The following is a 51,110-nucleotide window of genomic DNA, read 5'->3' as shown; positions in this document are numbered from 1 at the left end:
CAACTCGCCGCTTCCGTTGCCGTCGCCATCCCAACCTCCCTGCGGTAGGATGAAGCCTTCAACAAGCGGACCGCAAATCGATCCCGGCTGTAGTATTAGATCGGATCGCATAAAATCGGGATCGATTTGACGCGTGAATCCGATTGCCAAACATAAAGCTGGAGCTTCGTGCGTTTCACATTAAACGCACGAAGCTCCAGCCGGCCGGCGCCGCGGCCAAGGCCCCGGAACGCGAAAAGGCCCGTCCGGAACCAACCGGGCGGGCCTTTTCGCAACGGGAACCGGAGACCGCGTCAGCGCGGAGCCAGCACCATGACCATCTGGCGGCCTTCGAGCTTCGGCATCTGCTCGACCTTCGCCAACTCGTCCAGCTCGTCGCGCACGCGGACCAGGACATTCATGCCCAGATCCTGGTGCGCCATCTCGCGTCCGCGGAAGCGCATGGTCACCTTGACCTTGTCGCCCTCCTCCAGGAAGCGGCGCGCCGAGCGCATCTTCACCTCGTAGTCGTTGTCATCGATGTTCGGCCGGAGCTTGATCTCCTTGACCTCGATGATCTTCTGCTTCTTGCGGGCCTCGTTGGCCTTCTTCTGCGCCTCGTACTTGAACCTGCCATAGTCGAGGATCTTGCAGACAGGAGGCTCCGCCTGGGGAGCGACCTCGACCAGATCGAGACCGGCGTCCTCGGCAGCCAGCAAAGCATCACGCAACGACACGACGCCGATCATCTCGCCGTCGGCACCAACGAGACGAACGGAACGAGCCGAGATCTCCCGGTTCACCCGCGGGCCATCGCGGGTCGGGGCGGCTTCGGACGGAATCCTGGCTATGGACGCTTCTCCATGGTCTGAAACCGCGCGGACACCGGCCATCCAGAGGACAGCCGGCGGCATCGCACGGTCGGTTAAAACGGCGAGTCGGTCACGAGATCGCCGGCGGGCGACTTCGCTTCCTCGACCAGTTTAGCCAGCGCGGCGTCAAGGGCAAGGATTTCCTGATCCTTGCCGCCGAGCACGCGAAGCGCGACGGTGCGCTCCTCGGCTTCCCGCTTTCCGACCACCAGCATCAGCGGCACCTTCCGCAGGCTGTGCTCGCGGACCTTCAGGTTGATCTTCTCGTTGCGGGTGTCGAGCTCGACGCGCAGGCCCTTACGTTTCAACAGCTTGGCCACCTCTTCGGCATAGCCGTCGGCCTCGCTGGTGATGGTGGCGACGGCGACCTGCACCGGGGCCAGCCACAGCGGGAACTTGCCGGCGTAATGCTCGATCAGCATGCCGATGAAGCGTTCGATCGACCCGAGGATCGCCCGGTGCAGCATGATCGGCCGGTGGCGGGCGCCGTCCTCGCCGATGTAGCTGGCGTCGAGTCGCTCCGGCAGGTTGGGATCGTACTGCAGCGTGCCGCACTGCCAGGTGCGGCCGATGGCGTCGGTCAGGTGGAACTCCACCTTCGGGCCGTAGAAGGCGCCCTCGCCCGGCAGTTCCTCATACTCCAGCCCGGCGTCGCGCAACGCCTGGGCCAGCGCCCCTTCGGCCCGGTCCCACAGCTCGTCGGCGCCGGTGCGGACGTCGGGACGCAGCGCCAGCTTCACCGAGATCTTGTCGAAGCCCAGGTCCTTGTAGACGCCGAGCTGCAGCTTGAAATACTCGGCCGCCTCGCTCTGCACCTGGTCCTCGGTGCAGAAGATGTGGGCGTCGTCCTGGGTGAAGGCGCGCACGCGCATGATGCCGTGCAGCGCGCCCGACGGCTCGTTGCGGTGGCAGGCGCCGAACTCGGCCATGCGGATCGGCAGGTCGCGGTAGGAGCGCAGGCCGTTGCGGAAGATCTGGACATGGCCAGGGCAGTTCATCGGCTTGATGCCCAGCATCTTCTCGCCGCCGTCGGCCTCCACCTTGAACATGTTGTCGCCATACATGTCCCAGTGGCCCGACGCCTTGAACAGCGAGCTGTCGATCAACTGCGGCGTCTTCACCTCGACATAGTCGGCGGCCTTCAGCTTGGTGCGGATGTAGGTTTCCAGCGTCCGGTAGAGCGTCCAGCCCTTGGGATGCCAGAAGACCGAGCCGACCGCCTCCTCCTGGATGTGGAACAGGTCCAGTTCCTTGCCCAGCTTGCGGTGGTCGCGCTTCTCCGCCTCCTCGAGCTGGTGCAGGTAGGCCTTCAGCTCCTTCTCGTCGCGCCAGGCGGTGCCGTAGATGCGCTGGAGCATCGGGTTGCGGCTGTCGCCGCGCCAGTAGGCGCCGGCCACCTTCGTCAGCTTGAAGCCCTGCCCGACCTTGCCGGTCGTCGGCGCGTGCGGGCCGCGGCAGAGGTCGAGCCAGTCGCCCTGGCGGTAGACCGACACCGGCTCGCCCTGCGGGATGGCGGCGATCAGTTCGGCCTTGTAATGCTCGCCGAGCTTCTTGAAGTAGGCGACCGCCTCGTCGCGGTCCCAGACCTCGCGCACGATCGGGATGTCGGCCCCGACGATCTCGCGCATCTTCGCCTCGATCTTCTCCAGATCCTCGGGCGTGAACGGCTCGTCGCGCGCGAAGTCGTAGTAGAAGCCGGTGGCGATCGACGGGCCGATCGTGACCTGCGTGCCGGGATAGAGCTTCTGCACCGCGTCGGCCAGCACATGGGCGGCATCGTGGCGGATGACCTCGAGGGCGTCGGCGTGATTGCGCGTGACGATCTCGATCTTGGCGTTGGTGGTGACGGTGGTGGTGAGGTCCTTCACCGTGCCGTCGATCTTGACGGCAAGCGCATCTTTGGCAAGGCGCGAGCCGATGGACTGGGCGATCTCAAGCCCCGTCACCGGCCGGTCGAACTCCCGCACACTGCCGTCGGGCAGCGTGATGGCGATGTTGGACGTCACCGAAGTCACCATTTGATAGTATGTTGCGTATCGCCCGGATTTCGCCGGGAACGCGAAACTTCCAATGCGGACCGGGCGATGTCAAGCGTGGCGGCGGGCGCGGCAAGCTGGCGGCCCTTATCGGCCTCTGGGTGATCGGCCTCCAGGGGATCGGCCGGCCCTTGATCCGGCTGTGACGGCCCCGGCCGGCACGGTTTTCAGCTCTGCCCGGCCTGCGATCACCCCGGCTTGCGGCTCGGCCGCGGTTCGCCGAACAGGTAGCCCTGGCCAAAGTCGAAGCCGATGTCGAGAACCTCGACAAGCTGGCCTTCCGTCTCGATCTTCTCGACGATCAGGTCGACGCCCTCGGTGGCACAGCGCCGGCGCAGGTCCTGGATGCGCGGCGCGTTGGCCGGGTCGAGCACCAGGGCACGGTCGAGCTTGACGAAGCGGAACTCGTGGCGCAGCAGCCGCTGCAGGTCGAGGTCCAGATCGCTCACCTGGTCCATCGAGAAGCGGAACCCCAGCCGCGCGAGCTGCGACAGGATGCCCATGGTCACCGCCCCGCCGGCCTGCAGGTCGTGCTGGCTCAGCTCGAAGACCAGCTTGGGCACCAGCGCTTGGTTCTGGCCCATCATGGTCAGGAAATGACGCATGAACTCGGCGTCCGCCAGCGTCGCGGCGGAGATGTTGGAAAAGAAGCCGATGGCATGCTGGCGCCGCTCGGTCTCGCGGATCAACTGGATGCAGCGCACCAGCAGCAGGTTGTCGATGGTGGCGATCAGGCCCTCGCGCTCGGCGATCTCCAGGTAGCGGTCGGGCATGATCTGCTGGCCGTCGACCGACCGCACGCGCGAGTACACCTCGTAGAAGCGGTGCTTGCGCTGGGGCAGGCTGACGATGGGCTGGAGGTAGACGTCGATGCGGTCGGCCCTCAGCGCGTCGCGGACCGCCTCCAGCACCGCGGCGTCGTCCATCGGGCCGGCCAGCGGCGGTTCCGCCGCCATCGGCTCCGGCCCGTCCGGCGGCGGGGCGGGGGTGCGCAGCGTGAGGACGGCGTCCCCGCTGCCGCCCGCCGGCTGCCGGCTGCTGCCGGAGGCCGGCGGGCGCGGGGTCCTGCGCTCGGTGAGGCGGGCGACCAGCGATTGCAGCAGCCTCACCTCCTGCATCACCGCGTCATAGCGGTCGCCGCCGCTGGCCGGCGCCGCGGCGTCGGCCGCGACGCGCTGCTCGAGCAGGCGGGCGAGTTCCTCCACCCGGTCATGCAGGCGGGCGGCGCGGCGGGCGGCGCGGCGCTCGCGCTCCAGCCGGGTCACCACGTCGTGGGCCAGCGCGCCGCCCAGCACCACCAGGGCACCCGCCAGCCAGGACACCAGCGGGTCGGCCTCCGGGCGGAGCGCCCACAGCGCGGCCCCCGCCGAGATGCCGGCGATCAGGTACGCGAGCGCATAGACGGCATGGGTCAGGACGGTCATCGGGCGGGCCGGGAGGAAGCGGACGGATCGGGGGTGAGGCTGGCGGCAAGAGCCGTCACGGATGCGGAGCCTTTGCGGACGGGCGTTTCACGGACCGTCCAGGCCGCCCCTTCACTGTCGGGGCGCCGGCTTGACGATCCGTTAATGCTGCGTCCGCAGCGGCCGCCTCCCGTGCCCGCCCCTCCCATGCCCGCCCCGCCCGTACCCGCCCCGCCCCTACCCGCCGGGTCCGGCTCCGCGGTTCAGCGGTGATCCGCCCCCACCGCCTCCGCGACCGACCCGTAGCCGTCACGGCGCAGCAGCTCGGCCAACTCGCTGCGGATGCGGTGCACCAGCGCCGGGCCGCCATAGACCATGGCGGAATAGAACTGCACGAGCGAGGCGCCGGCCCGGATCTTGGCGTAGGCGTCCGCGCCGGACCCCACCCCCCCGACGCCGACGATCGGCAGCCGGCCGCCGGTCAGCGCGTAGATCTCCCGCAGGACCGTGGTCGAGGACTCGAACAGCGGCCGGCCCGACAGGCCGCCGGCTTCGCCGCGCAGGTCCGCCGGGATGACGTCGGGCCGGGCGATGGTGGTGTTGGACACGATCAGCCCGTCGATGCCGGACTCCAGCGCCACCGCGGCGATGTCGCCCTTGTCCTCCACCGTCAGGTCGGGGGCGATCTTCAGCAGCAGCGGCGGGTTTCGCCGCAGCCCGCAGGCGGCCCGCGCCTCCAGCACCCGCTCCAGCAGGGCGCGCAGCGGGTCGCGTCCCTGCAGCGCCCGAAGCCCCGGCGTGTTGGGCGAGGAAACGTTGACGACCAGGTAATCGGCCAGCGGCGCCAGCCGGCGCACGCCGATCACGTAGTCGTCGGCGGCATCCACGGTGTCCTTGTTCTTGCCCAGGTTGGCGCCGACGATCCCGGAGGCGCGCCGCCCCGCGTCGCGGCGCTGCTCCAGCCGCCGGGCGAAAGCCTCCAGCCCCTCGTTGTTGAAGCCCATCCGGTTGATGACCGCCCGCTGCTCCACCAGCCGGAACAGGCGGGGGCGCGGGTTGCCGGGCTGCGGCCTCGGCGTGACGCTGCCGGGCTCGACGAAGCCGAAGCCCAGCTTCAGCATGGCGTCCACCACCTCGGCGTTCTTGTCGAAGCCGGCGGCGAGCCCGACCGGGTTGGCGAAGTCGAGCCCCCAGACCCTGGTGCGCAGGGCCGGCTCGTCGGTGCCGCGCGGTGCCGGGACCAGCCCGGCCTTCAGCGCCTTGATGGTCAGGCCATGCGCCGTCTCGGGGTCGAACCGGAACATCATCGGTCCGACGACGGGGTAGAGATCGATCACGGAACGAGGTCCTGGAGGGTGAAGGGGAAGCCGGCCGGGAAGAGGTGGCGTCCGTCCGGCCCCAGCGGCAGCGGATCGGTGCGCAGCACGGCGTCGGCCGGCAGCGGGCCGTAGAGATGCGGGAAAAGCTGGCCGCCGCGCGACGGCTCCCAGCGCAGGGCGGCGCCCAGCCGGTCGGCGTCGACGGTCAGCAGGACCAGGCCGTCCTGTCCGGCCCGATGCTTCGCCGCACTCTCCACCACCTGTCCCGGCGTCGAGAAATGGATGAAGCCGTCCTTCGCATCCTGCGACGAGCCGGGATAGCTGCCGGCCGCGCGGGCGGCGTCCCACTCGTCCGCGCGGCACATGTGATGGATGATGCGGTCGGTCATGATGGCCGGACACTATCCCAACCGGCCAGCGCCGGCCAGACGCTTCGCCGCCGCAGCGGCGCGATGGCGATGCGGCGCCGACTGCCCGGCCGCGACTCCCCGTTTGCAAGGCGTCCCGCGCCGCGCGTCGCAATTTGCGAAAGAGCCGGGGGAATTCAGCGGCATTTTGCATGCGTCTCGCCGTCGGCGAACTGCCTCTCGCTGCCGAACCTATGGTTTGCCCGGCGCGGCGGCCGCCGCCGCCCTGCCCGGCCCGGCCCGCGCGAACTGGCACCGCTTTTGCTTTTCCTTCTTCAGCCAACGGAGGAACCGCCATGAATGCGATTTCCATGAGCCTGATGAAGACGACCCAGCCGGCCGATCCGGCCCTGTCCACCAAGGTCACCGCGATGGGCAGCCTGTGCGAACCGGGACAGACCGCCGTCCCGCTGAAGCCCAGCGCCACCATGCTGGCGGCCGGGGCGCGGGCCGGCGGCGTTTCGGTCGAGATCGCCTGGAAGATCTACCAGGCGATGATCCACCACACCGACTGAGCCGGGACCGGAACCGGGGCGTCCCGGCGGCGGTCCCCTGGCCGCAGGCCCTATGCCGGCCCCTAGCGCCGCCCTGGATCGCCGAAGGGGATGAAGCCGGAATCGAGCTTGGTCTCTATCCGCAGCAGATGGTCGGTCAGGCGCTGCTCGACGTCCCTCAGCGTCGCGACGGAGACATAGGTCTTCGCGACCTCCAGCTTGTAGGCGGCGAGGTTCTCGCGCAGCGCGGCGAAGGCGGATTCGGCGTCCTTGCGGGCGCGGACGATCAGCCAGAACAGGGCGGTCATCGCCGGAAGTTCGACGGCGGTGATCCACCAGGCGAGGTCGAGGCCGCCTTGCAGGGTTTCGTGCATCGGTGTCTCCCATAGGGGTGAGGGTCAGAGCTGCCAGTCCGCCGACGCCAGCACCGGCCCGGTGCCGCGCCAGTCGGCGCGACGGTCGGGAAGCGGGATGGACCGGTCGAAGCGGTGCGGTTCGGCGGCGAGACAGCCGGCGACGGCGTCCAGCCCGTCATCCGGCCCGCGGTAGCGGCCGTCGGGGCGCCAGTCGCGCATTTCGCGGACCAGTGGCGTCTCCCAGACCAGCCGGTGGGCCAGCAGGCGGCGGTCGGCCAGCAGCGCATCGAACGCCTCCAGGATCCGCACGGCCTTCGGGGTCCGGCTGGACCGTTCGATCACGCCCGCGGCCAGCCGGTCACGGCGCAGCCGCTCGCGCAGCAGGCCGGGAAGGAAGCGGCCGAGGCCGTTGATCTCCACATGGATCGCCGGAAGGTGGTTGTCGGCGAGGAAACGGGCGACCTGCCGGCATTGCTGGTCGGCCTCGGTCTCCGCGGCCCTGGGATCCACGGCCAGATACAGGACGCGGTGCAGGTAGAAACGGCCGTCGTCGCCGCCGAAGACCGCGGCCACCACGCTGCCGTCCCCGGCCCGGCCGGCGCCCTCCCCGTCGGCCGCCGGCCGGGCGAAGGCGGGGTCCCACCAGCAGCTCGCCGACACCAGCCGCACCCCGTCGAGACTCAGCGCCGCGCGGCCCAGCGCCTCCCGGTATTCCAGCTCCGCCTCATAGCGGCCGAGCCGGCCGACGTCGAGGACGCCGTCCGCCACATTCACCGGACGCAGCAGCATCTGGCTGGTGAACTTGTTGGGACCGGTGGCGCGGCGGATGCGGGCGACGTGGGCCTCGCCGAACCGCTCCTTCCAGGTATAGCTGCGGCGGCCGGCGGCATCCTCGGTGTAGACCGGCAGCACCAGCCGGTCGAAGCCGGCCAGAAAGGGCGGCGCCTCGCCGCCGGTCTCCTCGGCGTAGAGGCTGTCCTGGGCATGCGGGGTGCCGACATAGAGCTGCGCCCCGCCCGGCACCAGCACATAGTCCAGTTCCGACAGCCGGTCGCGCAGCGCCGCGCGCTTGGCCGCGGTGTCAGCGTTGCGCGGCACCTCGACATCGTCGCAGATCACCACGTCGGCCCGGCTTCCGGTGATGTTGCCGCCGATCCCCGCCGCCGCCATCGACGGGTCGCGCAGCTCCATCGGCCGGACGACGGTGAACTGGTCGGCCGCCCACTGGTCGCGGTCCCGGGCCGCGGGCTTGAGATGCCGGGTGGCGGGATGGCGTTCCAGGATGCGCTTGACGTTGCGCACCATCTTCTTGGCCAGCCTCATGTCGGCTGCCAGCACCAGCAGCCGCCGGTTGGGATCGACCAGCAGCAGCCAGGCCGCGAACAGGCCGACCAGCGTCGACTTGCCGGAGCCGCGGAACGCCATCAGCAGCATCCGGCGGCCGGGGCCGGCCATGCGCTCCTCCAGCCAGCGCGCCATGCGCGCATGATGGGAGGGGGTCCTCAGCTCCACCATCCCGTTCCAGGCCCGGACGAAGTCGCCGAACCCCGCGGGCAAATCCTCACCTGCATCCTCCGCTGCGTCCTCTGCTGCGTCCTCTGCCGCGTCCTCCACCTCATCCCGCTCCGGATGCCCGCCCGCACCCCCCGTCATGGGTTGCGCCCGAGGATGTGCCAGCCGGCACCGTTGGACATGGCGGTGACGGCATGGCCCTGGCCGGTCAGCGGGATCTCCTCGCTGTCCGGCCCGCCGCCGCCCTGCTGGGTGACCAGCACGCGGTTGGCGCTGCCGTCGGTCTTCTTGACGGAGACGGTGCGTCCGACCGCATGGGGTGCCGCCGGGTCGGGCAGCCGCACCTCCACCGCGCCGCTCCAGGCGCTGACCAGGTACAGCGCCTGGCTCAGGTCCGGCTCGAACAGGCCGGCGCCCTCGTGGTAGCGGGCATTGCCGGGCAGGCGGTTGCCGGCGACGATCCACCAGCCGCCGCCGTTCGACACGACCGTGACGAAGTCGTGGCGGTTGCCGAGCGCGATGCGGCGCCCGTCCGGTCCCGGCCCGCCGGTTTCCGCCAGCGTCATCGGGTTGGCCGAGGCGTCGGTGCGCTTGATGGTCACCGCATGGCCGTTGGCCTCCGCCGCCGCCGGCAGGCGGAGGTCCACCGGCCCGCCATAGGCGCTGACGAGATAGACCGAGCTGGCGAGATCCAGCGCCACCACCCCGCCCGTCGCCGGCTCGACGAACTCGGTGTCGTAGCGCAGCGCCTCCACCACCAGTTCGGCGATCCGGCTGCGCTGCAGGCGGTTCTTTTCCGGATAGCCGGCGTTCACCGCCGTGTACCGCCCGCCGGAGCGGTCGAGGATCGCCGGCCCGGCCGAGGCGGAGAACAGGTTGATGACCGCCGTCTCGGCCGAGCCGGCGTCCAGTTGCAGGTTCGGCAGGCTGCCCAGCGACTCGGCGTAGAAGTTGACGATCAGCGTCTTGTCGGTGACCGCCCCGACGCGGAAGCAGGCTTCGGCCTCCGGCCACAGGTTGGCCTCGCAGTCGAGGAAGGCGTTGTTGTACCGGCCCTGCTCGACGAAGAAGCCGCTGCCGGCCATCGGCGCCGACAGCGAATAGACCCGCACCCCGTGGAACCGGTTGGCGTTCGGCGTGTCGCCGGCACCGCTGCGGGTCAGCCACACGCCGTGCTTCGCCGGCTTGGCCACCAGCACGCGGGTGACGGTGTTCCAGTAGCAGGGCTTGGCCGGATCGGCATGGCCGTCGAGCAGCAGGCCGACCTCGGGCTCCCACAGGGTCAGGTCGGTCAGCGCGTTCTGTACGCAAGGCCCGTCCCGGCCGAACAGCCGCACCCCCGTCCGGCCGAGTTCGAGCCGCAGCGCCGACAGCGAGGCGTAGCCGTCCGGCAGATGGACGAGGTCGAAGGCGGTGGAGGCGCCGCGGATCACCGAACTCTGCCCCGCACCATAAAGCGTCCGGCCGTGCCCGAGCGTCAGCGTGTTGGTGATGCGGTAGGTGCCCGGCGGCACGAACACGGCGCGCGCGGCGCTCAGCGCCGTCTGGAGGGCCAGCGTGTCGTCGACCAGCCCGTCGCCGACGGCACCGAAATCCTTGACCGAGGCGACGTCCGACAGCTTCTCGCGCACCCGGCGCGCGGTGGCGCCGGGGCCCGGCGGGATGTAGGTCGCCAGCGCCTCCTCGTCCACCGGCGCGCGGATCGTCGGGTTGCCGGCGCCGTCGAAGGCCAGCAGCTTGCCCTGGCGCAGGCTGCGCTCCGGCAGCAGGGGCGAGGCCGGAAGGTCGCTGTCGGCGAACCGCAGCATCAGCTCCTGGTCGCCGGCCACCTGCTGGAGCGCCGCGGTCAGCCGGTCCAGCTCGCCGTTGAGGGCCGAGGCCGGCAGCGGTCCGCTCTCGCCGAAATCGCTGGTGCGCTCGATCGCCACGCGGCGGCGCAGCAGGACGACCGTGCCTGCGGCCGGCGGCTCGGTGAAGGTGACCGAGCCGCCGGCGGTCGCGCCGGCCCCGGTGACGGCATAGCCGGTTCTCTGCGGGGCGGCGCCGAGGAAGACCTGGAGATCGTCGGCGGTGAAGATCGGGAACGGGTAGGTGAAGACCCGCTGCGCACCGTCGGCGAGATACTGCACGCGCGGCGTGCCGCGCGGGATGAGGAGCGACGTGGACATCGACGTGGACATCGGTGGGTCTCCGCGGGGAAAGGGCGTGCGGATGCCCTCTGCCGTCCCGGCAGAAAGGACGTCAGAAGAACTTGCTGAGATATTCCAGGCGCTGCCGGTCGGCGAGCTGCGACAGCTCCAGGAGATTGCGGCGCCTGGTTTCGTCCAGCCCCTGCTGGATCGCCCCGCGCTTGAGCTGCTCGGTGGCGTGGGCGTCCTTGCGCTCGGTCTCGCTGGCATTGGTCAGGCCGAGCAGGATCGCCTCGCCCGAACCGTCCTGCGCCGACAGGCCGCGCGCGCCGAGGCCGGCCCGCGTCCTGCCGACCGCCTGGCGCAGGGCGGTCAGGCGGCGCTGCTCGGCGGCGTCCGCCGCGGCGGTGAGTTCGGCCAGTTGCGACTGGGCATCGGCCGCCTGCCGGCCGTAGGCCTGGTCCTGGCTGGCCCGCAGTTGGGACAGGGTCTGGTCCTGCCCGGCGCGGAAATTGTCCATTTCCTTCGCCCTGGCCGCCGCCGCCGCGGCCGTCGCGGCCTCCTCCGACCGGCGCCGGGCCTCCTCCTCCTGCCGGCGCAGCTCGGCATCGTGCGCCCACTGGCGCGCTTCGGCCTCGGCCGCCAGTTGCGCCTGCTGCTGGCGGGCAGCCGTCTCCTCGCGGTACTTCTGCTCCAGCGCCGCCTGGGCCGCCTGGGCGGCGGCGGCATCCTGCTGGCGCTTGTACTCCAGTTCGGCCGCGGCCTGCTGGGCGGCGGCCTGTTGTGCAGCCGCCTGCTGGGCCTGGGCGGCGGCCTGGCTGGCCGCCTGGCCCGCCGCCTGCGACGAGGCGCCGGACTGGCCGCCGGCGTTGCGCGCGGTGCCGATGACCGAGTTCGCCAGCGGCAGCGCGGTGCTCACAAGGGGAGTGATTCCACCCATCAGTCGTTCACCTTCAATTCCATGGTTACGGACAGCAGCGTGAAAGGCAGCGGCGCATCCTGCTCGATGCGCCACAGCGGGACGTCGGTGTCGTGCCGCCAGCCGAGCGCCCGCAGCCGGCGGTCTCCCGACACCCGGAGGGGCACCCCGTCGGCGGGCTGCGGACCCAGCCGGTGGAGCGGCAGCTCCTGAAGCCCGCGCCCCAGATCGACGCGCAGGGCCGCGGTGTCCTCCAGCCGGAAGGTGACCGCGACCAGCCGCATCAGGTCGGCGCCCGCCGCCTGCCCCAGCAGGTTGGGGGGCAGCGGCTCGATGCGGTGTGTGAAGGGCAACCCGATCTCCACCTTGCGGGCCGGCGGATCCAGCGTGACGCTGCCGGCCTGCACGACGGCGGGCTCGCGCACCGCCCCGTCGGCGACGGCCACGACCCGCCGCCCCTCCAGATGATCCAGGCCGCCCCAGACGGCGGCCGGCTCGGCCCGTGCCGCGGCCACCGCGGCGTCGAGGTTGAGGCCGTCGTCGAAGCGCTCGACGGTCCAGGCGCCGTCGCGGCCGACCAGCAGGTAGACCTCGTCGCCCACCGCGGCGACCGAACGCACGGCCCCGTCGGTCTCCAGCCGGGTCCAGGCGGTGACGTCCTCCGCCCGGTAGGCGGTCAGCGCCCCCAGCGAGCCGTCCTCCATCGCCACCAGCAGCAGCCGGCGGCCCTGGTCGTAGTCCTGGTCGCGCGGGTTCGCCACCAGATGGCGGGCCAGCAGCGCCAGGTCGTTGGCCTGGTAGGCCGCCTCGGTGTCGGTGTAGAGGAACTCGCGGATTTCCCGCCGGTTGCGCGGCACGAACAGGGTGGCGCCCTCGACGTCCCGCGGCGGGATGGCGCGGTCGAGCGGCGAGCCGATCCGCGTCTGCCGGTTGACCTGGATGCTCTGCGGCGTCAGCGGGTCGCCGCTCACCATGTATTCGGCGCCCGAGGTGAAGACCTGCAGGTGCCGGCCGGAGAAGACGGCGCGGATCGCGTTGACCTGGTCGGACAGGATGCCGAACTCGATCGCCTGGTCGTCCAGCCCCTCGCCCAGGTCGAAGTTCCAGATCTGGGCGGAACGCGACAGCCACAGCCGGTTGGGAAGATCCCGCGACCCGCCGATCACCAGCCGGTCCTGGTGGAAGGCCGCCGACACCGGCCAGCCGCGCAAGGGCGAGAAGGCCTGCTCCTCCCAATCGGTGGTGGCCTGGATATCGGCCAGCGTCTCCTTCGTCGTGGCGGTGATCCGGGTGGGTGAGACCACGCCGGTCACCACGAGCTGCCGGCCCTTGATGCGGATCCGGGTTCCGTCCTGGCGCTGGTCGAACACCGGGGCCGACGCGGTGACGGTGACCACCCCGGCGGTGCCGGACGGCGTCAGCGTGACGCCCGGATCGGCGAAGCGGTGGAAGGGCAGCCGCAGCAGCTCGCCGTCGGCGGCATAGCTCCACTCCGCCAGCGTCCAGGCGCCGTCCTCCGCCCGCGTCAGTTTGCGCGGCGGGATGTCGGGGTGGCAGACCAGCAGCGTGTCGGCGCTCTGCGTCCAGGTGATCTGGTCGAGCTGGGCCGGCGACCAGGGCGTGGCGACGGACGCCAGCCTGGCCCCGCCCTGGAACACGTCGATCCAGCCGCCGGTGAAGACAAGCAGATAGGTCTGCTCGCTGTTGCGTTCGAACGCCACCAGCCGCCCGTCGCCGCGGGCCAGGGCGGTGAAGGCGAATCCGCTGCGCCGCGTCACCCCGCCGGTCGGGTCGATGAACAGGTTGCGCAGGACCAGCGCGCCGTTGTCGTACGCCTTGAGGTCGCCGCGCCCCAGCAGCCGGCGCGACACCTCGCCGGCGGTGAAGTTGGTCTTGACCTGATGAAGCCGTCCCATCAGGCCCTCGCGTCGATCAGGGTGAAGTCCTCGAAGCCCGGCTGGCTGTCCTGCTGGGCGTCGATCTGGCGGGCGCGGCGGAACTCGCCCTCCGCGAGCTGGACCAGCAGGTCCGCCCGCGTCGAGCTTTCGGTCAGCGGGATGCAGAACTCGGCGGCGAGCCGCGCGATCAGCGCCTGGTCGAAGAAGGCTGGGAAATCCTCCTCCGCCGGGCGGCCGACGTAGGACAGGGTGACGGCGGTGGCGTCGCACAGCAGCGTCCGCCCGACGATGCGATAGGACAGGCCGCGTCCCCGCCCGCCGGCGCCCGCCCCCAGCGCCCGCAGGAAATCCGCCGGGAGCTGGAAGGCGCTGGCGAAATCGGCGGCGGGCGCCTCGACCAGCCTCGGCAGCGTCGTCTGGACGGTGGCGAAGCTCCAGGCGTTGGCCGACAGGAGCGCGTCGCGGGTCGGGCCGTAGAGGGCGGCGGCAACCTCCGCTTCGGCGGACCCGTCGGCGAAGGAGGCGATGGCGGTGGCGCCGAGCTTGATCAGCGCACGGCCGCACAGGCCGATGGCGGTCAGGGCCATGGGCGTGTCTCCGGATGCTGGACGGGAGGGGGCGGAAAGCGCCGCCGGGCGGCGCTCCGGGCGGGTCAGCCGCCGGGGGTGCCGAGCGGCGTCAGCGCGGCGATGCCGACGACGCCGCCGGCATTGGCCGCCACGACCAGCAGCCCGGCGACCGGCGGGCCGCCGGCGGCGCAGTTGGCCAGCAGCATGTCGCCGGTCCGCAGCAGGTCGGACGCGCCGTTGAAATAGCCGGCGGCATCGACGTCGTCCGCCGCATCGGCGGTGGTGTAGTGCCAGAGCGTGAAGCCGTTGGCGTAGGCGAGCACGCTCAGATCCTTGGACGCATAGGCCATGGATGGGGACCTCCGGAATTTTTTCGGGGAAGGGGAATGGCGCGGCGGCGGGAGACGCGGTGCCGCCGTCAGCTCTCCAGGCAGCGCAGCGTCACCACGCCGGTGCCGTCGATCAGCACCGCGCCCTGGCTCATCATGTTGTTGACATTGCAGGCTGATTAGGGAAATCAGCTACTTGCCACTGCATAAAAGCCGCCACACGGCATTAACAGGTGGCAGCGGAGCGGGCGGCGGCATCTCGCGCTTGACCAGCCCCGGTCTCTGGCGCTCTCCTGAGGTGAGAACGTAACGGGAACAACGATGCGACCCGACAGCCTCGAAAATCTCCACGACGGCGCCCGGCTCTACGCCTTCTGCGACCCCTGCGGCCGGTCGGTGACGCTGGATGTCCCGGACCTGATCGAGCGGCTCGGCGGGGGCTTCCCGGTGACCGCCTTGCGCGGCCGGCTGACCTGCAAGGAGTGCGGCCGGCGGGGCATTTTCCGGCGGTCCGGCGGGGGCGCCTCGACGTATTGAGGGCCGGGCGCCGGTATGGTGACCGACGCCCACGCGCCCCTCACTGCCCGATCACTGCCCGATCAGCACCGGCAGCATCTGCTGTGCCGCGTCGATCAGCGAGGCATCCCCCACGAGGTAAGCCCCGACCAGGCCGACGGCGGCGACGATGCCCATGACGAGCTTGCGGCGGCCGGCGAGCTGGCCGCCCTTCAGGATATCGGTGACGGTCATGATCTAACCCTCCTTCTTTGCAAAACAGCGTGAGTAGCGCAAGTAATCGTGCTACAATTCTTCCTCACTGCAATGAGGAAGCAATGTTGGAGCGCAGCAGGTTGCTTGCTTTCATTGGTAACGTGTCAATCACCAGCAAAGAGGCTTGCTGGGAATGGCGCGGGCACAAGTCGCGCCCTGATGGGTACGGCGTGTTTCGAAGTGACGGCAAGAAGTGCTATTCTCACCGCCTGTCATACGAATTGTTTGTCGGAAGCATTCCGGACGGCATGTTCGTGCTTCATGCCTGCGACAATCCCGGATGTGTCAACCCCGCCCACCTCTTCATCGGAACCGCGGCGGACAACGCCACCGACAAGACCCTGAAAGGGCGAGCCCGCGGTGCCCATAGCGGGTCTGCGCACCACAACGCCACCCTTACCGAAGAGCAGGCGCTTGCGATCAAGAGGATGGTCTGCGGTGGTGTGAAGTCCTCTGAGGCTGCGGCAACTTTCGGCGTCAGCAGAAGCATCGTTAAGGACATCAAGAGCGGCAGGACGTGGCGTCACCTTCCGCCATAATGCACCGAAGGGCGCCTGCATCACGCAGGCTCCTTGCTCGACAGCGGTTCGGACTTTGGTGACGGCTAGGTTTGGGGCGCGGCCTAGCCGTTCCGGCCCAGGAACAGCGCCTTCTCCGCAGCCCGGCGGGCGACGAGGCCGGGGAGTTGCTTCTTCACCCCGCCGACGGTGGCGTTGACCCACCGGCCGAACTGCTCGCCGATGCTCTCCATCGACGCGCCGGCATTCAGCAGGCGGAGCAGCGTCGACCCGCCCAGGCTGCCGGGCCCCAGGTTGAAGACGAACGAGGCGAGCGCGCCGCGCTGGTTGTCGGTCAGCGGAACCGAGACCAGCCGGTCGACCGCGTCGGCGGCTTCGGCCATGTCGGCGGAGAGGAGCTCCTCGGCCTGCTGGCGGGTGATGCGCTGCCCGAGCTTCACGCCCTTGGTGTGGCCCCACCCGATGGTGGGCACGCCCGCGGGGCACAGGTAGGCGCCCAGGAACAGGCCTTCGAAATGCTTCACGAGGTCGAGGGCCGCGGGGGGAACGGGTCTGGTCATGTCGGGATCCTTCTGGCGCGTCGCGGCTGCGCGCGGACGCGGGGTGTCCGCGCTCATACCGATCCGCACCGGCCCGCCGGCGTGATACCTTGGGCAGGGCCGGAACAGTCGGGGAGGCGGTGGTGTCGGTGGGCGAGGTGGCGCAGTGCGCCGTGGCCGCGCTGGTCGGCTGCGCGGTGTGGGCTGGGATGGATGGCGTGGGGGCGAGCGACCGGGAGCGGACAATCGCTGCGGTCTTTCTCGGCATCGCCGCCTCGTGGGCGGCGACCTTCGTCTACATCTGGATCCGGTACGGCTGGAAAGCCGCCCGGTCCATGTCCATGACGCCTTAGCGCCTCGGCCCGCCCAGTAGCGCATCCTTTTCCCGGCCGAGCAGGATGGAGCCGAGCAGAGCCGGCGGCGGGGACAGGCCGGCAGCGGCTTGGTTCGTGAGCCACGCGCGGCCGGCCGGGCTGTTGTAGGCGGCCTGCACCGCGCGCGGCAGCACGGCAGCCCCAGCAGTGGCCGCCAGGGACAGCAGCGGGTCAGCCCCGCCAGCAACCGCCCCAACGCCGCCGCCTGTGAGGCCGCTCCCGGTCAGCATGTTGATCATCGCCGTGCGCTCGCTCGTGCCGCTCGATTGCAGCCGAGACGAGCCCAGGAAGTCGGCAATACGGGTGAGGTCGTTCAAGTCCCCTCGCCCCCGGCTGTAGCCGGATTTGTCATCCGCCTTCACCGCGCTCCGCAGCCCGGCGAACGGGATGTTTCCGGCCGATCGCTCGGCCTGCGTCCCCTGCCCCATGGCATTGTCGATCGCCAGCAGGTTCCGGTAGTCGCGCCGAGCCTGCCGCCAGCCGTCCGCTACCTCGGGCGGGCTGGAGCGGATCATGTTGTCGTTGACCTTGTCGGCCAGCTCATTCAGAGCCCGCTGAAGGTCTGGGTTGCTCGTGGAGCGCGCGCGCCGGCGGATGTCCGATACCACGTTCTGAAAGGCATCGCCCGGGATCTGAACGGACGCCCCCTGCGCCGCTTGCCCAGCGGGGACCACCGAACCGGGGGCCGGCGCCGGTCCAAGCGCCGCGCGCATCTGGTTCAGGTCATCCACGTAGCTCTGAAAAACGGGCGCGACGTCGGTCGGCAGGCGCCGGCCGTAGTCGGTGACCACCTTGTCGACATCCTGGAACAGCTTGTGGTCCACCTGCACCGTGGTCGCCGCCGCCAAGTCGTCGAACCGCTGGCCGAGCGCGCGGAAGGCGTCGTCCATCACGTCCGGCGCCGCCCGGTCCGCCTGCACGCCAGCCCTCGCCAACGCCGCCCGGTTGAAGGCCACGCGCTGGGCGTCGGCGATCTCCCGCTGCGGGCCGCTGGTCATGGGCAGGGTGCCGAAGACCGCCTCCATGGTCTGGAGGGGCTTCGAGCCGGTCATCTGGCCGGGCGTCAACTGGATGCCCTCGGCCTGCGCCGCCGCCGCCAGCCGGGCCTGTTCCGGGCCAAGCTGCGCGCGGACGGGGGATGCCAGTCGGCCGGCGCCCGCCATCGCCCCCGGCACCGCCATGGAGGCGAGCAGCCCGGTCAACGGACTGTCGGTCGCCTGCCCCACACCACCGCCGACGGCTCCGGCCGCCGCCTGAATGCCGGGCTGGGCGGCGAGTGCCGACGCCACCCGCTCCGTCAGCCCGCCGGCCTGTGCCGCGCGCGAGACGCCCGCCGCCGGGACCACGACCGACGCCGCATCGCCGACGCCCCGCCCTGCCCCATAGGCCAGCTTGTCGCCGGCCGTCTGAGGGCCTGACATCACGTCGGGGAAGGCGGTATTCAGCGGCGCGGAGAGGGTGCGGCCGAGCGCGTTCCAGCCAGCCTTCAGGCCGTTGGTGTAGAAGCCGGGGTCGGACGACGGCAGACCCAGCGCCCGCATGCCGGAGCCGACGGCATCCGGGATCGCGCCGATGGTCTCCAACACGCTGTCGGAGACGCCGCGCGCGCCGAACTCGGCCTTGCGGAGCGCCTCCTCGCCGAAGGAGCGGTCAGGGGCTGCAGGCTGGCCGCCTCCCATGAGGGTCTTGACGGTGCGGGACACCACCTCGTCCGACGTGCCGTCCGGGAACTCCAGAACGGTGCCGTCATGCAGTTCAGCGCGAACGGTCATGGGATCATGTTCCCCTGTGCATCAAACCGCAGGACCCGGCCGCCGCCCTGCTGGGCCGGCTGCGCTGTCTGCGGCAGCCCTTCCGTGTAATAGGTGCCGCTGCGCAGCGCCTGTGCCCGCCCCCTCTCGCGCTGCATCCTGGTCTGCGCGGCCTCGATGGCGCGCTTGAAGATCGCCTCTCGCTCGTCGGCGCTGAGTTGGATCGACCCCTGAAGGTCGAGAAGGATCTTGCGCTCGCCTTCGGTCGGAGCTGCGCCGAAGATTGCCTTCAACTGGCCCAACGCCTGGGTACCGACGATATTCTCCAGGTCAGTCGTCGCCTGCCCGCCCCACTCACCAGGAAGAAGGTTGCGGTCTAGCCATTGCTTCGTGGAGGCCGACGACCCCTGGAAGGCTTGACGGTTGATCTTCAGAGCTTCGTTCAGCGCACTGATCGCGCTGCCCGCCGCCTCCGCCGACTTATCGGCCTCCATGATCGCTTCCTTATCCTGCGGGGCAAGCTGACCCTGCCGGACGGGGGTGATCGCCGGGCCGCCTGGGGTGCCTCCGGCCGGGGCCGCTCCGCCGCGCATCGCCTGCGGGGTGACGAAGTCGAGCTGACCGTTCGGACCGGTCGCCGTCTTGCCGGCCGCCCAGGTCAACGCCTGCTCCTTCGTCAGCAGGCCGCTTTCCACCAGTTGGTTGAGCGCCTGACCCTCCACGGAGTTGCCGGAGAACATGGAGCCGCCGCCGAACGGGCGGGTTTCGCCGGTCGCGGTGTTCTTCTCCACGTCGACATGCTTCCCGTTCTTGTCGATGCCGCGGACCCACTGCCCGGCTGTCGGGGCCGCCGCCGCGGGGGCGGCATCCGTCATCGTGCCCGTGTTCGCCTGCGCCACCTGGAACGGGGACGCGCCGCCGCCCGTGATCTTGCCGAGATAGGCGCGGGTCTCCGCCGGAAGACGCGCCGGATCGGCGCCGCTCTTGATCCACATGTCGGCGTTCCCCGGCCCCCAGTTGTAGGCGACCAGCGCATGGTCGAGGTTGCCGTATTTGTCGAGCTGCTGTCTCAGGTACCGGGCGCCGCCCTCCAGGTTCTGGTCGGGATCGGCGGCGTTGACCCCGAGATCCCTGGCCGTGCCCGGCATGAGCTGGGTGTACCCAACGGCGCCTTTTGGCGACACGGCGCCGGGCCGGCCGCCGCTCTCCGCCTGCACCAACGCGCGGAAGGAGCCGGCGGGCAGGCCGTATTTCTCCTCCATCATGCCGATCTTCATGTCGAGGTCGGCCGGAAACTGCGCCGGGTCGGCGCCGGCCGAAGGGCCGGGCTGCACGGATGTCGTCGTTCCGCCAGTTCCGCCGCCGGCGGGGCTGATGCCGGGGAAGGAGAAGGCAGGAGGCGCCTGATAGATCGGCTTCCCGGTGGTGATGTCGACCACGCTGTCGCCGACGGTCCGGAAGCGGTCACCAGGATCCATCGGCTTCGGGAACAGGCTGGCCGCCGCAGCCTTGGCCCCGGCTTCCGGGAAGGCGCGCATGAACAGCGCCTTCTGGTCGTCAGGGGCCTGGCTCTGCCGGCCGGTGTCCCACGTGATGCCCGTGGTGGGGTCGAGCCCGCCCAAGAGCGCCGCCTGGGCGGACTTCTGGCCGGCTTCCTCGGCCTTCTTCTCCTTGCGCTCCTGATCGGCCTGCGCCAGCCGCTGCATGCCCAGCAGGGCCTGCACGCCGCCGCCCTGCAGACCCTGCCGCGCCGCGCCATAGTCCTGGAGCCCGGCGCCGAGCAGGGCGAGGGCTGCCGTCCACCCGCTGCCACCCAGCAGCGGCGGGTTGCTATAGGGGTCGATCGCCATCACGCGGCCTCCGTCGCCAGATCATAGTTGACCATCTTGATGCCCTCCGGCGTCTCGCTGACGGCGGCCGGCCGGACAGCCTCCACCTCGTCGGCCATGACGCCGATGTGGACCGGGCCGCCCCAGGCATAGCGGTAGGCGTAGACGGCCAGCCCGTTGTCGAGCGCGCCGACGCGGCGGATATCGGTCTTCACTCGGCGGTCCGAGAACAACGAGGCCGCCGCCAACGCGAGGCTTCCGACGGTTTGCATGGTCTGTGCCCCACCGCTCCCGCCGCCCGAGCTGGTCTGCGTGCTGGGGAGCGAGCCTCCCAGCGGGATCTGACGCACCTTCAGCATCTCCACCGGGTAGCCGATGCTGCGGAGGTACTGCTCGTACTGGCTGTCAAGCTGCTGCTGAGCGTTCGCCTGCTGCTGGCCGCCGGTCCCGAGCAGGGCGCCGGCCCGGTTCAGGTCGTAGTTCTGCTGGCCCAACAGCGCATTGTTGCGGGCCGTGGCGGATTGCGCCATCTGGCCGGCGGCGGACAGCTTGAGCTGCCCCTCCGACAGGTCCTTGGCCTGGTTCGCCTGCTCGGCGGAGAGGCGGAGCTGGCCGAGGCTGAGATCCTTGGACTGGTTCGCCCGATCGGCCGTCAGCCGGTTGGTGATGTCGCTCAGGGCCGCCTGCTGGGCGGTGGTGTAGCCGGTGTTGTAGAGATTGGCCGTGGTCTGGGCCAACGTGTCGCCATAGGCGCGGTTCGTCTCGGCCTGCGCGACACCCTGCCGGCTTCCGCCGTAGGCGCCCTGCGACATGGCCTGCGACCCGACGTTCTGCAGGGCGATCTGGTTCTGCCGGTTGATCGCCTGCGACGTGGTGTTGACCACATTCCCGATGTACGGGTTCATGTAGTCGTTGAGGTTGGTGTCCTTGAGCTGGCCGGCGGCGACGTCGCGAGCCGAGAAGGTCGTGCCGACATCGCGGGCCGAGAAGTTGTTCGCGAGGTTCGACGCCTCGTCCCACCCGAAGCCGTTCTGCAGGAAGTTCGCCCCATTGCCGGCGATCTGGCGCGTCAGGTCGAAGCCGGCCGTCTGGTCAGGTGTGAAGTCGGCGACGAGCTGCCGCGTGTCGTAGCCGCCCTGCCGGCCCTGCGCCTGGCCCGTCGTCTGCCAGTCCTTCAGGGCGTAATCGGCTGCCGACATAGGCGTGCCGCTGGTGCCGGACGTCCGGCCCTCGTTCTTGCCATAGTTGTCGTAATGCCACTGGGCATAGGCTTCCGGCGTGCTGAACTGCGGGCTCCCGGCGTACTTCGCCGCCTCGGCCGCGACGTCGGCGTTGTTCTTCAGGTAGGCGCCCGGGTCGAAGGTGCCGGCGCCCGCGTTGAAGTCGCTCAGGTACTTCTGATACCCCTGCGCGACGTCGGCGTTCTGCTTCAGGTAGTTGTCCGCGTTGAATGGCTTGCTGTAATCGTAGTAGCCGGGGTATGGCTGGCTGGCGATGTCGTTCGCGACATTCACGTTGCCCTTGATCGCCGCCAGGATCTCGGGTGGATAGGTATTCTGGACCGTCTGCTTGCCGCCGCCCTTGGACATTTTCAGATCTCCTTCTCAAGAACGACGCACGCGCGCCGGTAATCCTTCAGCACGCGCTCCCAGCCAAACCGGCCGCCGCATTGCGCGCGGGTGCAGCCCAGGCGCTTCGCCCACGCCTCAATGACGGGCTTCATCGCGAGCAATTCCTCCAGGTCGCCGCCGACGAGGAAGAAGTTCACGGCCTTCAGCCGCGGGTATGTGCAGATCTCGGTGACGATCGCCGCCGACTTGCCCGGCCAGAACTGCAAGTTCCCGGCGAGGCAGCCCTCCCGGATGTCCTCGATCAGGTGCGTGCCGTGGGCATGCTCCAGCGCTGCCGCAAGCCATGGCTCGCAGCGCGCCCACTGTTCGTCGAATGGGCTCATCGGATGAACCAGCGCTCCACGGTTTCGCTCGCGTCTGCGAGCTTGCGCCAGCGGCTGTTGACCGGCTGGCCTGCGGTTATGGCGACTTGCCCGAGCAAGCCGACGATGACCCACTCGGGCCGCTGCTCGCGCGGGGTGTAGGGTCGGTCGGGGTCGAAGGCAGGGCTCAGGACCCGGGCGCCGTCGCCGTCGAGCGCCGGAGCGTCGTAGGCGTCCCGCAGGTATTTGCCGCTCCAGTGGTTCCAGGCGGCCGCACCCACCACCGTGCTCGTTCCCACCGGCCGGATCACGCCGATGATGTCGTCGGGCGGATCGTCAGCCGTCGCCGGCCGCACCCTCTCGCCCACCAGCACCACCGTCGTGCCGACCGGGATCGCATCGCCGGACAGGCTCTCGAAATACTCGGCGTAGTCGGCGGGGCTCGACATCGTCGTTCCGCCGTCGCTCGCCACCTGGCCGGCGCCGTTGACGACGAACTCGGTGTCGGCGCCCGATGCGAAGTTGCTCTGGCAGACCAAGAAGTTGTAGGCCGACGACCCCGATCGGTCGCACATGAGGGCGTGCAGGCTGCCGCTGTAGCTGCCGTTCTGCACGTAATACTGGGCGAGCGTGCCGGAGGAGCCGAACTTCTGGGCGTAGAGGGCCACGCCGCTGTCCGCGCGGAACTGCCCGGCGTAGCCGCCGCTGGTCACGCTGCCATAGACGCCAGCCTTGTCTCCCTGGCCCACGACCCCATAGCCGCCGTCGGACTTGCCCCAGACCCCAGCGTCGCCCGGCGCGCCAGCCCCAGACGACCCGTTGTGGTAGCCGTAGACGCCGCGCGCGCCGACGTTGGAGGCGATCCCATAGACCCCATTCGCGCCGCCCCGGCCGTAGACCCCAGCGTGCGTGCCGTCGCCGCACTCGCCCCTGACCGCGTCGTTGGTGGCCGAGACGCCGTGCACCGCATAGCCGCCGCTGCTGTTGGCCGCCACGCCCTTGCCGCTGCCCGAGGTCTGGACGTCCAGGCCGTTGCCCGCGAAGCTGCCGTTGTTGCAGATGACGCTGACGCCGCCACCGGTGCCGGACTGCTCGAAGCGACCCGCGAACGTGCCCGCCGAGGTCTGGAAATAGGCGAGCTGCTGCGTGCCGCCGGTGATGCTGATCCTGCCGCCGAGGATCTCCGCGGCGTAGAGGGTCAGGTCGACGGCGATCTCGCCGGCCGTGATCTTCGACGCCGACAGGTTGGCGATGTTGGCATCGTTGACGATCAGGTTGTCAATGCGAGCCTCAATCGCCTCGATATCGCCGGCCAGCAGGCTCAACACGATGGCGTCGCCAGCGACCACCCGGTTGGCCAGGACGAGCGTCGGAATGTCCGTCTGCGCCAGCTTCACCGCGCCGTCGACGAGGTTCTCCGTGTCGATCTTGACGATCTTCGCGGCCCGGCCGAGTTTCGGCACGACGCCCGGGGGGGCGGCCGGGCTCACATAGACGTTGCCGGCGCCGTCGACCGCGGTGTTCGACGGGCCGGGCGTCAAGGATGCGATCGCCTCCCGCAGCGGCGGCATCAGCCGGTCGAGATACTGCTCCGCCGGCTCGTTCGCGCCGCGGATAGGCAGAAGCGCCATGTCACACCCCTTCGCCTTGCTCGATCACCTCGTATAGGGCGTCGAAGTTCTGCGGACGGATGGGATAGCCGCCATCGGAGCCTTCGACGAGGTAATCGCCCGGTCGACCGACGAGCTTGGTCTGCCGAAAAGCGCGCTCGAACGGCTCGGTCAGGATGCACGCGTCGAGAACGCGGCCAGTTTTGCGACATTTCACCTTCATCAGATGCGCCCTCCTCGGGATCCGTACAAATCGAAGCCGCTCAGCGCCCAATCAGCACCGACCGTGTCGGACCTGACTTCCAGCGTCAGGAACCGCCCGGACTTGCGAAGGCGGATCGGCTCGAAGCCGTCGTCAACGGTCAGCCAATCCGACCAGGATGGCGTGTCGTCCAGGTTGTTCTGCCCGCCGAGCCGCACCTTGACCGTCCCGGCCAGCCGGCGGAGCTGGAGGCTCAGCGTGTCGATGTAGGACCACGCCCGCGCATCGTCGGCGGCGAACGGCCTGGTCTGGACGTAGGCCACCATCGCCACGCCCGCGCCCGCATCGACGCCGACGTTGTGCGTCCACAGCTTGCCGGCGGAGATGCCGATCGGATACCTGAAGGCCCCCAGCCGCGGCACCCAGGCGCTGCGGCCATAGTCCTCGATACTCCACGAGGCATTCGGGATCCGGAAACTGATCGTCACCGTCGGCTCACCGGTCCCGATCGTCGGCAGCGACCACTTGACCGCTTCCGTCGATGCGTCATAGGTGGCGCAGACCTTCGAAAGCTGCGTCGTGTCGAGGCTCTCAGCGATCCACGACCGCAACGCCGGGGTGTCGAGGTACTCGTAGGTCACGCCGTCGGTCTTCCAGACGCCGGCCTGGCCGAAGCCGTAGAGGATGCGGTTCACCTCGACGACGCTGGTTTTCCCGACCGCGCCGATGCCGCGCAAAGCCGGCTGGACGCCAAAGTAATAGGGCGCGCCGGTGTAGCTGACGACGTACATGTCGGCTTTGCCGAACACGGCGATGCTCTCGCCCCAGGTCACCGCGGCCTTGATCTCTCCGTCCATGTCCCTGATGGGCAAGTCGCCGGCCGAGTTGGTGTCGGTCGTCTCCCAGGTTTCGGGGTTGTCGGCATCGCACCACGCGAAGGTGCTCTTGCCGTTGCCTGCGTCCCAGCCGGTCAGGTTGAAGGCGAGAATGTGCGGGCCGCGCCGGACGAAGATCTCCGCCGTCGAGAAGTTGACGCCAGCGAGCGGGGCAAAGCTGCCGGTCGCCTTCCAGATTTGCGGCGCGTCACGGCCGTTCGTCGCCAACTCCCAGTTTCCGAAGCGCTCGAACGACCACGCCGTCGCCGGGTGCGTGCTGGTCTCGTCTTCGTAGCCGGTGTACCCGGTTCCCAGTTCCGTGACGGTCGCGCCGTTCCAGGCGTAGAGCTTCGTCTGGTCGCCGAAGAAGACGCGGCTGATGCCGGCCTCGTCCTGGAGCGCGTCCGCCCCCCGGATGACGCCGGTTGCGCCGCTGTCGACCACGGACACCCAGCCGGCCAGCTTCTCCGGGCCGCCGTCCTTGAAGATCACATTCCGGCCGTCGCGCCACAAAGGGCAGTCCAAGGCGTGCGTGCCCTTGAACAAGCCGCTCTCGGTCAAAGCGTTGGCGCGGATCGAGATGAGGGGGATGCTTGGCATCTTGTCGCGTCCTCAAGGGGCGGCGATCAGCAGTCCACGGCGCCGGAGAACTCCGGCAAAGCCTTGATCGCCGCATACACATCCGCCCGAGACGGATCGCCGGAGCCGAGATCAGAGAAGGGGATGCGCATCTCGCATACCGTCATAGCGGATGCGCCAGAGTGCCGCGCCTCGTCGGAGGCGTATCCGAGCACGGCCACCTCGGCGAACCCTGCCTGATAATCGAGCCTCAATGCGCCGACGCGGTGATAGGTGGCCGGAACGCCAAACGCCGACCGCGTCTCTTGATGAAGAGCCATCGCGCCATCCCTCAGAACGGTGTCTGTGAAAGAGATCGAGAAACCTCCATCCAGACGCTTCCGTTGTAACGGAACGTCAGAACGTCGGCCTTGTTGTTCAGGGAAGTTGCAGTGAAAGAGCCGCCAGCAAAGCGTATGTTTGCATTCCATCCGGCGACGGTATAGTTACCGCCGTTGTATACGAGGCGCAGCGTTAGCTCTTGACCTGCTTTCCCGTTCGTGAAATCGACGGAAGTAACATTTCCTGTAAGGCTGTAGTTCTGGAAACTGCTCTTTGATGCGTCGATAGTGGCTGCGCCAGAACCTGCCTGACTAAAGTATGTGTCGTAGTGGACGCCGTCCTTTGACACACCCGAAGCGGTGGTGGTATCCGCCCGGCGCCACGTCTCCAGGTCCCCGGTCTGGCCGGTCTGCTGCGTGGTGCGCGTCGAGAACGCCCAGGTGTCCTGGGCGCTCTGCTTGATGTCGAAGCCGGTAGCCGGCGGCACGCCACGCGACGTGTACCCGTCCTGGCCGTGAATGTAGATGTCGCGGATGCCTTCGCAGTAATAGACGCGCCCGGTTGTGTGTGGAAAGAACGATGCTCCGACGACAAGAACCTTCTGCCCTGAGCTACCGATGTGAATGGGGTTGTGGGTCGAGTAATCGCCCGCAACGAACGCGTCCCAACCGCCGACTTTCTTCGTCTCGAAGCGTGTTCCGTGGATGTCAAGGCCGTTGATCGCCTTGAACACCATTTGATTTTGCCCATTCGACGGCGCCTCACACGAGCCACCAACGAAGGTCCACTGACTGTGCGATGCCTCGGTGTAGACGCCATGCAGGCAGGCGCCCCACTCGGCATCCACGAAAGTCAGCGCGTTGACCTCCGCGCTTGTCGGGGCGACGTACACGCCATAGCCGGCGCTGAACACCCGCGTCCCAATCCACGTCCCGAAAGCCACGTAATCGCCAGATGCGACGTCGAACTTGTACCCTATGCGCGCCGTCGTCCCGGCATAATCTGGAAACAGAACATGAACGTTGTCAAAGACGAAGTTCTGCGACGAACCGCCGAAGAAAAAGGCTGCGCCATCACCAGTCATTTGCACGGCCATATGACGGAACGAGAAACCATCTGTCCCGGCGCTGATCGTGATCGCGTTCCCGGTGCCGGTATAGTGCAGCACCGTCTCCAGTCCGGCGCCGTACAGATGAACGGATTGGCCCAGCGTGAGGCCGGTCCCGAATTTGTAGGTTCCGGCCGGCAGGAATACAGGCTTTCCGCTGTCAAATGCGGCCTGAAGCTGCGTCGAGCAGTCAGCGACGCCGGTCGGGTCGCACCCGTAATAGTTCAGGACGTTCGCCACGTCACCCCAGCGATCCGCGAGCGTTCTGGCCGCAGTCCCGTCAGTAGCCGTCACCGCGGCGCCCGAGACGGCATCCACGTCCAGCTTGGCCGGCACGATGTCGCCCAGGCGCTCACCCCCCACCGTCGCCTCGTCGACGGCCGGGCCCACGACGTCGGAAACGCCGGTGATGACATCGCTCCATGTGGTCGTCATGGCATACCCTCACGGCACGTAAGAGGTTGGGCGTATCGCGAGCGCGGAGCCGGATTGCGCCGCCCGGGCATCGGAGGCCATGAGGCCGTCCATCGCAGCCTTGTAGAGGGCGCCCCAGGTGATGATCCGCTCGTCTTCGCGCAAGAACGGGGCGCTCTGCATCAACGTGCCCCACAGGTACAGGTCCGGCGCAGCGGCGAAGAGAGCGTTCGTTCCATCCTCGGCGAGCGGCGGCACCTTGGCATAATAGGTCATCTCCAGGGTCGGGGAGCCGCTCGGCGTCGGGTAGAACTGGAACTCCCCGCCCTTGATCGTGTAGTAGGCCGGCGTCCCCGCCTCGCCCCCGGCCTTCAGGGTCGCCATCTGCTGCGGCGTCACATACTCCAGCACCACGACAGGCGACGCTGAGACGGTCAGGGACACCGCTTCAATCCAGTCGGGCGGCAGCGCCTCGTATTCCTCGTCCAGCACGGCGGTGGCGCGCTTGATCTGCAGCCGGAGCCGGAGCCGCCGACCAAAGTCGGCCTCGGCGAGCACAACGAGGTCCGGGATGACTGCGGTCAGGTCGTCCCGGTTCAGCCAGGACGCCGCAGACGCCAGCAGGTCGGCATACGAGGCGAGCGCCATGTCAGTGGGCCTTCTTCAGCGGCGCGACGATGTCGCCGGGGGCGGTCAGCAGGTACCGCCAGTCGGGGTCATGCAGGCGCTTCCAGACCGCATCGGCGTGGTCGGGGTCGTAGACGTTCAGGCCGTCTTCGTTCAGCCACTTCATGACGATGATGTCGGGGATGTGAGCCTGCCGCTTGAGGTTGCGGTCGCGGCTGTAACCGTCGTTCTCGTTCGCCATCTTCTTGTTGAGGTCGATGGCGGCGCCGACGTCCTGCCGCTGCTCGATCAGGAACGAGCCGTCGGGCTGACGGGTCGTCCATACCTCCATGCCGTTCTCGCGCCGGCGGAGGAGCTGCGGGGCGGCGCTCAACCGAGCCTCAACACCTGCTCGTTGGCCTCCAGGATCGCGGCGTCCTCAGGCGTGACTTCCACGATTTCCTTGAAGCCCAGCGGCTTGCCGTTGGCCCACGGCTGGGTGTGCACGATGCACTGCACCTTGACCAGCGCCAGAGCGGCGTCGGTCTTCTTCGGGTCGGCCATGTCGATGCTCCAGAAAGGCGAAGGGCGCCCGGTGAGGGGCGCCCTTTCGCAAGGTCCGGCCCGGGGCCGGGGAGGAACTGGTTACGTCAGGTCGGCGATCAGGCCGTGGGCCTTCTCGTTGGTCATTTCGAGGGTGAATTCCTCGATGACCTGGAACTTGTCGGCGTCGCCGGTCTTCGCCAGCATCTCCGTGAACATCTTCCGGAGGTTGGCCTTCTTGACCATCTTCGGGTCGATCAGCAGGGCCGTGCGGTTCCGCTGGAAGATGCTCGGCACGACGGACAGCTTGCCGAAGTTGGACAGGTAGACGTCAGCGCCGCCGACGATCGTCACCTGGGTGTCCTTCGGATTGTCGACGCGGTTCAGCGCGATGCCGGTGAAGGCCGAGAACGCCGTCTTCTGCGCCGGCCCCAGGAACAGCATCGTGGGCTTGCCGCCGTTGGCGAAGCACGACTGCATGACCGTGTCGAGCTGCGACTGGGCGAAGGCGCGCTGGGTGCCATCGGTCGGAGCCGCGACGGTGCCGCCGGAGAAACCGCCGTTGGCGCCCGAGGTGCCTCGGCTGACGTTGGAGGTGATCCAGCTCTCGAAGCCGGCCGCGGTGGCGGCGGTGGTCGAGTTGCCGGCGGACGAGGCGGTGTTCTGCAGCAGCGTCGCTTCCACGTCGCGGCGCAGCTCCAGGCCCTTCAGGATCTTCTGCTCGTCCAGCTCGTCGGAGACGCCGGCCACGTCGACCGCCTGGGCCGAGCCGGACACGGTGCCGGACTTCTTGGCGATCTGCAGCCTGTTGCCGACGCGCACGCGCGGGGTGGCGGCCTGGGCCGTGGTGTCGTCGCCCTCGACGCAGGCGTTCGAGGCCGAAGCGGCGGCGAGCGCCTGCGTCTGCCACTCGTGATATCGGGCGGTCGCCTTCGACTTGCCGATGTTGCTCTGGAACTGGACCTCGGTGATGTCGATTTTCGACACCACGTCCGACAGATCCTCGCGAATGCCGACCTGGGCATAGGTCTGCACGGTGTTGGTGGGGGCTGCCATTTTTTACTGCATCCTCTTGGCTCGGAGGAGGGCGACGGCGTCTTTCACGTCGCCACTGCGCTCCAGACGTTTGACCAATGCGTCACGGTTCTGCGTGTCGGTGCGGCCGGACGAGGTGCCGGGCCGCTGGACCTGCGGGACGGGCTTGGCGGCGGACTGCACGCCGGCTTTGGCGCGGTCGTAGAGCATCGCCTTGCGGGCCAGCACGACCAGGCGGTGGTCGTCGATGCCGTTCAGCAAGGTGTCGTCATAGCCGTACTCCTTGCCGAGATACGCCATGACGTCGCCGAACTCCTTCTTGGCGGTCGCCGGCTCTTTCCAGCCTTCGATCGCGTCGACGAGCTTGGCGTTCTCCTCCGCGAGCTTGGCGGCGTGGCGCTGCTGCTGCTGCTGCTGCACCTGGGCGGTCACCCGCTGATGCTCAGCCATCGCAGCCTGCAGCTTCTGCGCTCTGGCATCCCAGTCAGCCTTGGCTCGGACATAGCCGGCCGGGTCTTCCTGGGCGAGGCGCTGCCAATCCGGCTCCGGCCCCATGTTCGCCTGCAGATCCTTCGCCAGGAAGGCGAGGTTCTGCGCATACCGTGCGCGCTCAGCTTCCACCGCGGCGGTCTGGGCCTCTGCGGCCTTGCGCGCCTCGGCGGCTTCGGTGGTCTTCGCCTGGAACGCGCGGTCCCGCTCGCTCTCCCGTCGCGCAACGACCTGCTGCACCTCGGGTGGGGGCGCGAGAAAGGCATCCTGATCGGCTTTCGACCACGACTTGGGCGGCTCGATGGCCGGCGCTTCCGCCGGTTCGGGCTCTCCCTGGTCGCTCGGCGCTTCTTCGTGCGCCTGCTCCGCCTCGGTGGCGGCATTCTGGGCCGGCGGCGCCTGCTCCGTGACGGGCGGCGGCTCGCTGGCGGGTGTCTCGGGCTCCTGCCGGGCGCTGCGCAGCAGGCCGACGGCATCGGAGACGGAAAGGGATGTATCGGCGGCCGGTGCGGCGCCTCCCCCATCGTCGGGGGCGCGCAGGATCATCAGCCGGACGGCTCGGACAGGACTGGTCACGCTCTATTCTCCGTGGATGGGCTGGTCAGATCAGGCCGAAAAGCTTCTGCCGCTCGCCCATCCGGGCGATTTCGGCCGCTTCGGCGTCTGCCAGCTTCCCGTGTGCGGCCACTTTCTCCAGGTGGGCCTTGACCTTCCCGACGATCTGCACGGCCTGCCACAGCCGCTCCCGCGCGTCGGTGTCGCGGGCGCCGGTGGAGCGCCACCCGGCGATGTAGTCCGCCTCCAGTTGGGCGAAGGCCTCGACCAGCAGCGGGTCGTCCAGCAGGCGTTGCGCATGCTGGCCGCGGTTGATGTCCTCTTGCAGGTCAGCCAACCTCGCCTCCCATCCGCACCGGCTGGATTGCCGCCCTGGTCTGGGCGTTCAGCGCCGCGGTCTCCCGCTGGAGCTGGATTTCCGCCACCATGCGCTCGCGGGCGAGCTGCATCTCGGCCTCCATCTGCTGCTGCTTCAGCGCAAATTCCTGCTGCATCTTGGCCCGCTGCAACTCGATGTCGGATTGGGCCTTCTGCTGCTCCAGTTGCAGCTTGGCCTGCGCCTCCATCATCTTCGGATCGGGCTTCGGCTGCTCTGGCGGCGCCTGCGACGGGTCGGTAAAGTACGGGTCGACCGTCTTCAGGCCGCTCAACTCGACCAACTTCTTGAGGGTGTTGAAGACGTTCTCCGTCTTCACCAGCCCCATGCCGCCCGCCATCAGCGCTTCCTTCTGGATGCCCAGCAGGTTCATCAGGCTGACGGTCTGCGCCTCCTTCGTCCCGTGGCCGATGCCCACCGTCACCGTCAGGTCGTTGCGGGTCTTCCACTGGCGCGGGCTCACCGGGACCCACTGGTTTCGCAGCTTCACCGTCCGTTCGGCGCTGTCGTGGCTCCGGATGACGTGGTGCAGCAGCCAGAACAGATCCTTGATGCCGGTCTCCGCGAAGATGCGGGCGATCAGCTTGATGCGGGCCTGGGCCGCCGTGAACGCCTGGGCGACCGCGGTCGCGCTCTGGTTCTGGAGCGCGTTGGCGTCCAGCCCCTGGCCCTGTCGCGTCACGCCGGTGCGCTGCTCGCGGACCTGATCCACATACTCGATCAGCGGCAGGACGTTGTTGCCGATGGGCGTGCTCGGGATCGGCACAAGGCCACCCGGCTGGCGGGTGCGGATGATGCCGCCCGGCCGGCTGGTCAGCAGATCGTCGAGCGTCTTGTTGCCGGCGTGGCTCTCCGACACCTCCATGCGCTGGTTGTTCGCCAGGGCGGCGTTGTCGAGAAGCTGGCGCAGCAGGAAAGTCTTGATGCGCTGGATCTCCATCACGAGGTCGGCGATCGACCGCCCGAAGAAGCGGTGCGTGACCGGGACCGGCGTGATGGACGCGAAGGGCATGGCCTCCACCGGCTCATTGTCCGGCTGGCCGCCCTTGGTCAGGACGGTTTCGGAGGTGCCGGCCGTCGTGATCTTGCGCAGCTCGGCGACGCCGTCGCCGTCATAGTCCAGGCGGACGTAATGCTCGGTGACCTCGATCTCGCGCATGGAGCGGTTGATGTCGCCGGCATAGCTGTCTTCCTCGCCGTCGCGGCGGGACAGGGCCTCTTCGGTGTCGGCGTCGCCGGCAGACGGCAGGCTCTCCACCAACTCCCGGTCATACCCCGCCTCGATCAGCTCCGACACGCTGCGCCGGACCTTGTGATAGCAGTAGGGGCTGTCCTTTATGGTCTTCGCCCGGCGGCTGATGCCGAACTCCTCCGGCGGCACGCAGGCGACCTTGGCGCAACCGTAGGGCTTGCGGCGCATGACCGTGACGTCGTGCGTCTTGGCCGGCGGCAGCGGCGTCAGAGCCGTCCCGCCCATGGCCGCATCGGCGACCGATCCGCCGCGCTCGGTGTGCTCCACCACCTCCACTTCGGGATCCGAAGCGATCAGCGCATAGACGTCGTCCGGCAGGTCATAGAAGGTCTCCCGCTCGGCGGTCTCGCCGGCCTCCCACCACACCTTCCACACGCCGTTCTTCTGCAGCAGCGCGTCCTTGATGCCGCTGTACAGCAGCATGAAGCCGTCGTTCTGCTGCATGAAGACGTGGTTGACGTAGTCGGTCTCCTGCTCGGCCGCCTCCTCGTCCTCCGGCCCGACCGGCTCGAAGCGCACGACCTCGTCGCCGGAGCAGAACACCTCGATCAGCGACGGCATCAGCCCTTCGACCGTGTCGGCGACGTCCGTCGAGACCGCCTTGGAGCGGTCCTTGGGCGGCACCATGTCCGGCATCTCGCCCAGGTAGTAGTCCATCGCGCCCGACCGCTCCTTGGTCAGGTCGCCGGAGACGGACGAGCCGAGCGCGGACGCCTTCTCGGCCTGAAGGATGGCCTTCATCTGCTCGGTGGTCATCGGCATGTGGCGGGTCTCCAGGCTCAGGCGAGGCCGAGCGGCGAGTAATTCAGGTCGCGGCTGAAGTTGGCGCTTCCGGACGGCTCTTCGTACGCCACGCACATGAGCCCGAATGCGTCGGATCCGTGCGATGACCAGTCGTGCTCCGGCCCCAGGCCGATCTGGCGTGTTGGGTCGCGCTTCTCGTGGTAGGCGCCAAGGGCGGACCGACCAGGCTCCGTCGGCTCCTCGTTGAACCAGCAACGCGGGAACAGCCGGCGAGCGGCCTCGATGCGGAACATCGCGGCGCCGCGCCCCTGGTTCGGGATCACGGTCACGTCGTAGCCGGCATCCCGCAACGCGCTCTCGTAGGAAACCGCGAACACCTTGTCGTTCGTCGCGCCGTCATGCGGCAGCCAGATTTTCGCCTTGCCGGGCTCGTAGCCCTGCTGGCGCATCCACGCCACATGCGACGCCAACGGCTGCCCGACGGCCTCGTAGTAGTTCAGGACGCGGATTTCCTTGCCGATGAACTGCACGGCCCACAGCGCGAAGGCGTCGGCCTTGGCGCCGGTGCCGCCGATGTCGACGAACAGGCGGACCGTCATCAGCGGGTCAGCCGCCACGCGGCCAATCCGCCCCTGCTGCTTCGCCGCGGTGAGCGAGGCAGCGAAATAGGCGCCCTCAAACACCGTCTTGAAGCCCCCTTCCCAGATATGCTCGTACTGGTCCGGCCGCTCGCGCTGATCGCGCTGACGATCGCGCTCCAGCTTGGCCGGAAAGCGTGGATTGTCCCGCCAGTTGATCTCCACGACCTTGAACCGCGGGTCCTTAGCCTCCCGGAACCGCTTGTGCGTGGCGCTGGTCTTGCGCTCCGGGTTCCAGGTGACCCACAGTTCGCTGTCCTCTTCGCGGAGCGTCGGGATCAGCTTCGTCCAGGCCTCCTCCGTCACCGGCTCGGCCTCATCGACCCAGCACAGCAGGATACGAGCCTTGGACTTGATGCTGTCGATGTTCCGATCCAGGCCGCTGAACTTGTAGGCGACGCGACCGCATTTCGTCCGGACGTATTTCTCTCCGATCTCGAAGTGATCGTTGAGCCACGGTTCCGACTGGATCGCGGCCTTGATCTCCTCCAGCGAGCTGTCGTCCAGCGAGTTCATGAACTGGCGGGCGCAGAGGATGATGCCCTCTCGACCGGCCATGCTCCACATGTAGGCGCGGACGGCCGACATCTTGGCGAAGGAGCGGGTCTTGGCCGATCCGCGCCCTCCATATGCCCCGCGCACGTCCGCCTCGCCCTGGAACACCGGCAACAGCTTCTCAGGGATCTCGATCTTCGCTGTTGCCATCGGTCAGGGCCACCAGTTCGATGCGGGTCACCGTGTTGATCGGCCCGCCCCCCGGTCCGGAGTGCTGGGCCTCGATGCTGGACAGCTTCGGGTGGACGTACGGCGCTGCAGCCTTCGCAGCCTCCAGCTTCGTCGCCGTGTCCGTGGCCTCATGCATGATGTCCAGCAGCACTTCGAGCGGGCTCTTGCGCTCGGCGATCGCCCTCTCGGCGATCTCACGCGTCCGCTTCGTCGCAGAGCCCGGCTTGCGGCCGGCGCCCTGTCTCGCACCCCCGCGCGCCATGATGATTTCCTTTGATTGAGTTCAGCCGGACTGATTTCCGGGCAGGTTTTCAAAGCGCCGGTCGGCGGTGGTCAGCAGGTCGTCCCGCCCATCCCCATCGGACAGCCGGGCGACATGCAGGCATAGCCATAGACCTTGTTGTGGTCGAACTTCATGCCGCATTTTCCGCACTGGACGCCCTTCTTCCCCTCCGGCTTGGCGGGGACGAGTTCATAGTCCGGGTCGGGGACAATGCCGGGCTGCGGCGTGGCCTGCGCAGAGGCGCGCGCCATCAGTTCGTCCAGCATCCTCTGTCGGTCGTTCATGTCAGCTCCCTTTGTTCTGGCGGTGCTCCCACCACAGTCCGAGCACCGCCCACAGAAGGAGCGGCGACCAAATCGCAAGGTGGCACAGGAACTCGCCCAGGATGTCGAGCATCGCGGCTCCCCTCCATCAATCTCCCCGGCACCCTCTCCAGCGCCGGCCGCAGCCGCTCGGTCACGCGCTCATAGGCGCGCCGCTGCAGCTCCTGCCTCACCCCCTCCACCACGGCCAGCATCTGCGCCAGCACGCCAGAGGGGACCCCGAGCAGGTCAGTCATCGTGGTCCACGTAGACCATGGACAGCACGAACAGGATCATCGCCATGGCCATCAGGATCAGGTCGGCGCTCATGATTTCGCCCTCCACTCCCGATAGGCCACGGCCAGCCGCAGCCCCAGCAGGAGCGCGCCGCCGGCAGCCATGGAGCCCTGATAGCCGTAATGGATCAGGTCGAGCCACCAGGGCGAGGACAAGGCGCCCGCCGCGGTGGCGATGTCGGTGACGGCTCGCGGCATGCGGGGCCTCCAGAAACGCGGAAACCCCGCGCGGCGGTTGCCGGCGGGGCTCTTCACGGGCGCGCTTCGCGCCTGAAACTGTCAATACACCCGAGATTACTAACAAATCGTAAACGCATAGGGGGTAGAGCGTGAAAATCGACGGACGCGGCATGACCATCGGGGGCCGTATGGCTGTCGCGGGCTCGCGCGAAAAATGATCACGCCTGCGGGAATTCCCTCTTGCGTCTACTCTCTGCTGAGAGTATATCTATCACATCAAGACGACGGAGGCGACGATGGCCAACCTGATCACCAGCCAGCACTACCTGAACGACGAAATCGTTGAGGAGAAGCGCGCCGCTCAGGACTACGTCGTCACCCTCTCCCCCGAGTTCGAATATGCTGGCGAGCGGTATCAGGTCATCATCGACGGCACCCATTCGCTGGCCGCCGCTCTGCTGGACGGCGTCGAGCCGGAAGTCGAAGTTGCCGGCCGCGAGAACGACACCATCAGCCTGCTGGAGCGTGGCAACATCGAAGGCTTCCTAGAAGCCCAGTGGACCGATGGCGACTATCACCACTTTGGCCTGGAGTTCGTCGAGACCGGCCGCCCGTGCCTCGTCTGGTAATCACCGCCCCACAAGGAGACAGAGCATGACCACGATAGAAATCGTCTCGACCTATGACAGTCAGGTCAACGCGGCCACCGGGAAGATGGTCGCCAAGCGCCACCAAGCCGATTTTGAGCCAATCCGGAAATCCGGTCAGTATACCCTGGGATGGGCAACTGTCGGCGATCTACGCTTTCCTGCCATCACCACGCCATTCACCCTCTCTGCCAAGCACGGCGGCGGCGTATCCGTCCTGACCGTTTCTGACTGGCAATCCGATTGGTCATGGGTCGATCTCACCGATGATGAAAGCCTGAGGCAGATGATCACCACCGGGTGCGGGAAAATCTGCAACCCGGCGACGATGGGGGATAGTGACGTCATCGCCAACAGCTTCATCGATTGGGACGCGCTTAAGAAAGATGATAGCGAATGACCGGCCAAGACCTCCGCGCTGCCCTCGTCCGGCTCTACGGAGAGGGCAGCGACTACCATCTGGTAGAGGCTGCGCACTCGGACTTGGGAGCGCCAAAGAGCGGCCTGTACAAAGCCCTCCGCGGGGAGCCCATTGCTGTCAAAGTCCCTCTCGAAACCGTGCTGCGGGTCAAGGGCGCTTTCGGTTGACCGCGCGCCCCGCTCTCCACTGATGCCGCGTCACACCACCCCCACCACCTCCCATGACGTGAGCCGCGCCCGCTGCAGCTCCGCGGCCACCACCTCCATCGCAGTTTCGAACCGCTCCACGATCGCATGGCCGTGGTGCCACATTCCGACGCTCGGCCAATAGTCCAGCGGGCAATACAGCACCTCGACGCTCTCGGCCTTGTGTCCCACCACCTCGCGCCTGCCGCGGCCTCGGAACTCCCGGATCGGCGTCACCACCGCGACCCGCTCGGCCACTTCCAGGCGGTAGACGATCTGCTGGCCGGTCGCCGGGTAGACGGCCTGGCCACGGCGGGCGTCGGCGTCGGCCGGCGACGGCATGGGCTGGGGCTGCACGGTGGGCCGCTCCGGCGGACAGCCGATGCGGGCATGTTCGATGACCAGCAACCGGTCGGCCTCAGGCAGCGTCCACAGGGCGGCAATCACGGGCCCGACATCGGCGTGTCGCTCCCTGCCCAACCCCTTGTGCTGGCCGCCGTCCACCCAGCATCCCAGCTCATCGAAGCGCAGCATGTCGGCGACGCCGTCGGTCGACCGGGCGCAAGGCTCGTCGTCCCAGCCGGCGGCCTCGCCGATCGACCGCTGATCCCTGATCGCCCAGACGACCATGTCCCAGGCGGTGCCGGAGCGGGTGCGGGCGGTCACGGTCACCGGCGGGCGGGCGGCGAAGGTGGCGGGTGCGGGCATCACGGTCATGCTTCGGCTCCTTCGGCGGCCTGGAGGATGGTGGCAACGGTGGATTTGCTGATGGACGCGCCGGCGGCGGTCAGCTCGGCAGCGATGCGGCGGACGCCATGGCCGGCGGAGCGGAGCGCCAGCACCTGGGCGCGGAGGGCGATATGCCCGCTTAGATCAATATCTCCGTCATCGGTGACGGTGGCGCCTACGGGCGCCTTGCCTCCGAGGTAGCGGCCGCGGGCCTTCTGGTCGCGCTTCACGTCACGGATGCGTTCGCGGATGCGGTCGCGCTCCGCCTCGGCAAAGGCCGACGCCATTGTGAACATCAGCTTGCCCATCGGCCCGGCGGTGTCGCCGCCCAGGTCGATCAGGTGCAGGCTAACCCCCTTCGCCCGCAGGTCGGCCAGCACGCTCAGCGCATCGACCGCGCTGCGGAACACGCGGTCGAGTTTTGCTGCGATGACTATGTCGCCCGTCACCAATACTTCGAGCAGCGCCCGGCCCTCGGGGCGCTCCGCCAGGGGCTTGGATCCCGAGACGCCGCGCTCCTCGTAGACATGGGCGATGGTCAGCCCGTGCATCTGGGCGTAGCCGTCGATCATGCGTCGCTGGACCGAAAGGCTTTCGCCTTCAGAGGCTTGGCGATCCGTCGAGACCCGAGTGTAAGCGTAGACGGCCACCTTCAGCGCTCCTGTCCGATTGTCGATAAGGTATTACTGGACACCATTTCCAACCCGTTCGAGTGCAGGTGCGCCTGGACACCAGAATTCGGAGAATGAAAAACCACGGAGACTTCCAAGTATTCGTAGCATCAAACCCGTTGCCGAAATCTTGAGAGCCACTTTTTCTTCCGGAAACACTCACCCGCCAGAACTCGCCACCCCTTCCCCGCTCGCGGATGCTTTGGTGACTTCTGTGGCGAGGATCGCGCGGACCTCCAGCCCTAGCGGCGTGATGGTCCATGTGGTCCGCCCGGAGGTGCCCCAGACGCTTCTGACAAGGCACCCCACCACGCCGGCGGAGACCGTCTTCTGCGCCAGCCCATACAGCGGCGTCTCCAGTCGGCGGTCACCCTTCGCTTTCCGATCCGTCACGCGCTCCGATCCGTCGGCTGGTAGCCACAACAGAGCGCCTCGCTGGGCAGGCGTCAGGGCCGCGGCCAGATGCGCCACGATGGCGCGGCGCAGTTCCGCCGGCTTCACAGCGCCACCTCCCCTTCGCGCCGCTCGCCGGGCTTCGGGATCCGACGGAACCCCTTCGTCTCGGCCATGACGCGGCGAACCACGTCCCGGTGATCCTCCGCCTGTTCGTCGGCCGGGCTGTCGACCAAGGCCGGCTTACGTCCGGACGTGCCGCCGGTGATCTTCGCGACCATCTCAGCGACGGCAGCTTTCTGCTCCTCGGTGGCGAGCGGAACGCTGTCCACCCGCTCCGCCGGCTTGGCCTTCATGGCGGCGGCGCCCAAGCGGCGGAGGCAGTGCCGGCGGCGGGACAGTTCCTCGCTGATCGGCGCCAGCAGTTCGGCCGGTTTCGGGAACCACTTGCAGCGCAGACGGGCGGCCTTGCATGCTTGCCGGACGAGGTCCAACGGCACGTCCTCGAAGGTTTCCAGGTACACGTCGGCGATGTCGTCCCAGTTGTCCGGCGCGCCGAACAGGGCCAGCGTCTTTTCCAGCTCGACGGCGATGGCGCGGGGGTCGGCCGGGATCAGCATGGCTTCGACCGACGCGACCGCCTGGTGGACAGCCTCCAGCGGGACCGGCACGGCCTCATGGCTGACCCAATCGTCGATCCACCGCGGCAGCGAGCCCGGCTCGACGACGCTGAGTTGCCTCGCTGGCGGTTTCGCGGTGGGGAGCAGCGGGTTTTGCGGCTTGGACATGGGCGGTTCCTTCGGTCGGGGGAGCGTTCTTGGTCGCGACGGCATCGGCGACGGCGCGGTCGAAGTAGCTCAGCGTGTCGGGGGGTTTTCGGCCGGTGGAGGCGTAGCGGCGCATGGCGCCGGCGAAGACGGCTCGGCAGAGGTCGGGGTCGGCGCCGGAAGCAAGCCAGCGGTCGGCGAAGACGAGGTCGGTGCCGGCCGGGTAGGCTCGGGCCTGATGCTCGCCGTAGGCTGCGATCCGTTCGGCGTCGAATGCCCGGATCACCTCCACGCCAGGGCTGATTGCCCGCGCGCCCTCTTCGCTTCGCTTAACTTCAGTAGAGGTAAGTTCTTCCATATAGGGGGAAGAAAACCCCGCAATCTGGCTTGCGTGGTTTGCGTGGTTTTCGTCGTCTAAACCACGCAAAGGCTCTTGCGTGGTTTGCGTGGTTTGCGTGGTTTCTCCGCCGGCCAGTTCGCGGCACCGGCGGAGGTCGATGCAGTGTTCCGCCGCCCGCCCCCGGCCGCCGCGGTCGCTACCCGCGACGATCAGGATCCCTGCGTCGCGCAGCTTCTTCACGATGTACTGGACGTTGCGCGGGGACATGCCGCAGTCGTCCGCCACCTCCTGCACGCGCAGGGCGATGCCGCCGCCGTTCTCGTCCGCCTCCTGGGCGAGACGGATCAGCACCAGCTTGTCAGCGGCCGGCAGCTTGACCTTGAAGCATGCTTGGATGACGGAGGGGTTCACGGTCAGGCTACTCCGCGGCCAGCAGGTCGGGCTGCGCGGCCCGCGCCTCGGCGCGACGGGCCATGCGCTCGTATTCGGCGGCGAGATCCTCCAGACCGATCGCCGCCGCGCTGCCGCCCTTCGTGCCGGAGCGGATCAGCTTGGCGCGGCTGCGGGCGACGGAGGCGGCCAGCACCAGGCCGGGGGCGGTGTCGGGGGTCATGACCGACCCCCAGCCGCCACGCGGTCGCCCTGTGCGGTCCGGAAATACAGCAGGTCGCGCGGGACGCGCCGGCTCTCGACCAGCCCCATGCCGACCAGGCGCTCCAGCACCGGCTTGACGGCCATGGGCTCCTGCTCGGCGTACCGGGCGATGTCGGCGGCCCGGTGTGCCGTGTTGCTGCGGCTTCCGGGTGTGGCCAGCAGGACGGCGCGGGTTTCGGGGGTCATGCTGCGCCCCGCGACTTCCGAACACCCTTCGCCAAGCGCATCACCAGCAACTGCACGTCGACCGCGCCGGCCTCGTCGGTGGCGACGGACTTGACCAGCACCGTGGTAGAGATGCCGACTTCTTTGCTGACGGCCGACAGCAACTTCTGCATGTTGGCGATGGCGCCGCCGACCGTTTCAGCCGTCAGCAGCTCGCCTTCGTTCGGGACAACCCGAAACCCGACAATGCTCTTCTCGGTCATCTGGGCGATCAGTTCGCCATCCAGTTCTTCATGGCATTTGGGGCAGGCGGTCATGCGGCCTCCTTTGGGAATTCCACAACGACCCGCCCGCCCAGCGCAGCAGCCCACAGAAACAGGGCCTCCACGTCGGGGAGCATTGAGCCGTTCTCGTAGCGGGAGAGGGTCGTTTGCGCCCGGCCCATGGACCGGGCGACTTCGTTCTGCGTCCGGCCCTGGCGGGCGCGCTCGCGGCACAAAATATTCGTGACACGCATAAGGTCCGCGCCCGCGCTCATGACCGCGCCCCGTTCTTCCAGGCATTCGCCCGGACACGGGTGGCGCGCTTCGCTGCGCTGTTGCCGCCCCGGTTGGTGCGGGCCTTGGCCGCCTCGGTGGCGATGCCCATGGCGCGGCGCTCGTACTCGACGATCATCTCGGGGGTGACGCGACAGACGGCGGCGCCCTTGGCGATGGCGGCCTCCACCATGCCGGCCAGATCGAGCGCACCTTGCCGAGCGCGGGTGTTGATGGTGCGGATCGGGAAGCCCTGCAGGTCGGTTCCGGCCATCAAGCGGCCCTCCCCCAACGGAACCGACGGCGGCGCGGCTTTTCCGCCCGGCCATCAGCCCCATGGAACGCCGCCTCGGCGAAGCCCTTCCCGAAGTGGACGGCCAGGGCGACGAGGTCGGTCAGCGTCCAACGGGCCGTGCCGTTCAGCTTGTCCATGCACTGCCGGGGCGACAGGCGCAGGATACCGGCCAGATGATGGGCGGGCTTCACCGGCGGCAGGCGACGGCGCACAGCGCGGGTGATGTTGCACAGGACGATCTTCAGCCCGGAGATCCCGCGCAGCAGTGCGGCCTTACCGCGTTGGCGGCGGGTACCACTATTACGGGGCGTGGGTTCAGAATGTTCGCCATGAACGACATGATCGAACGGCATGGCTCAGACCCCCGCGGCCAGGGTGGCGGCCAGAGCAAGCAGCAGCGCGGCCCCGGCGGTGACGGTCAGGTGCCGTGCTTCACCGCGGCGCGCCCAGCCGACAAGCGCGTTCGGCCAGGTCAGAGATGCCCCGTTGGCGGCCTGCCGCGCGCCGCCTGGATGCGGCAGGAGGCGGAGGAATGGGACGATGCCGGCCGGCCCGACCTTGCCGCCCACTGCCGGGCGACTGCGGCCAGCATTGAGCGCCGTGATTTCGCCGAGCGCCCCCTGTGCGTGCTGATGGGCCATGTCAGCGACCCTCCATGACGGCGCGCTGGTGCGCTCGGAAGGCCGCCGCCGCGGTGGTCCTCGTGCCGCCGGTCACCCGGCGGATACGGCGGAGCGCCAGCTTGACGACGGGCATGTTCATGCTCAGCCGGTCGGCAATCTCCTTGTCCATCGCGCCGTCCGCCACCAGGGCGAGGACAGCGGCATCCCTGATGCTGAGGCGGTCGATCGCCGAGTGGTCGGCTGCGTCCGCGGCGAGCGGGGCGAGCATCGCGCGGCGCGGGACGCCGAGGCGGGTCATGCCGTCCAGCACGTGGGCCTTAGCCGTCCCCTCGCTGATCTGCAGCGCGCGGGCGATCTCCTTGTTGGTCTTGCCGGCGGCGGCCAACTCGACCGCCTCGCGCTGACGCATGGTCAGGCCGCCGAGGGCATCGCGAAGGTGGCAAGAGCCACCACCCTTTGCGCCGTGGACGGACACACTACCGGTGGTATAGGAATGGGTCTGGGAGAGCATTTCCTTGTCCTTTGCTGTTCGCGAGAGCCGGCCAACGTTGGGAAGCGGGGCCGGCTCTTGCTTTGTCGGGGTTCAGGCGTCCGCCCGCTCGCGGCGGACGGGGGAAAGGCCGGCCGTGGTCTGGTTCGCCTCGGCCAGCATCCGAGCAGCAGCGGCGAGGCTGGCGGACCGGCTGCCCTCGACCGACCGGCGCAGGCTGTCCCGGAGCGCCGCAGAGCAGGCGTCCAAGCAGCTATCGCAGGCGGCCCAGTAGCAGCCGGGAGCGGCGACGGCCCGCAGGTCCACGGCCAGCCCGCAGGGGCAGCGGCAGGGCTTCATGCGGCACCATGCGTGCTGGAGGTTGCGGCCGGCGCCATGACGACGCCGGCCGCGCGTGCTACCGTGGGGTTGTCAACACCAACCACGGAGCATTCGAATGGCGACCAAGAACGAGACGACCGGGAAGAAAGCGGCCGCCGCCGCATCCAAGGTGCTGCGCGATCCGAAATCGAGCGCAGCAGCGAAGTCGGCTGCAGGATCGGCGCTGACGCAGGTCGCGCCGAAAAAGCCGAGCGGAGGAAAGAAGTAGCCTCACGCATCGTCCAAGCCCTCGCTCACGGCGCTTTGCTGGAAAGCCACGGTGACGTGTCGGTTCAGGGCGTCGTGGGCGAAGGCCGGAACCAGAGCCAAGGCGACGGCGCCTTCCCGGCAATCGATCACCGTGCGGGCGCCGCCGCGCATGTCCCAGGCCACGAGCGCATAGCCGGCGAGATCACTGCCGAACTCGGAGTGCGCAGCCTCGGCCTGCTCGCCGATCTGCCGAACAATCCGCTCCGCCCGATCGGATGCCGGGGTGAACTCTGTGATCGAGCGCGCCGCCATCACGACGCCCTCGCTTCGGCGGGAGCGCGGCGCGATGCGCGGCGTTCTGCGCGCCGGGCCGCAAGCTGCATGGCCACCTCGTGAAAGTCCTTTTCGGAGACTTTCCCGCGGGTGACCTCGCGCATGCGGGCCATGATGTCGGGTTCAGGGTACCGAAGCCCGTCCTTGTAGCGGCGCACAGCTTCGGCAGACACGCCCAGGAGGTCCCCCATTTGTGCGAGGGTGATCCGGCGCTTTTCGAGAAAGGATGCGAGCTTCATGCACCTACATCACCACAGTGGTGATATCGGCGTCAAGCCCTTCGTCACCGAAAATCACCGATGTGGTGATAGCATTGTTTTCACCGCTGCGGTGAAATTCGCGGTGATGAAGCACCCCAATCGCATGAAGGAATTGCGGGAGGCGCGCGGCTTATCGCTCCAGGCTCTAGCCGATGCGGTGAACTCGTCCCCACAGCAGATGAACCGCCTGGAGCGCGGGGAACGTCGGCTGTCCGATCACTGGATGGCCTTGATTGCGCCCGTCCTCGGGGTTGAGCCGTGGGAATTGCTGCCCGGCGCGCCGCCGAGGGCTACGTCTGACGAGGAAAAGGGGCATTTCTTCGAGATCTTCAACGCTCTGGACGGCGAGCACCGCCGGACGCTTGAAACGGTGGCCTTGGGCCTCCTTGCCGCGCAGCAAGCGAAAGGGCCGCCTTCAGAAGACGACGACGACCATCCTCGGTAAGCTGATCGTAGATGGCCTCCATCCTGCGCACATCGTCGCCTTCCACCTTCCACTCCCGTGCCATACCCGCTCACCCCTGAGTAGAACAAAATAGGAACACACTCACAACAGCCTGACACGAGATCTTCTCGAAAGATCTCGCCTATTGCTCGAAGATAGGAATGAAAACAGGTCGCGCGACGCGCCTTGGTTGGGGCGCGGTTAAGCGCAGCAAGGGGTTTTCCCCTACTGCATGCGCGGATATGTAAGTCAGCATTCCCATGTGGCCCGCCTCGTGCAAATCTGACCCGCCCCCGGAGGGCCGGACAGGTGAGTTTCGGCCTCGTGCGCACGTTGCGCCGAGACGATACCCTGGACGAGGTAGCGCTCGTTAAAGGCCGACTGGTCAGTTAGCTGCTGACCGGTCGGCCCTTCCGCCGGTGGGTGCCCGCGGATTGCTCACATCTTAGCCACACGATTATCGGTGTGTGTAGTCCAAATTGGTTACGCCATCGTAACGTGCATGCGGGGGTATGTCGGTTAGCGCCTCACGCAGCCTCGGCGCCGACACAGTTCGGCAACAATCTCGAAAATTCCGCTGCAAAATGCGAAAGCTGGCACGGCGCGCGACGCAGGATGCGAGGTGACGGATTGTGACATGCGACAGGCTGTCGCAGGGCGGACACGAAAAAGCCCGCCGGCCAGGTGGCGGGCGGGCTGTCGGGTGGGGTGAGGCGCTATTTCAGGCTGACGCCAGCGGCAACCGCGGCCAGGATCGCGCCGACGAGCACGGCGAGCACGGTCCAGAGGTAGCTCTTGCCCGGCTTTTCGGCCAGCTTCTCCAGAAGTTCGCCCTTTACGGTCGCCAGATCGGCTTTTGAGGCCGCCTGAGCCATCGCGCCGTTAAGCCGCTCGTCGATGCGGATCAGCATCGGCATGATCTGGTCGCTGAGCAACCGTTTGATCTCGCCGACATCCGTTTCAAGCTTTGCGACGCGCTGCTCCATGGGGTCGGAGTATAGTTCATCGGCAGGCGGCCTTCCAGAGAAGCCGCCGGGCCGATCGCCGCCAATGGGGGTAGCTGATCTATCGCCTCTTGATCGCCTTCTCAAAGCCCTGCTGATATCGCGCGTCGAGCGCCTCGCCCTCCTTGACGTGAGCTTCCAGCTTAGAGGATATGCTGCTCAGGCTCTGAACGGCCTCATTGAACGGCCCAATCGCTGCAGAGTTGGCGAAGAGGATCTGCCCAGACGGAGCCCGCTTAAATCGCCCGCTCTCCCGCACAAGGATAGCAAACATGTTCACTTCGGAGCGGAACTGCTGGGCCTTGAGATCAAAAAGAGATTTGAAATATGGCACGTAGTCTCTGTGCCGGTTGTCGATCCCATCCATGAGGGGCTTGGTGATTTCTACACCGTATTCGCCGGATCGCACCCCCTCCGATATGCGCGCCCTCTCCCTGGCAAACAGCACTTCAACCTGCGCCTCCGCCATCCGAGCATTGCTTTCGGCTATTATCGCCGCCTGATGCAGGCGGCGGAGATCTTCCGTGCTGGCGGACGCAACATCGATGGGGGCGTCTAACTCGGCTGGGGCTAATTTTGCGGCTGCGGCGGAGATCTCATCGATGGTCCCCTTCGCCGCATCGACCGCGATCTTAGTAATCGCGGCAAGCTTATTCCCCGGCGCCGCTTCCAGTTTAGCCATAAGGTCAAAGGGGCCGGCCGCGTTCGCAAGCAAGTCTCGGAACTGATAGGCGTCACGCGTCATCATGACTTTGCCAATGTTCAGCGAGACCAGGAGCGCAAGAGATAGCGTGAGGCCAGTCGCCCCGCGCATCCAGCGGCGACTTCCGCCGGTGAATGGGGTCGCCATCGCCCGTCCAATAGCAAGACACGCTATGGCTGAGCCGATCATGTACCCGATGCCATCTGATGGGCGCTCGTAGATGTAGCCCCCAAAACCAATCACGACGGCGCCGATGGCAAAGAGCGCCACCAGATTGTAGCCACGCGTCCCGCTTCGCGGCCTGTGTTCGATCACCGACATATCGCCCCCCAGTCCCAATCACGGCGCGAGCCATACCACAAACGCGCAACCGCATTATCAAGCGGCAACCATCGGCAGCACATCACCACATTGGTGATTTTTCCACTTGACCGACTAATCACCACTGTGGTGATATCTCCTCACCAGCCACCCCCGGACCGGCTGGCCCCACTGCCGCCGGGCCTGCCCCCAAGGGTCCGGCGGCCTTCCTGGAGAGGGACGATCCCCATGGGCGCAGCAAACCACAGCAAGTTCGACCCCCAGCAAGCGCAGAGCGAAATTCGCGCGGCGCATGAGGAAACGATGCAGAGCCTGAACGCCGCCAATCATCGAGCGGCGGAAACCTTGCGGTCGCGAACCCGGCCGGTCGCATCGGCCCCCGCCTCGCGCAACGCCACTTCTGGCGGAGGAGACGACGGCACGGGCTTCGTGATGGGCCTTGCCACCGGCGTGCCGGTTCCGCTCACCCCGTCATCCATCGCGGGCTCTGTGGCTCACCACAGCATCTACGACAGCTCGTCGTCCTGCTCCTCGCCCTCCTACGACAGCGGATCGAGCGGTTCCGACAGTGGGTCGCCTTCATCCTCGTCCTGCGAATAGCCGGCCGCCTGACCCTCCCCACACACAGAGGACGACACCATGGAAGCCGGAGACATCGTTCAAGACATCTTGGACCGCCTGGAAGGGGCGATCAAAGAGCAGGAGCGCGCCAAGGCGGAAGCCAGCGAAGCCAAGGGCCGGGCCTTCCACGCCGAGTACGACGCGAAGCAGGCCAAGACTGAGGCGGAAGGATTGCGCGCTGCGCTGCGCTGTTGTGAGGCCCGGCTTGAGGCTGCTCTCCGGCTTCTCGATAGCGACGGCCGGGTCAACTACGAGGCCGCCATCAACCCCCCGAAGACCGACGCTGACGGCGAAGTCATCCCCTTCTGACCAGTTTCGCGGTTCGCCGCGTACCCCTGCCCTCATGGGCGCTTCCAGCCTCCGCAACTCACCGCCGGACATCTGCAAAGGCTGTCCGGCGGGTCTTTCAACAAGCAAGGACACGACGATGAGCATCACCAGCGAAACCATCGCCGCCGTGTGCAACGGCACCATCGCCGAAATCACCGCCGCGCTGTCGGACCCGGCCAATGCGCAATGGAGCGACGAGCTGCTTGAGGCCACGACGAAGCATGACGAACACCCCGAGGAATACCACGGCCCCTGCTTCTGCCGCCTCTGCCAAAGCTACGCCTGATCATATCGCGCCCGCCCGGCAGTGCCGGGCGCTTCCCTGAGCCGCTGCGTGGCGGCTGAGGCAAGCTGATGGAGAAGCAGAAATGCTGATGACAGAACGGGAGGCTCGGGCGAAGTGGTGCCCACTCGCTCGGGTCGCTGTGCAGGACACCGGGTCGGATGCGGCGATAGCAACCGGGGTCGCGCCAGTCCAGATGGTCGGAAACAGAGCCCTCACGCTGGCTGAGGGCGGGGAGCAGCGCACAAGCACCGTGGCGGGAAGCAACTGCATCGCCTCCGGCTGCATGGCGTGGCGCAAGGAGAACTCCTTCGAGCGGAGCGGCAAGGAGCGCAGCGCCTACGAGCGCGAAATCGGCGCCGGGAACACGGGGCGCGGCTACTGCGGCGCCTTCGGCAAGGCGGAGGGCTGACCCGATGCCCCGCCCTCGCATCACCCTGCGTGGCATCGCCCGCGACCTGCTCGAAACCGCCGCCTTCGGAGGCGCCCTGGTCGTCTTCGGCGGCTTCCTCCTGCTCGCCTTGGGAGCCTGACACCATGGACGGTTTTCCCCGCACCCGCGCCGAAGAAGAAGCGGTCGACCTGGCCGGCCTCCGCGACAGGTCCGGCGCTTTCCTGCACGCCGTCGTCACCGTCGCCGGCAAGGACTGCCGGCTCTACCCGGAGCTGAAGTGGTCCGTGAAGGCCCTGCGCGACGCTCTCGCCGATCTGGAGAGCGACATCGACGGGCTGATTGCCAGCCGGACCAGCTTCCCGGCCGCCGCGGAGTGACGGGCGATGCACGCACCAACCCACGCCCTGCCCGCGGTCCGCCGCGAAATCCGCTTCGCCGCCGAGCGCCATCTCCCGCTGCGGCTCACCGCCCAGGAGGTGGAGGAGCTGGAGGCGGAGATTGAAGCCCTTGAGGATGGCTGGAGGGAGGATCTCGACGCATGAACGCCCTGCACACCGTCCCCGCCGACATCGCCCCGGGCGTCTATGAGATCGACGCCGAGGCCTACCATGCCGGCCCTGGCGCGTCGGTCTCCATGCTCCGCGCCTTCGCCGACAGCCCGGCCCGGATGCGCTTCGGGATCCGCAGGGAGACCGCCACCCAGCGCTTCGGCACCCTGATCCACTGCGCCGTGCTGGAGCCCGACACGCTGGACGCCCGGTTCTGCGCCACCGACCTGGAGCGCTTCGACAGCCGCACCGCCGCCTACAAGGCTGAGGCGGAGCGAGCCGACGGCCGGGAACTGGTGAAGCGCGCCGAGTTCGACGAGGCCTGCCGCATCCGCGACGCCGCCCACGCCCATCCCATCGCTGGCGAACTGCTGGCGCCGGCCGGCCTGCTGGTCGAGCGGTCGTTCTACTGGACCTGCCCGGAAACCGGCCTGCTGTTGCGCGGCCGCGCCGACGGACTGCGGCCGGACATGCGGGTGATCGTCGACCTGAAGTCCACCACCGACGCCAGCCCCCGCGAGTTCGCCCGGTCCGCCGCCGAATACCGCTACCACTGGCAGGCCGCCCACTACTGCGACGGCGTGGCCGCTGCCGCCGGGTGGGAGCCCGAGGCCTTCATCTTCATCGCCGTCGAAAAGGCGGCCCCCTTCCTGGTCGGCGTCTACGAACTGGACGCCATCGACATGGACAAGGCGCGCGAACGCCTCTCCGACACCAAGGCCGCTTTCGCCGAGAGCCTGCTCAACGACGTCTGGCCCGGCCATTCCGCGAGCCTGGAACGCCTTGACCTGCCCGAGTGGGCGCACCGCTAAGGATCCCGCATCATGACCACCACGAACCCCGCTGCGACTACCCCCGGCCGCTCGCTGGCGGAGCTGCGCCAGGCCGGCCGGCAGGTCGCCAAGCAGGCCGGCGGCAGCACCGTCGCCGCCTTCTTCGACGCCAACAAGGAGACCCTGAAGGCGCTCCTGCCGGCGCACATGACGCCCGACCGCATGATGAAGATCGCGCTGGGCGCGCTGCGGACCACGCCGAAGCTGATGGATTGCACGATCGAGAGCCTGTTCGGCGCGGTCGTGGTCTGCGCGCAGATGGGCCTGGAGCCGAACACGCCGCAGGGGCACATCTACCTGATCCCCTTCGAGAACCGCCGCAAGCAGGCGACCGAGGTGCAGATCATCGTCGGGTACAAGGGCCTGATCGACCTCGCCCGCCGCTCTGGCCAGATCGAGAGCCTGTCGGCACGCGTGGTCCACGAGCGCGACGCCTTCGACATCGACTACGGCACCGCCGACAGCATCACCCACAAGCCGTTCCTGGCCGGCGACCGCGGCAAGATCACAGGCTTCTACGCCGTGGCGAAGCTGAAGGGCGGCGGCGTCCAGTTCGAATTCATGTCTGCCGCCGAGGTGAACGCGGTCCGCGACAGCTCGCAGGGCTACCAGACGGCCAAGCGCTTCAACAAGACCAACACCCCCTGGCTCACCGCCTACGAGGAGATGGGCAAGAAGACGGTCATTCGCCGGCTGTCGAAGTACCTGCCCATGTCGATCGAGATGGCGAACGCGGTGGTGCTGGACGGCCGGGCCGAGGACGGCGAGACGCAGGGCCTGGATCGCGTGCTGGACGGCGATTTCACCGTGGTCGGCGGCGACGAGACGGCGCCCGAACAGGAGCCGCAGGGCGAGCAGCCGGAGACGCCGCACGATCCGGAGACGGGTGAGGTGGTCGAGCAGCCGCAGGGCACCGCGCCGGCGGCGGCCGAGGCGCAGACCCCCATCGACTGGCCGGCCAAGGTCGCGGAACTGAAGGCCGAGGCTGGCGAGTGCAAGACCATCGACGCCCTGGTCGCCTTCAAGGCGAAGCACGCAGCCACGCTGAAGGCCATCCCGGACGACCTGTTCCCGGACTGGAACGACTTCGCCGACGGCCTGGCCGCCGAGCTGCGGGGGCCGAAGTGATGCGCCCCTCCTCCCGCGCCATCCGGAGCGCCAGGCGCCACGCCGCCCGGCACCGGTTCGATCACCTGGAGGGGCGCGACAGCCCCTCCCCCACCGATGACGCGCCCGAGATGCCGGCGCTGGAGCTGGCGCTCGCCCGCGCCGAGGCAGAGGCGTACCGCGCCGGACAGGCCGCCTGACCCCACAAGCGCGCAGAGCGCAGGAGACCACCATGACCGACAAGACCACAACTGTCACTGCCGCAATGATCCGAGCCGCACAGGACGAGGCATTCAACTTCGACCTCGATCTGACTGCCGAACAGGCCGGCGCAATCCTCGAAGCGGCGATGCGAGAGGCCAGGGCCAGCCATCCCAGCAGCCAGGACGAACCGGCTGACGATGCCGCCGACCGTCAGCGGCAGGAGGACGAGGACTATCAGTCCTTCTGCGACCGAGACATGGAGTAGCCGATATGACCACCGAAACCACCACGACCACGATACCGGCCCTGCTGCCCTACGCGCTCCAGCCGGTCCATTCACCCGATGGTTCTTGGGTTCCTCGCATGTGGGACCTTGCCTTGGCTTCGACGGATCGCGAAGAGGCCAGTAGCTTCCTGACGATGAAGATGGTCGCCGCCAGCCACGGCTACGACATGCGCTATGTGCAGCAGGAAGTGCCTGACGATCTGGCCGACACCGACCCCGCCGAAATCCTGGCAGCCATTGCGCCGCCGACCGACGCGCCGGTTGATGGCATTCTCGTCGGCAGGACCATGGACGAGGATGGCGTCTTCAACTGGTACGCCTGGAACCGTCGCGCCGCCCCGTCTCCGGCGCCTGCCGCCCCGTCCGTGGCGCAGCCCGAGGCACCGCCGCTTGCCAAGCTGCTGTCCTTGGCTGCCCGCGTCGAAGAGAAGGTGAACGCCGAAGGAGGCGACGCGACCGTCTCGCGTATCGTGGCGCTGACCGTCACCGCCATCAATGAGGCTTCGCGGCAGGAAGGCGGCGACCCCGACGACGAGCGCGGCGTATCCAAACTGTGTATGGACCTCCTGAGGGAGATGCACGACGCGCCGACGATGGCGGCCGGATACGAACTGCTGGCGGACTTCACCGAGCATGCCGGGCTTGGCACGCCGGTTGCGCTCCAGCCCGCGCAGGGCGGCAGCGTGAGCGAGGTGGCCAAGCGGATCGCGTGGGCTTACTGGCTGTCGCTGGACACCCTTCGCCCCGACGCGGATCGAGATCGCGCGTGGGATCATCTGACGGATGCGGCAAAACAGGCATGGCTTGCCGCCGCCCGCGCATCCGCTCCGGCCGCTCCGGAGGTGGTGATGGATGCCCTGCGCATCGCCTATGCCCGCCTG

Annotated in this window: 71 protein-coding genes (1 of these 71 running past the window's edge); 19 read left to right on the top strand and 52 right to left on the bottom strand. The window is 68.2% G+C overall.

Going from position 1 to position 51,110, the window contains the following annotated elements; translation table 11 throughout:
• Positions 1-293 precede the first annotated feature (293 nt).
• The 5 genes from infC to J2850_RS21420 all read right to left on the bottom strand — a co-directional run bounded on the left by infC (position 294) and on the right by J2850_RS21420 (position 5,998).
• Positions 294-872, bottom strand: a complete 579-nt coding sequence (gene infC / locus J2850_RS21440) for a translation initiation factor IF-3 (protein WP_211113991.1) — start codon at positions 870-872, stop codon at positions 294-296.
• Positions 873-904: 32 nt separating this feature from the next.
• Entirely contained in the window at positions 905-2,869 is a 1,965-nt protein-coding gene (thrS, locus tag J2850_RS21435; RefSeq protein ID WP_209986017.1) for a threonine--tRNA ligase, read from the bottom strand.
• Positions 2,870-3,075: 206 nt separating this feature from the next.
• Positions 3,076-4,311, bottom strand: a complete 1,236-nt coding sequence (locus J2850_RS21430; RefSeq protein ID WP_209986014.1) for an EAL domain-containing protein — start codon at positions 4,309-4,311, stop codon at positions 3,076-3,078.
• Positions 4,312-4,553: 242 nt separating this feature from the next.
• Entirely contained in the window at positions 4,554-5,627 is a 1,074-nt protein-coding gene (locus J2850_RS21425; RefSeq protein WP_209986012.1) for a quinone-dependent dihydroorotate dehydrogenase, read from the bottom strand.
• The gene (locus J2850_RS21420; protein WP_209986010.1) at positions 5,624-5,998 is read right to left on the bottom strand and encodes a DUF952 domain-containing protein; all 375 of its coding nucleotides are present in this window, start codon (positions 5,996-5,998) and stop codon (positions 5,624-5,626) included. Before J2850_RS21420 ends, J2850_RS21425 begins: the two co-directional genes overlap by 4 nt.
• 314 nt (positions 5,999-6,312) lie before the next feature.
• Here J2850_RS21420 and J2850_RS21415 point away from each other — a divergent pair, with 314 nt between their 5' ends.
• Positions 6,313-6,531: a hypothetical protein gene (locus tag J2850_RS21415; protein WP_209986007.1), complete on the top strand. Its 219-nt coding sequence runs from the start codon at positions 6,313-6,315 to the stop codon at positions 6,529-6,531.
• A 62-nt stretch (positions 6,532-6,593) separates the two neighbouring features.
• Here the strand turns inward: J2850_RS21415 and J2850_RS21410 are convergent, their stop codons facing one another.
• The 7 genes from J2850_RS21410 to J2850_RS21380 form a co-directional block, all read right to left on the bottom strand.
• Entirely contained in the window at positions 6,594-6,884 is a 291-nt protein-coding gene (locus J2850_RS21410) for a hypothetical protein (RefSeq protein WP_209986005.1), read from the bottom strand.
• Positions 6,885-6,908: 24 nt separating this feature from the next.
• Positions 6,909-8,519: a phage terminase large subunit gene (gene terL, locus J2850_RS21405; RefSeq protein ID WP_209986003.1), complete on the bottom strand. Its 1,611-nt coding sequence runs from the start codon at positions 8,517-8,519 to the stop codon at positions 6,909-6,911.
• Positions 8,516-10,558 carry a glycosyl hydrolase family 28-related protein gene (locus tag J2850_RS21400; protein WP_246513313.1) on the bottom strand — a complete coding sequence of 681 codons (2,043 nt, stop codon included), beginning with the start codon at positions 10,556-10,558 and terminating at the stop codon, positions 8,516-8,518. The genes terL and J2850_RS21400 overlap by 4 nt, the downstream gene beginning before the upstream one ends.
• A 61-nt stretch (positions 10,559-10,619) precedes the next feature.
• Complete coding sequence (locus J2850_RS21395; RefSeq protein ID WP_209986001.1) at positions 10,620-11,447, bottom strand: hypothetical protein; 828 nt, start codon at positions 11,445-11,447, stop codon at positions 10,620-10,622.
• A complete protein-coding gene (locus tag J2850_RS21390; protein WP_209985999.1) occupies positions 11,447-13,342 on the bottom strand; it encodes a phage tail protein in 1,896 nt (631 codons plus the stop codon). The genes J2850_RS21395 and J2850_RS21390 overlap by 1 nt, the downstream gene beginning before the upstream one ends.
• Positions 13,342-13,911: a phage connector family protein gene (locus J2850_RS21385; RefSeq protein ID WP_209985997.1), complete on the bottom strand. Its 570-nt coding sequence runs from the start codon at positions 13,909-13,911 to the stop codon at positions 13,342-13,344. The genes J2850_RS21390 and J2850_RS21385 overlap by 1 nt, the downstream gene beginning before the upstream one ends.
• A gap of 65 nt (positions 13,912-13,976) precedes the next feature.
• The gene (locus J2850_RS21380; protein WP_209985994.1) at positions 13,977-14,243 is read right to left on the bottom strand and encodes a hypothetical protein; all 267 of its coding nucleotides are present in this window, start codon (positions 14,241-14,243) and stop codon (positions 13,977-13,979) included.
• Positions 14,244-14,543: 300 nt separating this feature from the next.
• On the opposite strand from J2850_RS21380, the gene J2850_RS21375 reads away from it, so the two are divergent.
• Complete coding sequence (locus J2850_RS21375; protein WP_209985991.1) at positions 14,544-14,759, top strand: hypothetical protein; 216 nt, start codon at positions 14,544-14,546, stop codon at positions 14,757-14,759.
• 51 nt (positions 14,760-14,810) lie between these two features.
• Here the strand turns inward: J2850_RS21375 and J2850_RS21370 are convergent, their stop codons facing one another.
• Entirely contained in the window at positions 14,811-14,972 is a 162-nt protein-coding gene (locus J2850_RS21370) for a hypothetical protein (protein ID WP_209985988.1), read from the bottom strand.
• Between the two features lie 83 nt (positions 14,973-15,055).
• Between J2850_RS21370 and J2850_RS21365 the strand changes: the two genes are divergently transcribed.
• Positions 15,056-15,532: an HNH endonuclease gene (locus tag J2850_RS21365; protein WP_209985985.1), complete on the top strand. Its 477-nt coding sequence runs from the start codon at positions 15,056-15,058 to the stop codon at positions 15,530-15,532.
• An 83-nt stretch (positions 15,533-15,615) separates the two neighbouring features.
• Here the strand turns inward: J2850_RS21365 and J2850_RS21360 are convergent, their stop codons facing one another.
• Complete coding sequence (locus J2850_RS21360; RefSeq protein ID WP_209985982.1) at positions 15,616-16,071, bottom strand: lysozyme; 456 nt, start codon at positions 16,069-16,071, stop codon at positions 15,616-15,618.
• A 122-nt stretch (positions 16,072-16,193) separates the two neighbouring features.
• Between J2850_RS21360 and J2850_RS21355 the strand changes: the two genes are divergently transcribed.
• Positions 16,194-16,403, top strand: coding sequence for a hypothetical protein (locus J2850_RS21355; protein WP_209985979.1), 210 nt, complete (start codon positions 16,194-16,196; stop codon positions 16,401-16,403).
• Here the strand turns inward: J2850_RS21355 and J2850_RS21350 are convergent.
• The 20 genes from J2850_RS21350 to J2850_RS21255 all read right to left on the bottom strand — a co-directional run bounded on the left by J2850_RS21350 (position 16,400) and on the right by J2850_RS21255 (position 35,089).
• Complete coding sequence (locus tag J2850_RS21350) at positions 16,400-18,196, bottom strand: hypothetical protein (protein WP_209985976.1); 1,797 nt, start codon at positions 18,194-18,196, stop codon at positions 16,400-16,402. The genes J2850_RS21355 and J2850_RS21350 overlap by 4 nt on opposite strands.
• Positions 18,193-20,025 (bottom strand): lytic transglycosylase domain-containing protein, encoded by a 1,833-nt coding sequence (locus J2850_RS21345; protein ID WP_209985973.1) that lies wholly within the window; start codon positions 20,023-20,025, stop codon positions 18,193-18,195. The genes J2850_RS21350 and J2850_RS21345 overlap by 4 nt, the downstream gene beginning before the upstream one ends.
• Complete coding sequence (locus J2850_RS21340) at positions 20,025-21,593, bottom strand: tail fiber domain-containing protein (protein ID WP_209985971.1); 1,569 nt, start codon at positions 21,591-21,593, stop codon at positions 20,025-20,027. The genes J2850_RS21345 and J2850_RS21340 overlap by 1 nt, the downstream gene beginning before the upstream one ends.
• Before the next feature lie 2 nt (positions 21,594-21,595).
• Complete coding sequence (locus tag J2850_RS21335) at positions 21,596-21,958, bottom strand: hypothetical protein (protein WP_209985969.1); 363 nt, start codon at positions 21,956-21,958, stop codon at positions 21,596-21,598.
• On the bottom strand, positions 21,955-23,568 hold the full coding sequence (locus J2850_RS21330; RefSeq protein ID WP_209985966.1) for a peptidase G2 autoproteolytic cleavage domain-containing protein: 1,614 nt from the start codon (positions 23,566-23,568) through the stop codon (positions 21,955-21,957). The genes J2850_RS21335 and J2850_RS21330 overlap by 4 nt, the downstream gene beginning before the upstream one ends.
• Position 23,569: 1 nt before the next feature.
• Positions 23,570-23,770 (bottom strand): hypothetical protein, encoded by a 201-nt coding sequence (locus J2850_RS21325; protein ID WP_209985963.1) that lies wholly within the window; start codon positions 23,768-23,770, stop codon positions 23,570-23,572.
• Positions 23,770-25,224, bottom strand: a complete 1,455-nt coding sequence (locus J2850_RS21320) for a hypothetical protein (RefSeq protein WP_209985961.1) — start codon at positions 25,222-25,224, stop codon at positions 23,770-23,772. The genes J2850_RS21325 and J2850_RS21320 overlap by 1 nt, the downstream gene beginning before the upstream one ends.
• 26 nt (positions 25,225-25,250) lie before the next feature.
• Positions 25,251-25,523: a hypothetical protein gene (locus J2850_RS21315; RefSeq protein ID WP_209985959.1), complete on the bottom strand. Its 273-nt coding sequence runs from the start codon at positions 25,521-25,523 to the stop codon at positions 25,251-25,253.
• Positions 25,524-25,534: 11 nt separating this feature from the next.
• The gene (locus J2850_RS21310; protein WP_209985956.1) at positions 25,535-27,067 is read right to left on the bottom strand and encodes a glycosyl hydrolase family 28-related protein; all 1,533 of its coding nucleotides are present in this window, start codon (positions 27,065-27,067) and stop codon (positions 25,535-25,537) included.
• A 9-nt stretch (positions 27,068-27,076) separates the two neighbouring features.
• Positions 27,077-27,694, bottom strand: a complete 618-nt coding sequence (locus tag J2850_RS21305; RefSeq protein ID WP_209985954.1) for a phage adaptor protein — start codon at positions 27,692-27,694, stop codon at positions 27,077-27,079.
• A gap of 1 nt (position 27,695) precedes the next feature.
• Positions 27,696-28,046: a hypothetical protein gene (locus J2850_RS21300; protein WP_209985950.1), complete on the bottom strand. Its 351-nt coding sequence runs from the start codon at positions 28,044-28,046 to the stop codon at positions 27,696-27,698.
• Positions 28,043-28,216, bottom strand: coding sequence for a hypothetical protein (locus J2850_RS21295; protein ID WP_209985948.1), 174 nt, complete (start codon positions 28,214-28,216; stop codon positions 28,043-28,045). The genes J2850_RS21300 and J2850_RS21295 overlap by 4 nt, the downstream gene beginning before the upstream one ends.
• Positions 28,217-28,297: 81 nt before the next feature.
• Positions 28,298-29,251 (bottom strand): DUF5309 domain-containing protein, encoded by a 954-nt coding sequence (locus J2850_RS21290; protein ID WP_209985945.1) that lies wholly within the window; start codon positions 29,249-29,251, stop codon positions 28,298-28,300.
• A 3-nt stretch (positions 29,252-29,254) separates the two neighbouring features.
• Positions 29,255-30,295 carry a hypothetical protein gene (locus tag J2850_RS21285; RefSeq protein ID WP_209985942.1) on the bottom strand — a complete coding sequence of 347 codons (1,041 nt, stop codon included), beginning with the start codon at positions 30,293-30,295 and terminating at the stop codon, positions 29,255-29,257.
• Positions 30,296-30,320: 25 nt separating this feature from the next.
• A complete protein-coding gene (locus tag J2850_RS21280; RefSeq protein ID WP_209985940.1) occupies positions 30,321-30,611 on the bottom strand; it encodes a hypothetical protein in 291 nt (96 codons plus the stop codon).
• On the bottom strand, positions 30,604-32,664 hold the full coding sequence (locus J2850_RS21275; RefSeq protein WP_209985937.1) for a portal protein: 2,061 nt from the start codon (positions 32,662-32,664) through the stop codon (positions 30,604-30,606). Before J2850_RS21275 ends, J2850_RS21280 begins: the two co-directional genes overlap by 8 nt.
• A gap of 17 nt (positions 32,665-32,681) precedes the next feature.
• Complete coding sequence (locus J2850_RS21270) at positions 32,682-33,989, bottom strand: PBSX family phage terminase large subunit (RefSeq protein ID WP_209985934.1); 1,308 nt, start codon at positions 33,987-33,989, stop codon at positions 32,682-32,684.
• Positions 33,961-34,272 (bottom strand): hypothetical protein, encoded by a 312-nt coding sequence (locus J2850_RS21265; RefSeq protein ID WP_209985932.1) that lies wholly within the window; start codon positions 34,270-34,272, stop codon positions 33,961-33,963. The genes J2850_RS21270 and J2850_RS21265 overlap by 29 nt, the downstream gene beginning before the upstream one ends.
• 71 nt (positions 34,273-34,343) lie before the next feature.
• On the bottom strand, positions 34,344-34,577 hold the full coding sequence (locus J2850_RS21260; protein ID WP_209985930.1) for a hypothetical protein: 234 nt from the start codon (positions 34,575-34,577) through the stop codon (positions 34,344-34,346).
• Positions 34,578-34,921: 344 nt separating this feature from the next.
• The gene (locus J2850_RS21255; protein WP_209985928.1) at positions 34,922-35,089 is read right to left on the bottom strand and encodes a hypothetical protein; all 168 of its coding nucleotides are present in this window, start codon (positions 35,087-35,089) and stop codon (positions 34,922-34,924) included.
• A gap of 278 nt (positions 35,090-35,367) precedes the next feature.
• Here J2850_RS21255 and J2850_RS21250 point away from each other — a divergent pair, with 278 nt between their 5' ends.
• Both J2850_RS21250 and J2850_RS21245 read left to right on the top strand, forming a co-directional pair.
• Entirely contained in the window at positions 35,368-35,700 is a 333-nt protein-coding gene (locus J2850_RS21250; RefSeq protein ID WP_209985927.1) for a hypothetical protein, read from the top strand.
• A gap of 25 nt (positions 35,701-35,725) precedes the next feature.
• Positions 35,726-36,118: a hypothetical protein gene (locus J2850_RS21245; RefSeq protein WP_209985925.1), complete on the top strand. Its 393-nt coding sequence runs from the start codon at positions 35,726-35,728 to the stop codon at positions 36,116-36,118.
• Positions 36,119-36,336: 218 nt separating this feature from the next.
• Here J2850_RS21245 and J2850_RS21240 read toward each other — a convergent pair whose 3' ends face one another.
• The 14 genes from J2850_RS21240 to J2850_RS21175 all read right to left on the bottom strand — a co-directional run bounded on the left by J2850_RS21240 (position 36,337) and on the right by J2850_RS21175 (position 42,326).
• Positions 36,337-37,041: a hypothetical protein gene (locus J2850_RS21240; RefSeq protein WP_209985923.1), complete on the bottom strand. Its 705-nt coding sequence runs from the start codon at positions 37,039-37,041 to the stop codon at positions 36,337-36,339.
• A complete protein-coding gene (locus J2850_RS21235) occupies positions 37,038-37,703 on the bottom strand; it encodes a recombinase family protein (RefSeq protein WP_209985921.1) in 666 nt (221 codons plus the stop codon). Before J2850_RS21235 ends, J2850_RS21240 begins: the two co-directional genes overlap by 4 nt.
• A 180-nt stretch (positions 37,704-37,883) precedes the next feature.
• On the bottom strand, positions 37,884-38,117 hold the full coding sequence (locus tag J2850_RS21230; RefSeq protein ID WP_209985918.1) for a hypothetical protein: 234 nt from the start codon (positions 38,115-38,117) through the stop codon (positions 37,884-37,886).
• Positions 38,118-38,221: 104 nt separating this feature from the next.
• On the bottom strand, positions 38,222-38,788 hold the full coding sequence (locus tag J2850_RS21225) for a hypothetical protein (RefSeq protein ID WP_209985915.1): 567 nt from the start codon (positions 38,786-38,788) through the stop codon (positions 38,222-38,224).
• A gap of 4 nt (positions 38,789-38,792) precedes the next feature.
• Entirely contained in the window at positions 38,793-39,635 is an 843-nt protein-coding gene (locus tag J2850_RS21220) for a helix-turn-helix domain-containing protein (RefSeq protein ID WP_209985910.1), read from the bottom strand.
• A gap of 7 nt (positions 39,636-39,642) precedes the next feature.
• Positions 39,643-39,837 (bottom strand): hypothetical protein, encoded by a 195-nt coding sequence (locus J2850_RS21215; protein WP_209985907.1) that lies wholly within the window; start codon positions 39,835-39,837, stop codon positions 39,643-39,645.
• Positions 39,834-40,064, bottom strand: coding sequence for a hypothetical protein (locus tag J2850_RS21210; protein WP_209985905.1), 231 nt, complete (start codon positions 40,062-40,064; stop codon positions 39,834-39,836). The genes J2850_RS21215 and J2850_RS21210 overlap by 4 nt, the downstream gene beginning before the upstream one ends.
• Positions 40,061-40,360, bottom strand: a complete 300-nt coding sequence (locus J2850_RS21205) for a hypothetical protein (protein WP_209985900.1) — start codon at positions 40,358-40,360, stop codon at positions 40,061-40,063. The genes J2850_RS21210 and J2850_RS21205 overlap by 4 nt, the downstream gene beginning before the upstream one ends.
• Positions 40,357-40,560, bottom strand: a complete 204-nt coding sequence (locus J2850_RS32365; RefSeq protein ID WP_370878962.1) for a helix-turn-helix domain-containing protein — start codon at positions 40,558-40,560, stop codon at positions 40,357-40,359. The genes J2850_RS21205 and J2850_RS32365 overlap by 4 nt, the downstream gene beginning before the upstream one ends.
• 17 nt (positions 40,561-40,577) lie before the next feature.
• On the bottom strand, positions 40,578-40,853 hold the full coding sequence (locus tag J2850_RS21195; protein WP_209985895.1) for a hypothetical protein: 276 nt from the start codon (positions 40,851-40,853) through the stop codon (positions 40,578-40,580).
• Positions 40,853-41,227 (bottom strand): hypothetical protein, encoded by a 375-nt coding sequence (locus J2850_RS21190; RefSeq protein ID WP_209985892.1) that lies wholly within the window; start codon positions 41,225-41,227, stop codon positions 40,853-40,855. Before J2850_RS21190 ends, J2850_RS21195 begins: the two co-directional genes overlap by 1 nt.
• A gap of 3 nt (positions 41,228-41,230) precedes the next feature.
• Positions 41,231-41,515: a hypothetical protein gene (locus tag J2850_RS21185; RefSeq protein WP_209985890.1), complete on the bottom strand. Its 285-nt coding sequence runs from the start codon at positions 41,513-41,515 to the stop codon at positions 41,231-41,233.
• A 1-nt stretch (position 41,516) separates the two neighbouring features.
• The gene (locus J2850_RS21180; protein ID WP_209985888.1) at positions 41,517-42,008 is read right to left on the bottom strand and encodes a LuxR C-terminal-related transcriptional regulator; all 492 of its coding nucleotides are present in this window, start codon (positions 42,006-42,008) and stop codon (positions 41,517-41,519) included.
• Between the two features lie 72 nt (positions 42,009-42,080).
• Positions 42,081-42,326: a hypothetical protein gene (locus J2850_RS21175; protein ID WP_209985885.1), complete on the bottom strand. Its 246-nt coding sequence runs from the start codon at positions 42,324-42,326 to the stop codon at positions 42,081-42,083.
• A gap of 97 nt (positions 42,327-42,423) precedes the next feature.
• Between J2850_RS21175 and J2850_RS21170 the strand changes: the two genes are divergently transcribed.
• Positions 42,424-42,576 carry a hypothetical protein gene (locus tag J2850_RS21170; protein ID WP_209985882.1) on the top strand — a complete coding sequence of 51 codons (153 nt, stop codon included), beginning with the start codon at positions 42,424-42,426 and terminating at the stop codon, positions 42,574-42,576.
• 2 nt (positions 42,577-42,578) lie between these two features.
• Here J2850_RS21170 and J2850_RS21165 read toward each other — a convergent pair whose 3' ends face one another.
• The gene (locus J2850_RS21165; protein WP_209985880.1) at positions 42,579-42,869 is read right to left on the bottom strand and encodes a hypothetical protein; all 291 of its coding nucleotides are present in this window, start codon (positions 42,867-42,869) and stop codon (positions 42,579-42,581) included.
• Positions 42,869-43,129 (bottom strand): hypothetical protein, encoded by a 261-nt coding sequence (locus J2850_RS21160; RefSeq protein ID WP_209985876.1) that lies wholly within the window; start codon positions 43,127-43,129, stop codon positions 42,869-42,871. Before J2850_RS21160 ends, J2850_RS21165 begins: the two co-directional genes overlap by 1 nt.
• Between J2850_RS21160 and J2850_RS21155 the strand changes: the two genes are divergently transcribed.
• Positions 43,128-43,595, top strand: coding sequence for a helix-turn-helix domain-containing protein (locus tag J2850_RS21155; RefSeq protein WP_209985873.1), 468 nt, complete (start codon positions 43,128-43,130; stop codon positions 43,593-43,595). The two genes, J2850_RS21160 and J2850_RS21155, sit on opposite strands and share 2 nt — an antisense overlap.
• Positions 43,596-44,311: 716 nt before the next feature.
• Here the strand turns inward: J2850_RS21155 and J2850_RS21150 are convergent.
• Positions 44,312-44,581, bottom strand: coding sequence for a hypothetical protein (locus tag J2850_RS21150; RefSeq protein WP_209985870.1), 270 nt, complete (start codon positions 44,579-44,581; stop codon positions 44,312-44,314).
• 79 nt (positions 44,582-44,660) lie between these two features.
• Positions 44,661-45,623 (bottom strand): hypothetical protein, encoded by a 963-nt coding sequence (locus J2850_RS21145; protein WP_209985867.1) that lies wholly within the window; start codon positions 45,621-45,623, stop codon positions 44,661-44,663.
• A gap of 228 nt (positions 45,624-45,851) precedes the next feature.
• Here J2850_RS21145 and J2850_RS21140 point away from each other — a divergent pair, with 228 nt between their 5' ends.
• The 11 genes from J2850_RS21140 to J2850_RS21090 all read left to right on the top strand — a co-directional run.
• A complete protein-coding gene (locus tag J2850_RS21140) occupies positions 45,852-46,223 on the top strand; it encodes a hypothetical protein (protein ID WP_209985864.1) in 372 nt (123 codons plus the stop codon).
• A 39-nt stretch (positions 46,224-46,262) separates the two neighbouring features.
• The gene (locus J2850_RS21135) at positions 46,263-46,553 is read left to right on the top strand and encodes a hypothetical protein (RefSeq protein WP_209985861.1); all 291 of its coding nucleotides are present in this window, start codon (positions 46,263-46,265) and stop codon (positions 46,551-46,553) included.
• A 118-nt stretch (positions 46,554-46,671) separates the two neighbouring features.
• Positions 46,672-46,860: a hypothetical protein gene (locus J2850_RS21130; RefSeq protein WP_209985858.1), complete on the top strand. Its 189-nt coding sequence runs from the start codon at positions 46,672-46,674 to the stop codon at positions 46,858-46,860.
• Positions 46,861-47,053: 193 nt separating this feature from the next.
• Positions 47,054-47,269, top strand: a complete 216-nt coding sequence (locus tag J2850_RS21125; RefSeq protein ID WP_209985855.1) for a hypothetical protein — start codon at positions 47,054-47,056, stop codon at positions 47,267-47,269.
• A 125-nt stretch (positions 47,270-47,394) separates the two neighbouring features.
• A complete protein-coding gene (locus J2850_RS21120; RefSeq protein WP_209985852.1) occupies positions 47,395-47,628 on the top strand; it encodes a hypothetical protein in 234 nt (77 codons plus the stop codon).
• A 6-nt stretch (positions 47,629-47,634) separates the two neighbouring features.
• Positions 47,635-47,793, top strand: coding sequence for a hypothetical protein (locus J2850_RS21115; RefSeq protein ID WP_209985851.1), 159 nt, complete (start codon positions 47,635-47,637; stop codon positions 47,791-47,793).
• Complete coding sequence (locus J2850_RS21110; protein ID WP_209985848.1) at positions 47,790-48,611, top strand: PD-(D/E)XK nuclease-like domain-containing protein; 822 nt, start codon at positions 47,790-47,792, stop codon at positions 48,609-48,611. Before J2850_RS21115 ends, J2850_RS21110 begins: the two co-directional genes overlap by 4 nt.
• Positions 48,612-48,623: 12 nt before the next feature.
• The gene (gene recT / locus J2850_RS21105; RefSeq protein WP_209985846.1) at positions 48,624-49,760 is read left to right on the top strand and encodes a recombination protein RecT; all 1,137 of its coding nucleotides are present in this window, start codon (positions 48,624-48,626) and stop codon (positions 49,758-49,760) included.
• The gene (locus tag J2850_RS21100; protein ID WP_209985843.1) at positions 49,760-49,939 is read left to right on the top strand and encodes a hypothetical protein; all 180 of its coding nucleotides are present in this window, start codon (positions 49,760-49,762) and stop codon (positions 49,937-49,939) included. Before recT ends, J2850_RS21100 begins: the two co-directional genes overlap by 1 nt.
• A 32-nt stretch (positions 49,940-49,971) precedes the next feature.
• A complete protein-coding gene (locus tag J2850_RS21095; protein ID WP_209985842.1) occupies positions 49,972-50,208 on the top strand; it encodes a hypothetical protein in 237 nt (78 codons plus the stop codon).
• Positions 50,209-50,213: 5 nt separating this feature from the next.
• Positions 50,214-51,110, top strand: partial view of a hypothetical protein gene (locus J2850_RS21090; protein ID WP_209985839.1) — the 5' portion only. 96 nt of this gene lie beyond the right edge of the window; 897 of the gene's 993 nt are visible here — the first part of the coding sequence; the start codon lies at positions 50,214-50,216; the stop codon falls past the right edge of the window.

It is taken from the genome of Azospirillum picis, assembly GCF_017876115.1.
GTDB lineage: Bacteria > Pseudomonadota > Alphaproteobacteria > Azospirillales > Azospirillaceae > Azospirillum > Azospirillum picis.
This window is presented reverse-complemented; position numbering and strand designations above follow the sequence as displayed.

Excerpts from the sequence above, each read along its gene's own strand:
- J2850_RS21375 (WP_209985991.1), top strand. The coding sequence starts at position 14,544 with ATGCGACCCGACAGCCTCGAAAATCTCCACGACGGCGCCCGGCTCTAC.
- J2850_RS21150 (WP_209985870.1), bottom strand. The coding sequence starts at position 44,581 with ATGGAGCAGCGCGTCGCAAAGCTTGAAACGGATGTCGGCGAGATCAAA.
- J2850_RS21250 (WP_209985927.1), top strand. The coding sequence starts at position 35,368 with ATGGCCAACCTGATCACCAGCCAGCACTACCTGAACGACGAAATCGTT.
- J2850_RS21245 (WP_209985925.1), top strand. The coding sequence starts at position 35,726 with ATGACCACGATAGAAATCGTCTCGACCTATGACAGTCAGGTCAACGCG.
- J2850_RS21100 (WP_209985843.1), top strand. The coding sequence starts at position 49,760 with ATGCGCCCCTCCTCCCGCGCCATCCGGAGCGCCAGGCGCCACGCCGCC.
- J2850_RS21395 (WP_209986001.1), bottom strand. The coding sequence starts at position 11,447 with ATGGGTGGAATCACTCCCCTTGTGAGCACCGCGCTGCCGCTGGCGAAC.
- J2850_RS21165 (WP_209985880.1), bottom strand. The coding sequence starts at position 42,869 with ATGGCGGCGCGCTCGATCACAGAGTTCACCCCGGCATCCGATCGGGCG.
- J2850_RS21420 (WP_209986010.1), bottom strand. The coding sequence starts at position 5,998 with ATGACCGACCGCATCATCCATCACATGTGCCGCGCGGACGAGTGGGAC.
- J2850_RS21190 (WP_209985892.1), bottom strand. The coding sequence starts at position 41,227 with ATGCCGTTCGATCATGTCGTTCATGGCGAACATTCTGAACCCACGCCC.
- J2850_RS21255 (WP_209985928.1), bottom strand. The coding sequence starts at position 35,089 with ATGCCGCGAGCCGTCACCGACATCGCCACCGCGGCGGGCGCCTTGTCC.
- J2850_RS21160 (WP_209985876.1), bottom strand. The coding sequence starts at position 43,129 with ATGAAGCTCGCATCCTTTCTCGAAAAGCGCCGGATCACCCTCGCACAA.
- J2850_RS21240 (WP_209985923.1), bottom strand. The coding sequence starts at position 37,041 with ATGACCGTGATGCCCGCACCCGCCACCTTCGCCGCCCGCCCGCCGGTG.
- recT (WP_209985846.1), top strand. The coding sequence starts at position 48,624 with ATGACCACCACGAACCCCGCTGCGACTACCCCCGGCCGCTCGCTGGCG.
- terL (WP_209986003.1), bottom strand. The coding sequence starts at position 8,519 with ATGACGGGGGGTGCGGGCGGGCATCCGGAGCGGGATGAGGTGGAGGAC.
- thrS (WP_209986017.1), bottom strand. The coding sequence starts at position 2,869 with ATGGTGACTTCGGTGACGTCCAACATCGCCATCACGCTGCCCGACGGC.
- J2850_RS21175 (WP_209985885.1), bottom strand. The coding sequence starts at position 42,326 with ATGAAGCCCTGCCGCTGCCCCTGCGGGCTGGCCGTGGACCTGCGGGCC.
- J2850_RS21310 (WP_209985956.1), bottom strand. The coding sequence starts at position 27,067 with ATGACGACCACATGGAGCGATGTCATCACCGGCGTTTCCGACGTCGTG.
- J2850_RS21415 (WP_209986007.1), top strand. The coding sequence starts at position 6,313 with ATGAATGCGATTTCCATGAGCCTGATGAAGACGACCCAGCCGGCCGAT.
- J2850_RS21340 (WP_209985971.1), bottom strand. The coding sequence starts at position 21,593 with ATGTCCAAGGGCGGCGGCAAGCAGACGGTCCAGAATACCTATCCACCC.
- J2850_RS21195 (WP_209985895.1), bottom strand. The coding sequence starts at position 40,853 with ATGGCCGGAACCGACCTGCAGGGCTTCCCGATCCGCACCATCAACACC.
- J2850_RS21390 (WP_209985999.1), bottom strand. The coding sequence starts at position 13,342 with ATGGGACGGCTTCATCAGGTCAAGACCAACTTCACCGCCGGCGAGGTG.
- J2850_RS21210 (WP_209985905.1), bottom strand. The coding sequence starts at position 40,064 with ATGACCCCCGAAACCCGCGCCGTCCTGCTGGCCACACCCGGAAGCCGC.
- J2850_RS21135 (WP_209985861.1), top strand. The coding sequence starts at position 46,263 with ATGGAAGCCGGAGACATCGTTCAAGACATCTTGGACCGCCTGGAAGGG.
- J2850_RS21125 (WP_209985855.1), top strand. The coding sequence starts at position 47,054 with ATGGTCGGAAACAGAGCCCTCACGCTGGCTGAGGGCGGGGAGCAGCGC.
- J2850_RS21350 (WP_209985976.1), bottom strand. The coding sequence starts at position 18,196 with ATGACCGTTCGCGCTGAACTGCATGACGGCACCGTTCTGGAGTTCCCG.
- J2850_RS21290 (WP_209985945.1), bottom strand. The coding sequence starts at position 29,251 with ATGGCAGCCCCCACCAACACCGTGCAGACCTATGCCCAGGTCGGCATT.
- J2850_RS21410 (WP_209986005.1), bottom strand. The coding sequence starts at position 6,884 with ATGCACGAAACCCTGCAAGGCGGCCTCGACCTCGCCTGGTGGATCACC.
- infC (WP_211113991.1), bottom strand. The coding sequence starts at position 872 with ATGGCCGGTGTCCGCGCGGTTTCAGACCATGGAGAAGCGTCCATAGCC.
- J2850_RS21110 (WP_209985848.1), top strand. The coding sequence starts at position 47,790 with ATGAACGCCCTGCACACCGTCCCCGCCGACATCGCCCCGGGCGTCTAT.
- J2850_RS21400 (WP_246513313.1), bottom strand. The coding sequence starts at position 10,558 with ATGTCCACGTCGATGTCCACGTCGCTCCTCATCCCGCGCGGCACGCCG.
- J2850_RS21330 (WP_209985966.1), bottom strand. The coding sequence starts at position 23,568 with ATGGCGCTTCTGCCTATCCGCGGCGCGAACGAGCCGGCGGAGCAGTAT.
- J2850_RS21305 (WP_209985954.1), bottom strand. The coding sequence starts at position 27,694 with ATGGCGCTCGCCTCGTATGCCGACCTGCTGGCGTCTGCGGCGTCCTGG.
- J2850_RS21205 (WP_209985900.1), bottom strand. The coding sequence starts at position 40,360 with ATGACCGCCTGCCCCAAATGCCATGAAGAACTGGATGGCGAACTGATC.
- J2850_RS21185 (WP_209985890.1), bottom strand. The coding sequence starts at position 41,515 with ATGGCCCATCAGCACGCACAGGGGGCGCTCGGCGAAATCACGGCGCTC.
- J2850_RS21370 (WP_209985988.1), bottom strand. The coding sequence starts at position 14,972 with ATGACCGTCACCGATATCCTGAAGGGCGGCCAGCTCGCCGGCCGCCGC.
- J2850_RS21320 (WP_209985961.1), bottom strand. The coding sequence starts at position 25,224 with ATGCCAAGCATCCCCCTCATCTCGATCCGCGCCAACGCTTTGACCGAG.
- J2850_RS21095 (WP_209985842.1), top strand. The coding sequence starts at position 49,972 with ATGACCGACAAGACCACAACTGTCACTGCCGCAATGATCCGAGCCGCA.
- J2850_RS21180 (WP_209985888.1), bottom strand. The coding sequence starts at position 42,008 with ATGCTCTCCCAGACCCATTCCTATACCACCGGTAGTGTGTCCGTCCAC.
- J2850_RS21325 (WP_209985963.1), bottom strand. The coding sequence starts at position 23,770 with ATGAAGGTGAAATGTCGCAAAACTGGCCGCGTTCTCGACGCGTGCATC.
- J2850_RS21360 (WP_209985982.1), bottom strand. The coding sequence starts at position 16,071 with ATGACCAGACCCGTTCCCCCCGCGGCCCTCGACCTCGTGAAGCATTTC.
- J2850_RS21140 (WP_209985864.1), top strand. The coding sequence starts at position 45,852 with ATGGGCGCAGCAAACCACAGCAAGTTCGACCCCCAGCAAGCGCAGAGC.
- J2850_RS21345 (WP_209985973.1), bottom strand. The coding sequence starts at position 20,025 with ATGGCGATCGACCCCTATAGCAACCCGCCGCTGCTGGGTGGCAGCGGG.
- J2850_RS21265 (WP_209985932.1), bottom strand. The coding sequence starts at position 34,272 with ATGGCGCGCGGGGGTGCGAGACAGGGCGCCGGCCGCAAGCCGGGCTCT.
- J2850_RS21115 (WP_209985851.1), top strand. The coding sequence starts at position 47,635 with ATGCACGCACCAACCCACGCCCTGCCCGCGGTCCGCCGCGAAATCCGC.
- J2850_RS21170 (WP_209985882.1), top strand. The coding sequence starts at position 42,424 with ATGGCGACCAAGAACGAGACGACCGGGAAGAAAGCGGCCGCCGCCGCA.
- J2850_RS21270 (WP_209985934.1), bottom strand. The coding sequence starts at position 33,989 with ATGGCAACAGCGAAGATCGAGATCCCTGAGAAGCTGTTGCCGGTGTTC.
- J2850_RS32365 (WP_370878962.1), bottom strand. The coding sequence starts at position 40,560 with ATGCGTGTCACGAATATTTTGTGCCGCGAGCGCGCCCGCCAGGGCCGG.
- J2850_RS21365 (WP_209985985.1), top strand. The coding sequence starts at position 15,056 with ATGTTGGAGCGCAGCAGGTTGCTTGCTTTCATTGGTAACGTGTCAATC.
- J2850_RS21215 (WP_209985907.1), bottom strand. The coding sequence starts at position 39,837 with ATGACCCCCGACACCGCCCCCGGCCTGGTGCTGGCCGCCTCCGTCGCC.
- J2850_RS21260 (WP_209985930.1), bottom strand. The coding sequence starts at position 34,577 with ATGAACGACCGACAGAGGATGCTGGACGAACTGATGGCGCGCGCCTCT.
- J2850_RS21275 (WP_209985937.1), bottom strand. The coding sequence starts at position 32,664 with ATGCCGATGACCACCGAGCAGATGAAGGCCATCCTTCAGGCCGAGAAG.
- J2850_RS21430 (WP_209986014.1), bottom strand. The coding sequence starts at position 4,311 with ATGACCGTCCTGACCCATGCCGTCTATGCGCTCGCGTACCTGATCGCC.
- J2850_RS21315 (WP_209985959.1), bottom strand. The coding sequence starts at position 25,523 with ATGGCTCTTCATCAAGAGACGCGGTCGGCGTTTGGCGTTCCGGCCACC.
- J2850_RS21155 (WP_209985873.1), top strand. The coding sequence starts at position 43,128 with ATGCACCTACATCACCACAGTGGTGATATCGGCGTCAAGCCCTTCGTC.
- J2850_RS21380 (WP_209985994.1), bottom strand. The coding sequence starts at position 14,243 with ATGGCCTATGCGTCCAAGGATCTGAGCGTGCTCGCCTACGCCAACGGC.
- J2850_RS21120 (WP_209985852.1), top strand. The coding sequence starts at position 47,395 with ATGGACGGTTTTCCCCGCACCCGCGCCGAAGAAGAAGCGGTCGACCTG.
- J2850_RS21145 (WP_209985867.1), bottom strand. The coding sequence starts at position 45,623 with ATGTCGGTGATCGAACACAGGCCGCGAAGCGGGACGCGTGGCTACAAT.
- J2850_RS21335 (WP_209985969.1), bottom strand. The coding sequence starts at position 21,958 with ATGAGCCCATTCGACGAACAGTGGGCGCGCTGCGAGCCATGGCTTGCG.
- J2850_RS21295 (WP_209985948.1), bottom strand. The coding sequence starts at position 28,216 with ATGGCCGACCCGAAGAAGACCGACGCCGCTCTGGCGCTGGTCAAGGTG.
- J2850_RS21130 (WP_209985858.1), top strand. The coding sequence starts at position 46,672 with ATGAGCATCACCAGCGAAACCATCGCCGCCGTGTGCAACGGCACCATC.
- J2850_RS21385 (WP_209985997.1), bottom strand. The coding sequence starts at position 13,911 with ATGGCCCTGACCGCCATCGGCCTGTGCGGCCGTGCGCTGATCAAGCTC.